Origin of the sequence: Streptomyces sp. URMC 124, from assembly GCF_051386455.1 — a bacterium.
Lineage (GTDB): Bacteria > Actinomycetota > Actinomycetes > Streptomycetales > Streptomycetaceae > Streptomyces.
Genome location: NZ_JBPQTS010000051.1, coordinates 1 through 41,426 on the forward strand (window position 1 = coordinate 1; position 41,426 = coordinate 41,426).

General features: G+C 73.3%; 36 protein-coding genes and 4 tRNA genes. 26 read left to right on the forward strand and 14 right to left on the reverse strand.

The window, feature by feature from the left end:
- Positions 1-29: 29 nt before the first annotated feature.
- Positions 30-1,244 (reverse strand): hypothetical protein, encoded by a 1,215-nt coding sequence (locus ACSNOG_RS13485; RefSeq protein ID WP_436752866.1) that lies wholly within the window; start codon positions 1,242-1,244, stop codon positions 30-32.
- 328 nt (positions 1,245-1,572) lie between these two features.
- Between ACSNOG_RS13485 and ACSNOG_RS13490 the strand changes: the two genes are divergently transcribed.
- The 3 genes from ACSNOG_RS13490 (at position 1,573) to ACSNOG_RS13500 (ending at position 5,294) form a co-directional block, all read left to right on the forward strand.
- Positions 1,573-2,742: an aminotransferase class I/II-fold pyridoxal phosphate-dependent enzyme gene (locus ACSNOG_RS13490; RefSeq protein ID WP_436752867.1), complete on the forward strand. Its 1,170-nt coding sequence runs from the start codon at positions 1,573-1,575 to the stop codon at positions 2,740-2,742.
- A 393-nt stretch (positions 2,743-3,135) separates the two neighbouring features.
- Positions 3,136-3,657, forward strand: coding sequence for a DUF2617 family protein (locus ACSNOG_RS13495; RefSeq protein WP_436752868.1), 522 nt, complete (start codon positions 3,136-3,138; stop codon positions 3,655-3,657).
- A gap of 53 nt (positions 3,658-3,710) precedes the next feature.
- Positions 3,711-5,294 (forward strand): polyamine aminopropyltransferase, encoded by a 1,584-nt coding sequence (locus ACSNOG_RS13500; protein ID WP_436752869.1) that lies wholly within the window; start codon positions 3,711-3,713, stop codon positions 5,292-5,294.
- 40 nt (positions 5,295-5,334) lie between these two features.
- On the opposite strand, the gene ACSNOG_RS13505 is transcribed toward ACSNOG_RS13500, so the two are convergent.
- The gene (locus tag ACSNOG_RS13505; protein WP_436752870.1) at positions 5,335-6,246 is read right to left on the reverse strand and encodes a helix-turn-helix domain-containing protein; all 912 of its coding nucleotides are present in this window, start codon (positions 6,244-6,246) and stop codon (positions 5,335-5,337) included.
- A gap of 116 nt (positions 6,247-6,362) precedes the next feature.
- Here ACSNOG_RS13505 and ACSNOG_RS13510 point away from each other — a divergent pair, with 116 nt between their 5' ends.
- The 13 genes from ACSNOG_RS13510 to ACSNOG_RS13570 all read left to right on the forward strand — a co-directional run bounded on the left by ACSNOG_RS13510 (position 6,363) and on the right by ACSNOG_RS13570 (position 19,017).
- Positions 6,363-7,004 (forward strand): DsbA family protein, encoded by a 642-nt coding sequence (locus tag ACSNOG_RS13510; protein ID WP_436752871.1) that lies wholly within the window; start codon positions 6,363-6,365, stop codon positions 7,002-7,004.
- A gap of 120 nt (positions 7,005-7,124) precedes the next feature.
- Positions 7,125-7,775, forward strand: coding sequence for an NAD(P)-dependent oxidoreductase (locus ACSNOG_RS13515; RefSeq protein WP_436752872.1), 651 nt, complete (start codon positions 7,125-7,127; stop codon positions 7,773-7,775).
- 113 nt (positions 7,776-7,888) lie between these two features.
- Positions 7,889-8,698 carry an SRPBCC domain-containing protein gene (locus tag ACSNOG_RS13520; RefSeq protein ID WP_436752873.1) on the forward strand — a complete coding sequence of 270 codons (810 nt, stop codon included), beginning with the start codon at positions 7,889-7,891 and terminating at the stop codon, positions 8,696-8,698.
- A gap of 195 nt (positions 8,699-8,893) precedes the next feature.
- The gene (locus ACSNOG_RS13525) at positions 8,894-9,742 is read left to right on the forward strand and encodes an aldose 1-epimerase (RefSeq protein ID WP_436752874.1); all 849 of its coding nucleotides are present in this window, start codon (positions 8,894-8,896) and stop codon (positions 9,740-9,742) included.
- Positions 9,743-9,746: 4 nt separating this feature from the next.
- Positions 9,747-10,289, forward strand: a complete 543-nt coding sequence (gene pyrE, locus ACSNOG_RS13530) for an orotate phosphoribosyltransferase (RefSeq protein WP_436752875.1) — start codon at positions 9,747-9,749, stop codon at positions 10,287-10,289.
- A gap of 229 nt (positions 10,290-10,518) precedes the next feature.
- Positions 10,519-11,541 carry a class II fructose-bisphosphate aldolase gene (gene fbaA / locus ACSNOG_RS13535; protein ID WP_106682282.1) on the forward strand — a complete coding sequence of 341 codons (1,023 nt, stop codon included), beginning with the start codon at positions 10,519-10,521 and terminating at the stop codon, positions 11,539-11,541.
- A gap of 112 nt (positions 11,542-11,653) precedes the next feature.
- Positions 11,654-13,273 carry an MFS transporter gene (locus ACSNOG_RS13540; RefSeq protein ID WP_436752876.1) on the forward strand — a complete coding sequence of 540 codons (1,620 nt, stop codon included), beginning with the start codon at positions 11,654-11,656 and terminating at the stop codon, positions 13,271-13,273.
- 142 nt (positions 13,274-13,415) lie between these two features.
- Positions 13,416-13,829 (forward strand): DUF3151 domain-containing protein, encoded by a 414-nt coding sequence (locus ACSNOG_RS13545; protein WP_436752877.1) that lies wholly within the window; start codon positions 13,416-13,418, stop codon positions 13,827-13,829.
- Positions 13,830-13,973: 144 nt separating this feature from the next.
- Positions 13,974-14,840 carry a tryptophan 2,3-dioxygenase gene (locus ACSNOG_RS13550; protein WP_436752878.1) on the forward strand — a complete coding sequence of 289 codons (867 nt, stop codon included), beginning with the start codon at positions 13,974-13,976 and terminating at the stop codon, positions 14,838-14,840.
- The gene (kynU, locus tag ACSNOG_RS13555; RefSeq protein WP_436752879.1) at positions 14,833-16,074 is read left to right on the forward strand and encodes a kynureninase; all 1,242 of its coding nucleotides are present in this window, start codon (positions 14,833-14,835) and stop codon (positions 16,072-16,074) included. The genes ACSNOG_RS13550 and kynU overlap by 8 nt, the downstream gene beginning before the upstream one ends.
- A complete protein-coding gene (locus ACSNOG_RS13560) occupies positions 16,071-16,886 on the forward strand; it encodes an alpha/beta hydrolase (RefSeq protein WP_436752880.1) in 816 nt (271 codons plus the stop codon). The genes kynU and ACSNOG_RS13560 overlap by 4 nt, the downstream gene beginning before the upstream one ends.
- A gap of 158 nt (positions 16,887-17,044) precedes the next feature.
- Entirely contained in the window at positions 17,045-18,361 is a 1,317-nt protein-coding gene (locus tag ACSNOG_RS13565; protein WP_436752896.1) for a sensor histidine kinase, read from the forward strand.
- Positions 18,358-19,017: a response regulator gene (locus ACSNOG_RS13570; RefSeq protein WP_436752881.1), complete on the forward strand. Its 660-nt coding sequence runs from the start codon at positions 18,358-18,360 to the stop codon at positions 19,015-19,017. Before ACSNOG_RS13565 ends, ACSNOG_RS13570 begins: the two co-directional genes overlap by 4 nt.
- Before the next feature lie 42 nt (positions 19,018-19,059).
- Here ACSNOG_RS13570 and ACSNOG_RS13575 read toward each other — a convergent pair whose 3' ends face one another.
- Positions 19,060-20,070 (reverse strand): hypothetical protein, encoded by a 1,011-nt coding sequence (locus tag ACSNOG_RS13575; RefSeq protein ID WP_436752882.1) that lies wholly within the window; start codon positions 20,068-20,070, stop codon positions 19,060-19,062.
- A gap of 265 nt (positions 20,071-20,335) precedes the next feature.
- On the opposite strand from ACSNOG_RS13575, the gene ACSNOG_RS13580 reads away from it, so the two are divergent.
- On the forward strand, positions 20,336-21,622 hold the full coding sequence (locus ACSNOG_RS13580) for an adenylosuccinate synthase (protein WP_336008934.1): 1,287 nt from the start codon (positions 20,336-20,338) through the stop codon (positions 21,620-21,622).
- Positions 21,623-21,732: 110 nt separating this feature from the next.
- Here ACSNOG_RS13580 and ACSNOG_RS13585 read toward each other — a convergent pair whose 3' ends face one another.
- Positions 21,733-23,559 carry a protein kinase domain-containing protein gene (locus ACSNOG_RS13585; protein ID WP_436752883.1) on the reverse strand — a complete coding sequence of 609 codons (1,827 nt, stop codon included), beginning with the start codon at positions 23,557-23,559 and terminating at the stop codon, positions 21,733-21,735.
- Positions 23,560-23,691: 132 nt separating this feature from the next.
- Positions 23,692-23,895, reverse strand: coding sequence for a cold-shock protein (locus ACSNOG_RS13590; protein WP_030367030.1), 204 nt, complete (start codon positions 23,893-23,895; stop codon positions 23,692-23,694).
- Between the two features lie 360 nt (positions 23,896-24,255).
- On the opposite strand from ACSNOG_RS13590, the gene ACSNOG_RS13595 reads away from it, so the two are divergent.
- The 3 genes from ACSNOG_RS13595 to ACSNOG_RS13605 all read left to right on the forward strand — a co-directional run bounded on the left by ACSNOG_RS13595 (position 24,256) and on the right by ACSNOG_RS13605 (position 27,308).
- Positions 24,256-25,620: an aspartate aminotransferase family protein gene (locus ACSNOG_RS13595; protein WP_436752884.1), complete on the forward strand. Its 1,365-nt coding sequence runs from the start codon at positions 24,256-24,258 to the stop codon at positions 25,618-25,620.
- 226 nt (positions 25,621-25,846) lie between these two features.
- Positions 25,847-26,521 (forward strand): GntR family transcriptional regulator, encoded by a 675-nt coding sequence (locus tag ACSNOG_RS13600; RefSeq protein ID WP_436752885.1) that lies wholly within the window; start codon positions 25,847-25,849, stop codon positions 26,519-26,521.
- 136 nt (positions 26,522-26,657) lie between these two features.
- Positions 26,658-27,308, forward strand: coding sequence for a hypothetical protein (locus tag ACSNOG_RS13605; RefSeq protein WP_168093063.1), 651 nt, complete (start codon positions 26,658-26,660; stop codon positions 27,306-27,308).
- Positions 27,309-27,343: 35 nt separating this feature from the next.
- On the opposite strand, the gene ACSNOG_RS13610 is transcribed toward ACSNOG_RS13605, so the two are convergent.
- Positions 27,344-28,075 carry an SLATT domain-containing protein gene (locus ACSNOG_RS13610; protein ID WP_030367034.1) on the reverse strand — a complete coding sequence of 244 codons (732 nt, stop codon included), beginning with the start codon at positions 28,073-28,075 and terminating at the stop codon, positions 27,344-27,346.
- 274 nt (positions 28,076-28,349) lie between these two features.
- Here ACSNOG_RS13610 and purD point away from each other — a divergent pair, with 274 nt between their 5' ends.
- The 6 genes from purD (at position 28,350) to ACSNOG_RS13640 (ending at position 36,953) form a co-directional block, all read left to right on the forward strand.
- Positions 28,350-29,600, forward strand: a complete 1,251-nt coding sequence (purD, locus tag ACSNOG_RS13615) for a phosphoribosylamine--glycine ligase (protein ID WP_436752886.1) — start codon at positions 28,350-28,352, stop codon at positions 29,598-29,600.
- Positions 29,601-29,930: 330 nt separating this feature from the next.
- Entirely contained in the window at positions 29,931-31,598 is a 1,668-nt protein-coding gene (locus tag ACSNOG_RS13620) for a hypothetical protein (RefSeq protein ID WP_436752887.1), read from the forward strand.
- Positions 31,599-31,779: 181 nt separating this feature from the next.
- Complete coding sequence (locus tag ACSNOG_RS13625; RefSeq protein ID WP_436752888.1) at positions 31,780-33,294, forward strand: N,N-dimethylformamidase beta subunit family domain-containing protein; 1,515 nt, start codon at positions 31,780-31,782, stop codon at positions 33,292-33,294.
- Between the two features lie 69 nt (positions 33,295-33,363).
- Positions 33,364-34,263: a phosphoribosylaminoimidazolesuccinocarboxamide synthase gene (locus ACSNOG_RS13630; protein ID WP_436752889.1), complete on the forward strand. Its 900-nt coding sequence runs from the start codon at positions 33,364-33,366 to the stop codon at positions 34,261-34,263.
- 579 nt (positions 34,264-34,842) lie between these two features.
- Complete coding sequence (locus ACSNOG_RS13635; protein ID WP_436752890.1) at positions 34,843-35,541, forward strand: response regulator transcription factor; 699 nt, start codon at positions 34,843-34,845, stop codon at positions 35,539-35,541.
- A complete protein-coding gene (locus tag ACSNOG_RS13640; protein ID WP_436752891.1) occupies positions 35,538-36,953 on the forward strand; it encodes an ATP-binding protein in 1,416 nt (471 codons plus the stop codon). Before ACSNOG_RS13635 ends, ACSNOG_RS13640 begins: the two co-directional genes overlap by 4 nt.
- Before the next feature lie 56 nt (positions 36,954-37,009).
- On the opposite strand, the gene ACSNOG_RS13645 is transcribed toward ACSNOG_RS13640, so the two are convergent.
- The 8 genes from ACSNOG_RS13645 to ACSNOG_RS13680 form a co-directional block, all read right to left on the reverse strand.
- A tRNA-Gly gene (locus tag ACSNOG_RS13645) sits at positions 37,010-37,085 on the reverse strand.
- 35 nt (positions 37,086-37,120) lie between these two features.
- Positions 37,121-37,744 (reverse strand): response regulator transcription factor, encoded by a 624-nt coding sequence (locus ACSNOG_RS13650; RefSeq protein WP_436752892.1) that lies wholly within the window; start codon positions 37,742-37,744, stop codon positions 37,121-37,123.
- A complete protein-coding gene (locus ACSNOG_RS13655; protein WP_436752893.1) occupies positions 37,741-39,030 on the reverse strand; it encodes a sensor histidine kinase in 1,290 nt (429 codons plus the stop codon). Before ACSNOG_RS13655 ends, ACSNOG_RS13650 begins: the two co-directional genes overlap by 4 nt.
- Before the next feature lie 34 nt (positions 39,031-39,064).
- Entirely contained in the window at positions 39,065-39,835 is a 771-nt protein-coding gene (locus ACSNOG_RS13660) for an ABC transporter permease (protein ID WP_436752894.1), read from the reverse strand.
- On the reverse strand, positions 39,835-40,845 hold the full coding sequence (locus ACSNOG_RS13665) for an ABC transporter ATP-binding protein (RefSeq protein ID WP_436752895.1): 1,011 nt from the start codon (positions 40,843-40,845) through the stop codon (positions 39,835-39,837). Before ACSNOG_RS13665 ends, ACSNOG_RS13660 begins: the two co-directional genes overlap by 1 nt.
- Positions 40,846-41,003: 158 nt before the next feature.
- Positions 41,004-41,076: transfer RNA gene (locus ACSNOG_RS13670), tRNA-Gly, on the reverse strand.
- 79 nt (positions 41,077-41,155) lie between these two features.
- A tRNA-Gly gene (locus ACSNOG_RS13675) sits at positions 41,156-41,227 on the reverse strand.
- A 47-nt stretch (positions 41,228-41,274) separates the two neighbouring features.
- Positions 41,275-41,346: transfer RNA gene (locus ACSNOG_RS13680), tRNA-Gly, on the reverse strand.
- Positions 41,347-41,426: the final 80 nt, after the last annotated feature.

A 41,426-nucleotide genomic window follows, 5' to 3' on the forward strand; every position in this document is an offset into this window, starting at 1 on the left:
TTGTGTATAAGAGACCGCCCCCGCCGCCCCTACATCGGCATCCGCGCCACCGTCAGCAGATACGTCCCGTAGAAGAACGACAGCCCGGCCATCGCCGTGAGCGTCGTCAGCAGGGTGCGCCGCCGCGCGCGCGTGAGGGCCAGGGCCGCCGGGAGCAGCAGGGGGAACGCCGGCAGCAGGAACCGCGGTTTGGACGCGAAGTAGCTCGATCCGCCGACCGCGATGACGACGAGCACGAGCGCGTAGACCAGCAGCGCCGTGTGCGGCCGCGGCCGTTCCAGAAGCAGCAGGGCCAGCGCGACGAGCGCGACGGCGATGACCGCCACGGTCATGTAGTACGCCATGGAGTCCCGCCCGGTGATCAGGTGCCGGACGAACCGCAGCGCGTCCAGGCCGAAGTCGAACCGCGAGCCCCACAGCCGCTGCACCTCGAAGTAGCCCAACAGGCCGCCGCCGGAGCGGTATCCGGCCCAGACGACGTAGCCGGTCCAGCCCAGCGGGGCGAGGGCTGCGCCCGCCCACACCCGCCGGTTCCGCCGGGCCTCCGGGTGCCGCCACAGCGTGAGCGCGGTGACGCACACGACGGCCGCGGCGACCGCGATCCCGTTCGGCCGGGAGAGCCCGGTGAGCAGGGCGAGCGCCCCGGCCCACAGCGGCCGGCCGGTGACCAGGGCGTAGAGCGCCCATGCCGCGAGCGCCGTCATCAGCGGCTCGGTGTACGCCATCGACTGCACGATCGCGTGCGGCAAAAGCCCCCACAGCACGACGAGCAGCGTCGCCGTCGTGCGCCCGTACAGCCGCTCGCCCAGCGCGTAGATGCCCCAGGCGGCGGCCGCGGCCGACAGCCAGGCGACCACCAGGCCGGCGCCGACGACGCTGAGCGGGGTGACGGTGGAGACGGCCCGCACCAGACCGGGGTAGAGCGGGAAGAACGCGAGGTCGTTGAAGACGACGCCACGGCTGGTGGGCGAGGGCAGGATCAGGCCGTAGCCGTGCCGGGCGATGCCCGCGTACCAGATGCCGTCCCAGGAGTGGCCGAGCAGCGTGCGCGGGTGGCGGCCGATCCACCAGGCCCAGGCGGCCATCGTCGCCATGCCGGTCAGCCGGGCCGCCGCGTAGAACGCGAGGGCGGGCGCCGCCCGGCGCAGGGCGTCCCGTGCCCGCTCGGCGCGGCGGACGCGGGCGTTGCCGGACGCGGGGCGGGGCTCCGGCGCCCGGACGGGGACGGCGGTGTCGGCTGACACGGGGGGACCTCCGGCATCCTCGGCCTCCCGGCCTCGGCCTCAGGGCCTTCTCGGCACCTGTGACCGGGGCCTCGGCGGCACCTGTGACTGGGCCTAGTCGGCACCTCGACCTTGCGGCGCCCGTCTCGCGCGCGCGAGCGGGAGCGCCCGTAAGCGGTGCGCCTTCCACCCGCTCGGCGGGCATCGCGGAGTGTCTGCGCGGTCCGCGGCGCAGCGTGTGCTGCGCCGCTCGTGAGCGGGCGGGACCCCTGGGGCACGCCCTGTGCCCGCGCGCACCCGCCTGCATATCGTGAGGCCGGCTCAGGAACCGACAGGGAAGCGGGATCGCATGAACAAGGACTGGAGCCCGGCCGCACGGGTGCAGGGCCTCGGCACCTCGGTCTTCACGGAGATGACGGAGCTCGCGCGGCGCACGGGGGCGGTCAACCTCGGCCAGGGCGTGCCGGAGCTGGCGTCGCCGCCGGGCCTGCTGAAGGACGTCTCGGCGGCGGTCCTGGCGGGCAGCAACCAGTACCCGCCGGCCGTCGGCTTCCCCGTGCTGCGCGCGGCGGTCGCGGCGCACCAGTCGCGGCGCTACGGCCTGGAGTACGACCCGCAGGAGGAGGTGCTGGTGACGACGGGGGCGACGGAGGCCCTCGCCGCGGCGCTGCTCGCGCTCTGCGACCCGGGCGACGAGGTGCTGGCCTTCGACCCCTGCTACGACGCCTACCCGGCGGTCGCCCGCTTCGCCGGCGCGAAGGTCGTCGGCGTCCCGCTCGCCGGACAGGGCGACGTCTTCGTGCTGGACGCGGACGCGCTGCGGGCCGCCGTCACCCCGCGCACCCGGGTGCTGGTGCTCAACACCCCCCACAACCCGACGGGCAAGGTCTTCACCGCCGGGGAGCTCGGCGTCATCGCGGACCTGTGCCGCGAACACGGGCTGACGGTGGTGACGGACGAGGTGTACGAGCACCTCGTCTACGACGGCGCGCACCACGGGACGATCGCCGCGCTGGAGGGGATGCGCGAGCGTACGCTGACCATCTCGTCGGCCGGCAAGACGTTCAACGTGACCGGCTGGAAGGTCGGCTGGGTGTGCGGGCCGGCGGAGCTCGTCCGGGCGGTCGGCGCCGCCAAGCAGTTCCTCACCTACGCCTCCGGCACGCCCTACCAGGAGGCGCTCGCGCGGATGCTGGACGGCGTGGAGGAGTGGGCGGCGGAGCTACGGCGCACCCTGCAGCGCAATCGCGACCTGCTGAGCCGGGGCCTGTCGAGTGCCGGGTTGCGCCCCTATCGCGCGGAGGCGGGGTATTTCCTCCAGGCCGACATCCGCGCGTGGGGGTACTCGGACGGCGTGCGATTCTGCCGTGAACTCCCCACGCGCGCCGGGGTGGTGGCCATTCCCACGGCCGCCTTCAATCTGCGCCCCGATGCGCCGTCCTATCTCGTGCGTTTCTCGTTCTGCAAGCGTGAGGATTCGGTGATTTCGGCCGTGGAGAAGCTGGTGAACGCCGCCTGAACCCGGCCGGTCCGCGGATTTTGCGGCCGGACCATGCTTGATCGCATATGCATCCGGCGGGTTCTGCGGAGCCCGCCGGTCCGCAAAGATTCTGAACAGTTGAACTGCTCGGCCCTCGCGTGGATGGAAAGCACGATGAGATGGGTAAAAACGCTGTGGGCGCTGCTCATTTCATGATTCCCTCTCATTCAGGGACACGTGCCGAGACGACGACTCCCCGGCGGGCTTCGTCGAGGCTGCGGGGAATCCCGTATTCACCGTCCCCGGACCCACGGAAACAGCTCATATGTGGGCATGAGCCGGCGCACTCGAAGACTTTGGTCCTCGTCCGAAGACTCTGGTCCTCCCCGGCGGGCCGGCCCACCCTCCACTGCGTGCTTGCGGAGCCGACCCATGCTCACCACCCTCAAGACCACCTACACCGACACCCGCGCCGCCGACCTCGCCTGGTGCCTGGGCAAGGACCCCCTGCCCGCGCTGGCCGTGCTCGACCTGCAACTCGCCGACTCCCAGGTCCAGCTGCGCCTGCTGGGCGCCTCCCACCAGGTCCTGCTGGAGGAGGACGACGGCGTCTGCTCGGAGACGGTCGCCTGTCTGCCGGGCAGCGCCACCCCGCTGCCGCTCGGGGTCGCCAAGCGCATCGGGGCCTGGGAGTACGAGTTCGCGGCCCGGATAGAAACGCTCTCCCACGGCTCCTTCGCGGGCCGCGCCCAGGAGCTCCTCGCCCTGGTCGCGGAGCACCCCTACGGCCTGGCGGGCACCTTCCCGGGCAGCCCGCACGCCTTCACCGCGCTGCTCGCGCAGCGCTGCGACGGCCAGGTCAGCTGGCGCACCTGGCACGCCTACCCCCAGGAGGGGCGGCTGGTCGCGACGCGCACGAGAGTGGGGGCACGGACGGCGGCGGCACTCTCGTAATAGACCCTTGTGGGTGACAAAGGGTTGCCGTTTCGTAACGTAGCGTTCGCAACATGATCTACCGCCCGGTACCGGCGCGGCTGCCCGTACCGGCCGGGCTCGGCCGCTTCGTGGTGCTGACCACCGTCTTCATCTGCGCCGCCTGCGGGCTGGTGTACGAGCTGGAGCTGGTCGCCCTGGCCTCGTATCTCATCGGCGACTCCGTCACCCAGGCGTCCGTCGTGCTGTCGGTCATGGTCTTCGCGATGGGCATCGGCTCGCTGCTCGCCAAGCGCCTGCGCAGGCGCGCCGCCCTGGGCTTCGCCGCGGTCGAGGCCGTGCTGGCGCTCATAGGCGGGCTGTCGGCCATGGCGCTCTACGCCTGCTTCGCCTGGCTCGGCCAGGCGCGACCGGCCCTGGTCGGCTTCTCCCTCGCCATCGGCGTGCTCATCGGCGCCGAAGTGCCCCTGCTGATGACCCTCATCCAGCGCATCCGCCGCCAGGACGCGGGCGGCGCCGTCGCCGACCTCTTCGCCGCCGACTACGTGGGCGCCCTCGTCGGCGGCCTGGCCTTCCCCTTCCTCCTGCTGCCCGTGCTCGGGCAGTTGACGGGCGCCCTGCTGACCGGCGGCGTCAACGCCGTCGCCGGCGGCGCCCTCGTCCTCTGGCTCTTCCGCGGCGACCTGAGCGTGCGCACCCGCTGGACGCTCGTCGCCGCCAACGGCCTCGTCCTCGCCCTCCTCGCCACCTGCTCGGCCCTCAGCGGCCCCTTCGAGCGGGCCGCCCGCCACGCCGTCTACGGCGGCGACGTCCGCGTGGCCGTCCAGTCCGGGGTCCAGGAGGTCGTCCTGACCGGCGGCGGCGCGAGCGGCAAGCCGCTCTCGCTCTTCCTCGACGGCCGCCTGAGGGTCAATAGCAACGACGAATTCCGCTACCACGAGGCCCTCGTCCACCCCGCGATGTACGGCCCGCACCGCAGGGTCCTCGTCCTCGGCGGCGGCGACGGCCTCGCCGTCCGCGAGGTGCTGCGCTACGAGGACGTCGCCTCGGTGACCGTCGTGGAAGTCGACGCGGCCGTGCTGCGCCTGGCCCGCACCCACCCCGACCTCGTGGCCCTCAACCACGCGGCCTACCGCGATCCGAGGGTCCGGCTCGTCACGGACGACGCCTTCGAATGGCTGCGCTCCCGCCCGCCCGGCGAGGCCTCCTTCGACGTGGTCGTCTCCGACCTCCCCGACCCCGGCATCACCCCCAGCACCAAGCTCTACTCCCAGGAGTTCTACGGCCTGGTGGAGCGCCGGCTGGCCCCCGGCGGGCGGCTCGCCGTCCACGCCGGCACGCTCGCCGCCCGCCCCCACGTCTTCTGGACGGTCGATGCCACGGTCCGCGCGTCCGGGCTGTACAGCAGGCCCTACCGCGTCGACGGCAGCGGCTTCTCCGGCGGCCCGGGCCGCGGCCCCGCGCGCGGCGGCGAGGGCGAGGACTGGAGCTTCCTCCTCGCCGCCCGCGAGCCGCTGCCGCTGCAGCTCCCACCGGTGCGGCCCCCTCTGCTCTCCCTCGACCACGAGGGCCTGATGGCGGCCGGGCGGGCGGCCGAGCGCAGCAGGGAGCCGGGGCTGCGGCCGTCCACACTGATGCACCCGCGGTACGGGGAGTGAGGGGAAGTGCGGGGGAGTGAGGGGAAGTGAGAGGACCGGCTCAAGAGGGAGCGGCGGGGCCGCGCATGCGGCTGCGGAAGGCGCCCGGTGAGCACCCTTCCCGGTGCTGGAAGAACTTGGAGAAGTTCGCCGCGTCGTCGAAGCCGATCCGGCCCGCGATCCGCGCGGCGGGCAGCCCGCTGTGCGCGAGCAGCCGCTTGGCCTCCAGCATCACCCGCCGGTCGATGAACTCCTTGGCGCCCACCCCGGCCGCGGCCGCCGTCGCCCGCGAGAGCGTCCGGGAGGAGTAGCCGAGCGCCCGGGCGTAGTCGGCGACCCGGTGGCTGGTGGCGAAGTCCCGCTCGACGGCGGCCCGGAAGCGCAGGAAGGCGTCGGCCGGGGCGGGCACCCTGCTGCCGACGGGGGCCGTCAGGTGCGCGAGCCGCAGCACCAGCACGGACAGCAGGTGCCGCAGGACGTCGGTGTGCACATCGGAGGGCAGGCCGGTGCCCGTGCGGAAGTCCGCTTCGAGGTGGCCCACGGCGCAGAAGACGGCCTCGCGGTCCTGGCCCACCGGCTGCCACACCACCGGGCGGAAGGGATCGTCGGCCACCGCCGCCACGGGGCTGCCGGACGGCAGGAAACCGGGCTGGACGAGGACGACCGTGCCCTCGATCAGCTCGGGGTCGCCGAACTGCTGCACCTGTCCCGGGCGCACCCACAGCACCGATCCCTCTTCGAGCCAGTGACCGGTGAAGTCGACGGTGTGCGCGGTCGCGCCGGAGCGGACGGCGATGATCTGGTGGAAATCGAGCCGCTGCGGGGTGCCCAGGAGGCCCTCGGGGGCACGCGTGCGCAGCTCGGCCACCGGCATCACCTCGACGCCGGCGGGCGTGCCGGGCGGGGCCTGGTAGACGAGCTCGATGATCTCCCCGGCGGAATGCTTCCCGTCGTCGTGTCGCTTTTTCACCATGACGAGACGCGAGCTTACCTGTTTATGGGCGAAAAACGCCTTTAGCGTGGTCGTAACGCACAAGCCGGTGCGGGAACGCACAAGCCAGTGCGGGCAAGAGAAATGCAGGGACGGACATGGCACGGCAGAAAGACACCGCGCGGCACCAGCTGACGTACGCCTTCGACGCCTACTGCGGCTGGTGCTACGGCTACGGCCCCACCATCCGGGAATTCGCGGAGGCGAATGCCGACCGCATCGAGCTGACGGTGCTCAGCGGCGGGCTGTTCACCGGCCCGCGGGCGCAGCCGGTGTCCGCCTATCCCTACATTCCCCAGGCGGACGCCCGGATCGGCGAGCTGACCGGTGCGGTCTTCGGCCCGGGCTACGCGAAGGCGTTCGCCGACGGCTCGGCGGTCCTGGACTCGGCCGCCGCCGCAACGGCCCTCGCCGCGCTGCGCGAGCAGGCCCCCGAGCGGACACTGGAGTTCGCGGGTGCACTGCAGCGCGCCTGGTACGTGGACGGGCGGAGCCTGTCCGACCCGGAGACGGTGCGGGCGGTCGCCTCCGGGCTCGGCGGCGTGGACGCCGACGCGGCCGTCGCCGCCTTCGCCGACCCGGCCACGCGGCGCGCCGCGGAGGCCGAGTTCCGGGAGGTCCGGCGGCTGGGCGTCGACAGCTTCCCGACGCTGCTGCTGCACACGCCCGGCGGGCTGCGGCGGCTCGGCGGCCCGACGACCAGCGCCCGCGGGCTCACCCGCGCTCTCGACCAGCACTGATCACCGACGCCTGCTGGTTCCCCACGTCGGACCGGCACCTCCCTTCGGACCAGCACTCCCCCTTCGGACCACCCCCACTTCAGCAGCTTTTGCACTGCACTTCCTGAGGAGAAGAACCCCATGGCGAAGATCGCCCTCTTCGGCGCCAACGGCACCATCGGCAGCCGCGTCCTGCGCGAGGCCCTGGACCGCGGCCACCAGGTCACGGCCGTCGTCCGCGACCCCGCGAAGCTCACCGAGAAGCACGAGAACCTGACGGTCGTCACCGGTGACGTCCTCGACCCCCGTTCCGTCGAGGCCGTGGCCCAGGGCCAGGACGTCGTCGTCAGCGCGGTCGGCGGTGGTGACGGTCCCGGGCACGTCGCGACCATCGAGCCCGCGGCGAAGTCGCTGGTGGCCGGGGTCCGCGCGCTCGGCGACAAGGCGCCGCGGCTGATCACGGTCGGCGGTGCGGGCTCGCTGCGCACGCCGGACGGCAAGCAGGTGTGGGACGCCGAGGGGCTGCCCGAGTTCCTGCTGCAGATCATGCACGCCCACGGTGACGCCCTGGACTACTACCGCACCGTGACCGACGTGCGCTGGACCAACCTCAGCCCCGCGGGCCTCATCGAGCCGGGCGAGCGCACGGGCACCTACCGCACGGCCCTGGACGACCTCGTCGTGGACGGGAACGGTAAGTCGCGGATCTCCGCCGAGGACTACGCGGTGGCCCTCGTCGACGAGATCGAGGAGGCGAACCACATCGGCGAGCGCTTCACGGTCGGCGACTGAGGCCCGTACCGGCGACCGGGGGCCGCCGTGACGGAAGCCGGGCGGCGGCGGGCTCCACGAAAATCCGTCCCGAGAGGCCCTGGTGAGGGGCCCGGTGGGTAGGCTCGCTTGATATGGAGCATGAGGTGTTCGTTCCGTTCCCCGTCGAGGCGGTGCGCCGGGTCCTCGCCGATCCGGCGCGGGTGGCCCGGTGCGTTCCCGGCCTGCACCAGGACAGTGCCGACGCCTCCGGTGAGACCGTCGCCGGGCGGCTGCGGCTGCGCATAGGCGGCTCGACCATCACCTACCGGGGCCACCTGCGGCTGACCGAGCGGGAGGGTGCGTACGAGCTCTCCGGCACGGGCGCCGAGGTGCGGGGCTCCGGGACGGTGGCGCTGACGCTGCAGGGCGTGCTGGCGGAGGCGCCGGGCGGCTCGCGGCTGACGTGCGCCGGGACGGTGACCACCGGCGGCCGTCTGGCCGAGTTCGACGAGAAGACCACCGAGGCGACCGCGCGCAGACTGCTGGACCGTTTCGCCGCGGCGCTGGTGGAGGAGCTGCGCGAGGATGCGGAGGAGGAGGCCGGCGGCGGCCCCCGGCTGGAGGGCGGCAGCGTCTTCGACACGGCCGTTCCGTCGCCGTCCCTCGACCCCTCGGCCGACGACGACCTCGCGGACGACCTGGCCGACGACCTCGACGAGGACGAGGTGGACGACGTGGACGACGACGAGCCGCCGGCCGAGGCCGCGCACGCCCGCCGCACGATGATCGGCCGCAGCGCCGAGGAGGTCGACCACGCGCCGCCCCGCGGCCGCTACGCCCCCGTCCCGGCGCCGGAGGCGGCCTCGGCGACGGCGACCGCCCTGCGGTGGGCGGCCCCGGCCGCTGCGGTGGCGCTGGCGTCGGCGGTCGTGGTCGGACGCGTGCTGCGCCGCCGCCGCTGACGGCCCGGCCGACCGGCGGCCTGCCGGGCCGGTGGATCGGCGGACGGCTGGTCCGCGGACCGGCGGCCTGACGGCCTGCCAGCGGGCCGAAACGTGGCTGCCGAGGGGTCGCTGACGCCCGGTCGGGTCCCGCGAACGGTTGCTCCTGTCCCGGGCCGGATGCCCGCGGCGGCGGATGCCCATAGGGTCGTAACCGTGACGAATGACGTACGCACAGACGACGCCGGCGACCGCTCCGGACGCATCGACGGGTCCGCGCAGCCGGTCCAGCTCAAGGCCGGGGACGCCGAGCTCACGGTGGATCCCGCACACGGCTGCCGGCTGACCAGCCTCCGCATCGGCGGGACCGAACTCCTGCGCCAAGGCGACAAGTACGGCTGCTTCCCCATGGTCCCGTGGTGCGGCCGGATCGAGCTGGGACAGTTCCGCAACGGCGGCGAGCGGCACCAGATGCCCGTCAACCACCCTCCTCACGCCATCCACGGCACCGGCCGCGACACGGCCTGGCGCACGGCCCGGGCGGACGCCTCCTCCGCCGCCTTCACCTACGACCTCGCCGCGCCCTGGCCGTACCCCGGCCGGGTCACGCAGCTGGTCGAGCTGGCCCCCGATGCCGTCACCCTCACCATGGGCGTGGAGGCGGCGAGCGACTCCTTCCCGGCGCAGGCCGGCTGGCACCCCTGGTTCCTGCGCAACCTCGGCGCCGGTGAGGACGTCCGGCTCGACTTCACCCCCGGCTGGCAGGAGGAGCGCGGCGACGACCACATCCCCACCGGCCGCCGTATCGACCCCCTCCCGGGCCCCTGGGACGACTGCTTCGGGATGCCCGACGGCGTCGACGTGACCCTGACCTGGCCCGGCGCGCTGGAGCTGAAGGTGGCGAGCCGCGCCGAGTGGGTCGTCGTCTACGACGAGCAGGAGGCGGCCGTCTGCGTCGAGCCGCAGTCGGGCCCGCCCAACGGCCTGAACACCCTGCCGCGCCTCGTCACGCCCATCGACCCGCTGGAGATCTCGACGACGTGGACCTGGCGGACGCTGGCCTAAGCTCATGGGCATGAGCACCCGCGACGCCCTGCTGCAGCAGATCAAGGACAAGGCCGTGGTCCACGGCAAGGTGACCCTCTCCTCCGGCAAGGAGGCCGACTACTACATCGACCTGCGCCGGATCACCCTGGACGCCGAGGCCGCGCCGCTGGTCGGCCAGGTCATGCTGGACGCCACGGCCGACCTGGACTTCGACGCCGTGGGCGGGCTCACCCTGGGCGCGGACCCGGTGGCCACGTCGATGCTGCACGCCGCCGCCGCGCGCGGCCGCAAGCTGGACGCGTTCGTCGTCCGCAAGGCGCAGAAGACCCACGGCATGCAGCGCCGCATCGAGGGCCCGGACATCAAGGGCCGCCGCGTCCTGGTGGTCGAGGACACCTCGACCACCGGTGGCTCCCCGCTGACCGCCGTCGAGGCGGCGCGCGAGGCGGGCGCGGAGGTCGTCGCGGTCGCGACGATCGTCGACCGCGGGGCCGCTTCCGCGATCGAGGGTGCCGGCCTGCGTTACGTCACCGGCTATGCGCTGGGGGACCTGGGTCTGTCCTGACCTGCTGTTTTCTTCTGCCTGGCCGGCCGTTTCCCTGCGGCGTCCAGGCCCGGGGGTGTGGTTTCACGTGAAACCACACCCCCTGTGCATGCCCGGGCTCAAATGAGCGTGGTGAGCCTCATGTGGAGTAATTCGGGGAGTCTGGGAGTATGGGGGCGACGATGACCGTCGCCCCCTAGGTCAGGGCCCCGAACCACGCCCGTACCCGCACATCACAAGGAGCGGACAGATGCCCATCGCAACCCCCGAGGTCTACAACGAGATGCTCGACCGGGCGAAGGCAGGCAAGTTCGCCTACCCGGCCATCAACGTCACCTCGACGCAGACCCTCCACGCCGCGCTGCGCGGTTTCGCCGAGGCGGAGAGCGACGGCATCATCCAGATCTCCACCGGCGGTGCGGAGTTCCTGGGCGGTCAGTACAGCAAGGACATGGTCTCGGGCGCCGTCGCGCTCGCCGAGTTCGCGCACGTCGTCGCCAAGAAGTACCCGGTCAACATCGCGCTGCACACCGACCACTGCCCGAAGGACAAGCTGGACGGCTACGTCCGCCCGCTGCTCGCGATCTCCCAGGAGCGCGTCGCCGCCGGTCAGAACCCGCTCTTCCAGTCCCACATGTGGGACGGCTCCGCCGAGAAGCTCGACGAGAACCTCGCCATCGCGAAGGAGCTCCTCGCCGAGGCCGTGAAGGCGAAGATCATCCTCGAGGTCGAGATCACCCCGACCGGTGGCGAGGAGGACGGCGTCTCCCACGAGATCAACGACGACCTTTACACCACCGTCGCCGACGTCGAGCGCACCGCCGAGGCCCTGGGCCTGGGCGAGAAGGGCCGCTACCTGCTGGCCGCCTCCTTCGGCAACGTCCACGGCGTCTACAAGCCGGGCAACGTCGTGCTCCGCCCCGAGCTGCTCCGCGAGCTGCAGGACGGCATCGCCGCCAAGCACGGCAAGGCCGACCCGTTCGACTTCGTCTTCCACGGCGGCTCCGGCTCCACGGAGGAGGAGATCCGCACCGCGCTGGAGAACGGCGTCGTGAAGATGAACCTCGACACCGACACCCAGTACGCCTTCACCCGTCCGGTGGCGGCCCACATGTTCAAGAACTACGACGGCGTCCTGAAGGTCGACGGCGAGGTCGGCGACAAGAAGACCTACGACCCGCGCACCTGGGGCAAGCTGGCCGAGGCGAGCATGGCCGAGCGCGTCACCAAGGCGTGCGCGGACCTGCGCTCCACCGGCACCAAGCTGAAGTAGCCACCGGCGCAGCCACGGCTGCCCGTACGGCTTCGAGGGCCCGGTCCCGCTCACCGAGCGGGGCCGGGCCCTTCGCGTGGCCGCGCCCGCCCGGCCGGGGGATGATCGCGGCATGAGCGACTCCGCACCGGACCCCGGACGCGGGCCCGGCTCCGAGCGTCCTCCGCTCCCGTCCACGTCCCCGCCTCTGTCCCCGTCCCCGGCAGCGGGGCGGGCCGGGGCCGCGGGAGAGCCCCTCGCGGCCGACGGCGGCCCCGGAGTGCGCCTGGGTACCGCCACGGGGCGCGCGGTGCTCCTGACGGCCGTCCTCGGCTCGGGCATGGCCATGCTCGACAGCACCGTCGTCAACGTCGCCCTGCCGCACATCGGCCGGGACCTCGGCGCGGACCTGGCCGGCCTGCAGTGGACCGTCAACGCCTACATGCTCACCCTCGCCGGCCTGATCCTGCTGGGCGGTGCGCTGGGGGACCGCTTCGGCCGCCGCCGGATCTTCGTCGTCGGCGTGGTGTGGTTCGCCCTCGCCTCGCTCCTGTGCGGGATGGCCCCGAACGCCGGGGTGCTGATCGCGGCGCGCGCCCTCCAGGGCATCGGCGGCGCGCTGCTCACCCCCGGCTCGCTCGCCCTCATCCAGGCCGTCTTCCGCCCCGGGGACCGGGCCGCGGCCGTCGGCGCGTGGTCGGGGCTGGGCGGGGTGGCCTCCGCGATCGGCCCGTTCGTCGGCGGCTGGCTGGTGGACGGCCCGGGCTGGCGCTGGGTGTTCCTGATCAACCTGCCGCTGGCGGCGGTGTGCGTCCCCGTGGCCGTGAAGTACGTACCGGAGACGCGCGACCCGAACGCCGGCGGGCGCTTCGACGTGCTCGGTGCGGCGCTGGGCGCGCTCGCCCTCGGCGCGGTGACGTACGCGCTGATCGCGGCCCCCGACAAGGGCGCTTCGGCCTGGGTGATCGGCCCCGCGGTCGCCGGCGTCCTCTTGGGCGTCGCGTTCTGCCGGGTGGAGGCCCGCAGACCCGGCCCCATGCTCCCGATGGAGATCTTCTCCATCCGCCTGTTCTCGTCGATCAACGCCGTCACGGTGTTCGTCTACGCGGCCTTCAGCGGCTTCTTCTTCCTCTCCGTGCTGCAGCTGCAGGTCGTGCTGGGCTGGTCGGCGCTCGCGGCGGGCACGGCCCTGCTGCCGACCACGGTGCTGATGCTGCTGCTGTCGGCCCGCTCCGGGGAGATCGCCCAGCGCATCGGCCCGCGGCTGCCGCTCACGGCGGGGTCCCTGCTGTGCGCGGCCGGCATGCTGCTGATGGCCCGCGTCGACGGCGGCTCCTCGTACTGGTCGGACGTGCTGCCCGCGCTCGTCGTCCTCGGCCTGGGCATGACCGCGCTGGTCGCCCCGCTCACGGCGACGGTCCTGGCCTCCGTGGACGTGGCCCGCGCCGGACTGGCCAGCGGCATCAACAACGCGGCCGCCCGCGCGGCGGGCCTGGTCGCCGTGGCCGCGCTGCCCCTGCTGGTGGGCATGGGCCCGGACGCCTACCGCGACCCCGAGGCGTTCGGCGACACCTTCCGCAAGGCGATGTACTGGTGCGCGGGCTCCCTGGTGCTGGGCGCGGCACTGGCCTGGTTCACGGTCCGCTCGACGTGCCTGCGCGCCCCCAAGCCCACCGGCGAGGAGCCCTGCCACCCGGAGGCCGCCTACCACTGCGGCACGGCCTCGCCGCCGCTGGACCCCGGGGACGCGTGACCGGGCGCGGCGGCGCCGTGCAAGTCGTGCAAGCGGTCACCGGGCGAGGGGCCACCGGGCGGTGCGCGGGCGGGGAGCCTGCCTGGGGAAAGCCCCCGGTGCCCGGTAACGCAAAGCGCAGCGGAAGGGCAGACTGGAGCCCATGTCCATTCACGAGAACCTGCTCGGGGGCCCGCCCCCGACCCACCTGCCCGACGACCCGGAGCCGCGCGAGCTGCTCGCCTCCGGGGCGGCCCCCGCCGAGGTCGCCGCGAAGTACCCGGCATCCTCGCTCGCGTGGGCGCAGCTCGCCGACGAGGCGTTCGAGGCCGGCCGGGTCGTCGAGTCCTACGCCTACGCCCGCACCGGCTACCACCGCGGCCTCGACGCCCTGCGCCGCAGCGGGTGGAAGGGCCACGGCCCCGTCCCCTTCGAGCACGAGCCGAACCGCGGCTTCCTGCGCGCGCTGCACGCCCTCGCGCGCGCCGCGCAGGCGATCGGCGAGCAGGAGGAGTACGAGCGCTGCTCCACCTTCCTGCGCGACAGCTCCCCCACGGCCGCCAGCACCCTGGGCTGAGCCGCCCCACGGGCACCGGACACCACTCTCGGCTCTTGCCGTAGGTGGTGTCCGGGACGCATGATGCGCGCAGGGGACCGGGGCTCCGAAGGCGACGGAAAGGGGCGGACCGCTACCCGGGAGCAACGCGCCTAGGAGTACGCGATGTCGCATCCGCAGCCGCCCTTCCCCATGGCCCCCGAGGCCACCGGGCCGGAGACCGCCGAGTCCCCGAACCTCGAATTCCGGGGCACCACGCCGTACGAGGACTACGTACGGGCCGAAGTCCTCACCCGCCTCCAGAAGCCCCTCTCCGACGACCCCGGGGAAATGGTCTTCCTCGTCACCACCCAGGTGATGGAGCTGTGGTTCACCGTCATCGTCCACGAGTGGACCACCGCCGCACGCGCCCTCCGCGAGGACGACCTGCCCACCGCCATGGCGGCGCTCCGGCGCTCGACGTACGAGCTGGCCTCCCTCAACGCCTCCTGGGAGCCGCTGGCGCACCTGACGCCCACCCAGTTCAACGCCTTCCGCGGCGCGCTCGGCGAGGCGTCCGGTTTCCAGTCGGCGACCTACCGGCGCCTGGAGTTCCTCCTGGGCGAGAAGGCCCCGGCCATGCTCGTGCCCTACCGCGGAGCGCCCCGCACGCACGCCGAGCTGACCGAGGCGCTGCACGCCCCGAGCCTGTACGACGAGGTGCTGCGCTGGCTTGCGCGGCGCGGGCACGCGATACCCGCCGACGTCCTCGACCGCGATCCCGCCGAGCGGTACGTCCCGGTCCCGGCCGTGGAGGACGTGTGGCAGCGCGTCTACGCGGGCGACGAGGGCAGCGAGGAGTGCCGCCTGGGCGAGGCCCTGACCGAGGTCGCGGAGCTCGTCTGGCGCTGGCGCAACGACCACCTGGTGGCCACGCGCAGGGCCATGGGCGCGAAGGTGGGCACCGGTGGCTCGCCGGGCGTCGCCTGGCTGGAGAAGCGCGCGGCGAAGAGCGTCTTCCCCGAGCTGTGGACGGCGCGCAGCCGTGTCTGACGCGGTGCCGGCCAAGGAGGCCGCGGCGCTCGACGCCGCCGACGGACTGGCGCTCAAGCGCGCCGAGTTCGACCTGGACGACCGCGTCGTCTACCTCGACGGGAACTCGCTGGGCGCTCCGCCGCGCGCCGTCGCCGGGCGCCTGGCCGACGTGGTCGGGCGCGAGTGGGGGCGGCTGGGCATCCGCTCCTGGGAGGAATCCGGCTGGTGGGCGGCGCCCGAGCGGGTCGGCGACCGCGTCGCCGCTCTCGTCGGGGCCGGACCGGGCCAGGTCGTGGTGGGCGACTCGACGAGCGTGAACGTCTTCAAGGCGGTCGTCGCCGCCGTCCGTCTCGCCGAGCGGGACGGCGACGGCCGGGACGAGATCCTCGTCGACGCCGCCACCTTCCCCACCGACGGCTACATCGCCCGTTCCGCCGCCCGCATGACCGGTTGCCGGATCCGCCCCGTCGACGCCGCGGACATGGCCCGCGAGGCCGGCCCGCGCACCGCCGTCGCCCTCGTCAACCACGTCGACTACCGCACCGGCCGCCTCCACGACCTCCCCGCCGTCACCGCGGCCGTCCGCGCGGCCGGCGCCCGCACCGTGTGGGACCTGTGCCACAGCGCGGGCGCGCTCCCCGTCCACCTCGACGCCGGCGGGGCGGACTTCGCGGTCGGCTGCACGTACAAGTACCTCAACGGCGGCCCCGGCGCGCCCGCTTTCCTCTACGTGCGCCGCGCCCTGCAAGACCGTTTCGACTCCCCGCTCCCCGGCTGGAACTCCCACGCCGACCCCTTCGCCATGGACCCCGCCTACGCACCCGCCGACGGCGCCGCCCGCGGCCGCGTCGGCACGCCGGAGATCCTCTCGCTCCTCGCCCTCGACGCCGCCCTCGACGTCTGGGACGGCGTGGACCTCGCGGCGGTCCGCGCCAAGAGCCTCGCCCTCACCGACTTCTTCCTGCGCTGCGTCGAGGCATACGTGCCGCAGGGCCGCGTCGAGTCCGTGACGCCGCAGGCACACGCGGAGCGCGGCAGCCAGGTGTCGCTGCGCTGCGCGGCGGGCCCCGCGGGAGGCGCCGGGGAGGTCATGGCGGAGCTCGTCCGCCGCGGCGTCGTCGGCGACTTCCGCCGCCCCGACGTCCTCCGGTTCGGTTTCACGCCGCTGTACACGCGTTTCGCGGACGCGGAACGGGCCGCGCGGGTGCTGGCGGACGTTCTGGCAGATGTGGGGGAGGGGGCCGGGCGATGACGGCGGACGAAGAGGAAGCCGCCCTGTTCGGCCTGCCGTACGTCCCGCCCGACGCGACCGTCCCCTACGGCCCGCACCCGAGCCAGGTCGTCGACTTCCACCTGCCCGCCGCCCCTTCCGGCGTGCGCGTGACGCTGCTGCACGGCGGGTTCTGGCGCGAGGCGTACGACCGCCGTCACCTCGCACCCCTCGCGGCGGCCCTGGCCGCGCGCGGCGTGGAGGTCGCCCTGGCCGAGTACCGCCGCGTCGGCGCGGACGGGGGCGGCGGCTGGCCGCAGACCCTGGACGACGCCCTGCGCGCCCTGAACGTCCGCGTGCGCCCCGGCGGGCCGCCCTCCCGGCATGTGCTCGCCGGGCACTCGGCGGGCGGGCACCTGGCCCTGTGCGCGGCGAGCGGGGTCGTGCGCCCGCCCGGCGTGGACGCCGTCGTCGCCGTGGCACCGGTCGCCGACCTCGCCCGGGCGCGGGAGCTGCGGCTGAGCGGGGGCGCGGTGGACGACTTCCTGGGCGCCGGGGAGCACCGTTTTCCGGGCGCCGGGGGGCACCGGTTTTCGGGCGTCGGGGGGCACCGCCCGCAGGCCGATCCGGTCCTCCGGGGCCCCGCCCGCGTCCCGGTCACGGTCCTCCACGGCGACGCCGATGCCGACGTCCCCGTCGCCCTGTCCCGGTCCTACGCCGCGGCGGCGATGCGGCACCCCGGGGCGGACGTCATCCTGCAGATCCTCCCGGGCGTGGGCCACTACGCCCCTGTGACACCGGGCACTGCGGCGTGCGGCACGCTGCTGACGGCGCTGGGGGCCGGGGCGCTGTAATCCCCCTCCGTAATGCCCCTTCGTAGTCCCGCTCCGTAGTCCCCCTCCGGGGCGGCGTCCGTCTTAAGGAGGACCCCGAGAGATCCCCATTCATGGGGACGCCCTACGAATGCCCGTTGCCTACGGTTGATGGCGTGACCGACACCTATGAGCCCCGCATGCGCAGTGAGATGCGGATAGCGAGAGGCGCCCTCGACCGGCTGCGCGAGGACCTCTTCCACGACGCCTTCGCCTTCCGGCCGCTGCCGCCGCTCGCCGCGGACCACGGGCTGGTCCGGCTGCTGCCCCGCCGGGCCGCCCGGTACGCCCGGTGGCTCCCGCACGCGGCGTTCACCGCCTTCACCGGCATGGTCATGCTCGTGACCTTCGCCGAAGCGGGCGGACTGCTCGGCATGCTCACGGCGCTGTTCGTCGGCGTGCCGATGCTGATGACGCTCTTCCGGCCGGTCGGCGCCTGGTGGCTGTCCGCGGGGGTGCTGCTCTTCACCAGCCTGTTCTTCGGCGGCTACGCCATGGGCCCGTGGAACCCGGTCACCTTCCTCTCGCACCTCGTGGTCATGCTGGTCGTCACCTTGCGCACCCGCCCGCGGGTGGCGGCCGAGATGTGGCTGCTGACCGGCGCGCTGGGGGTGTTCATCAGTGTGTTCGCCCGGGCCGGCAGCCCGTACGACACCATCGGCGGCGACATGGCCGAGATGATGCTCCTGGCCGGAGTGCTGCTCTTCGCCGCCGCCGCCGGCCGCGGCCTGCGCGAGAGCAAGCAGCAGGTCGCCGCGCAGGCGGCCGTCACCGAGGTCGAGCGTTCGCGCCGCACCGTGCTGGAGGAGCGCACGACCATCGCCCGGGAGCTGCACGACGTCGTGGCGCACCACATGTCGGTCGTCGCCATCCAGGCCGAGGCCGCCCCGTACCGGGTCGAGGACACCCCGCCCGAGCTCGCGGCGGCGTTCCAGACGATCCGGGAGAACGCCGTCGCGGCGCTGACCGAGCTGCGCCGGGTCCTCGGCGTCGTCCGCTCGGAGAACCCCGACGCGTTCGCCGATCCGGAGGCCCCGCAGCCCACGCTCGAAGCGCTCCCCGGCCTGATCGAGAACGTCCGCTCCGCGGGGCTGCCCGTCGAGCACGTGACGACGGGCGCCGTGCGGCCGCTGCCGCAGGGCGTGGAACTCTCGGCGTACCGGATCGTGCAGGAAGCGCTCAGCAACGTCCTGCGGCACGCGCCGGGCGCCGGTGCGCGCGTGGAGGTCAGCTACGTCCTCGGCGGGCTGGGCCTGCGCGTGGTCAACGGCGCGCCGAACCGGCTGGCGAAGCCGTCGCCCGGCGCCGGCCACGGCGTCCTCGGGATGCGCGAGCGCGTCGCGATGCTCGGCGGCGAGATGACCGCGGAGGCGACGGCCGAGGGCGGCTACGAGGTCGCGGTCTTCCTGCCGGTCGCCCCGGGCGAGCAGACCGCTCACGGCGAGGCCGCCGCATGACCATCCGCGTGCTGATCGTGGACGATCAGATGATGGTCCGCGAGGGCTTCTCCGTCCTCCTGAACGCCATGCCGGACATCGAGGTCATCGGTGAGGCCGTCGACGGCAGGCAGGCTGTGGAAAAGGTCGCCGCTCTGCGCCCTGACGTCGTCCTGATGGACATCCGGATGCCCGTGCTCAACGGACTGGAGGCCACCCGGGAGATCGTCGCCGCCGATGCGGACGCGAAGGTGCTGGTCCTGACCACCTTCGACCTGGACGAGTACGTCTACCAGGCGCTGCGGGCGGGAGCGAGCGGCTTCCTGCTCAAGGACGCCTCGGCGCGGCAGCTCGCGGACGGCGTGCGGGTGGTGGCCGCGGGGGAGGCCCTGCTGGCGCCGACGGTCACCAAGCGCCTGATCCAGGAGTTCTCCCGGCTCGGCGCGCCCAGGCCGCCCACGCAGGAGCGGGTCGGGGAGCTGACCGAACGGGAGACGGAGGTGCTCGTGCTGGTCGCGCAGGGGCGCTCCAACTCGGAGATCGCCGCGCACCTCGTCGTCGCCGAGTCGACCGTCAAGACGCACGTCAGCCGCATCCTGGTGAAGCTCGGCCTGCGCGACCGGACGCAGGCGGCGGTCTTCGCCTACGAGGCGGGCCTGGTCACGCCGGGCGGCTGACCGCCGCCCGGCACGGCGGACCTGCCCCCCGGCAGCCCCGGCCTACCCCCGCGGCAGCACCAGCCGCCACCCTTCCGCGTGCGTCGTCCACGTCCGTCTGCGGACCGGGCCCGCGAGGGCGTTGTCCGCCCGGTAGCGGAAGGCCGGGCCGGAGACCGTGATGCGGCGGGCGCGCGAGCGCTGAGGGGGGCGGTCGGCTTCGTGCGTGTGGACCGTGAGCTCCGCGAGGCCGCCGTCCGCGGCCGCCACGGAGAGGCGGGTGAGCGGCCGGTCGAGGTCGGTGACGAGCACCCCGTCGGCCTCGACCCGCAGCCGGGTGCAGCCGGGCAGCGGGACACGGCCCGCGGCCGCCGGACCGGTCAGCAGGGTGAGCGCGGAGCGGGCCGTGCGCGCGGCGGGGGACCACCACGGCTGGTGACCTTCACCACCTCTGCCGCCCACGCCTTCTCCCGCGGCGCAACCCGGGCCGGCGCCGGCGTCCACCGGCTCCATGGCCTCCACGCCGCCCTCGGCCGCCTCCGCAGACCCGTTCGGCCCAGCCGCGCCCGCCGGTGTCGCCACGGCCGGCACCGGCCCGGCCGGCACGTCCGTCTCACCGCCGGGGCCGTAGCCGCCGGGGATCCACAGCCCGCCGAGAACCACACCCCCGCCGTCGTCCACCAGCACGTCCAGAGGCCGCTCAGCGCCCTCCAGGACGGCCCGGGCGGCGGCGACGGTCCCCAGGGGCACCCCGAGCGTACGAGCCAGCGAGACGGCCGGCAGGGGCCCCACGGGGACGAAGGACACCGGTATGTCGCCCAGCTCGCGGCGGCGGTGCAGGACGTTCACCACGTGCAGCAGGGCGCTGTCGTCGCCGATGACGACCGGCCGCCGCCGGCCGCGCCGGGCCAGGGCGCGCTCGACCTCCTCGGGCCCGTCCGGCAGACAGATCTTGGTCGCTGCGCCGCCGCGGAGCACGTCCCTCGCGATCCGTACGGACTCGCCGTCCACGCGGCGTGCGACCGGGTCGATGACCACGAGCAGAGCCTGCTCGCTGGGGTCTGGAGCCGACACCTCGGTCCTTCCTCAGGTGCTGTTTTTCCGGGGGCACGACCCCAGGGCCCCCGGTCGCGACCCGGGGCCCTGGGTCTTTCTGTTCGTCCCCCGAGCGAAATATTCGGTAATCTCTCGGTGCAAGAGCCCCTGTCGCTGTTGCGCCAGGGGCTTCGTCTATCCGGGGCACCGGTTCGACGGCTCTAGCGGTGGTGTACGCCTTGAGCAAGCGGGGTGACACCACCACGCACGTTGGACATGCCCCGCCCGGAAGGGGTGTACGCCTGTGCCCGCACTTGTGCTGCTCGGTGCTCAGTGGGGTGACGAGGGCAAGGGAAAGGCCACCGACCTCCTCGGTGGATCCGTGGACTATGTGGTGCGCTACCAAGGTGGCAACAACGCCGGCCACACGGTGGTCGTCGGCGACCAGAAATACGCACTGCACCTCCTCCCTTCCGGGATCCTCTCGCCGGGGTGCACCCCGGTCATCGGCAACGGTGTGGTCGTCGACCCGGCGGTCCTGCTCTCCGAGCTGAGCGGGCTGAACGAGCGCGGCGTCGACACGTCCAAGCTGCTGCTCAGCGGTAACGCTCACCTGATCACGCCGTACCACACGACGGTCGACAAGGTGACGGAACGCTTCCTCGGCAAGCGGAAGATCGGCACCACCGGCCGCGGTATCGGCCCGACCTACGCGGACAAGATCAACCGCGTGGGCATCCGCGTCCAGGACCTCTACGACGAGTCGATCCTGGAGCAGAAGGTCGAGGCTGCCCTCGACTTCAAGAACCAGATCCTGGCGAAGCTCTACAACCGCCGCGCGATCGACGCCGCCAAGATCGTCGACGAGCTGCTGGCCTACGCCGAGCAGATCAAGCCCTACGTCGCCGACACGACGCTGATCCTGAACAACGCCATCGACGAGGGCAAGGTCGTCCTCTTCGAGGGCGGCCAGGGCACGCTGCTCGACGTCGACCACGGCACGTACCCCTTCGTCACCTCCTCCAACCCGACCGCGGGCGGCGCCTGCACGGGTGCGGGCGTGGGCCCGACGAAGATCAACCGCGTGATCGGCATCCTGAAGGCCTACACCACGCGCGTCGGCGCCGGTCCGTTCCCGACCGAGCTGTTCGACAAGGACGGCGAGGCGCTGCGCACCATCGGCGGCGAGCGCGGTGTGACCACCGGCCGCGACCGCCGCTGCGGCTGGTTCGACGCCGTCATCGCCCGCTACGCCACCCGCGTCAACGGCCTGACGGACTTCTTCCTCACCAAGCTCGACGTGCTCACCGGCTGGGAGCAGATCCCGGTCTGCGTCGCCTACGAGATCGACGGCAAGCGCGTCGAGGAGCTGCCCTACAGCCAGAGCGACTTCCACCACGCGAAGCCGATCTACGAGATGCTGCCGGGCTGGACCGAGGACATCTCCAAGGCCAAGACCTTCTCGGAGCTGCCGAAGAACGCCCAGGCGTACGTGAAGGCGCTCGAGGAGATGTCGGGCGCCCCGATCTCCGCGATCGGCGTCGGCCCGGGCCGTGACGAGACGATCGAGATCAACTCGTTCCTTTCGTAGCTCGTCCGCTTCCCCGGGGCGCCTCCCGGGGGAGCAGCACGCGCGCGTGCACGTCGCCCCGGTGGTTCACAACCACCGGGGCGTCGTCGTGTTCAGGTGATCTTCGGGTATCAGCCGGTCTTCCGGTAGACCAATGACGCGTCTTTCGTGCCCGAGTCCACGAAGTCGCGCCGCATCCCGCCGTCCGGCAGCAGCACCAGGTCGGAGGCCGAGCCGGGCTGGCAGGCCGAGGCGGGGTTGGCCCGGGTGACGCTCGACGGGCCGACGCGCAGGGGGGACCCGCCGGTGCCGCCGCCGGTCGCGGTCGCGCTCCACTGGCAGGTGTAGGAGGTGCCGTCGTCGAGGGTGCCGCTGCCCTGGATGGTGACGGTGACGACGGTGCCCCGCGAGATGGTGATGGTCCGGCTGTTGGTGCGCGCACCGCTGCCGAAGGTGGACTGCCAGGTGCCCGCGAACGCCTGGGGGCCCGTTCCGGCGCCGGCGCTGTCGTCGCCCGTGGCCGGGCTGGTGGCGGGCGCGGGCGTGGCGCCGCCCGTGGAGGGGGCGGTGGGCGGCGCGCTCGTTCCGGGAGCGGAGGACTGCACGGGACCGCTGCTGTGGGCGTTGTTCTTCGCGGACTCCTGCTGCTTGAGGAGGAAGACCACGCCCCCTCCGGCGATCAGGCCGGCGGCCACCACGGCGGCCAGGATGACGGGAGTGCGCGAGCGGCGCGGAGCGGGCGGACCGTAGGGGACGGGCCCGGCGACGTAGGTGCCCGAGTCGTAGTGGCCCGCAGCGTGCCCGGGAGCGTGACCGTGGCCGTACGGGTGCGGCTGCGGCTGCGGATAGCCGTACGGGGCGGGCGCGGGCAGCGGCGCGACCGGCGGCAGGGGCTGAGCGGGCTGTCCGGGCGGGGGCGGCGGGCTGCCGGCGGTGACGGTCGGCGGGTCCTGCCGCGCGGGCGGCAGGGCCGGTGCGCCCGCCGGGGATATCGCCGTGGGCGCGTGCCCGGGCTCCTCGCCCTGCGGGGACCGCGCGGGCTCCTCCACGTTTAGCAGCTGCACGGCGTGCCGCCCGAGCTGGGCGACGAGCCCGGCGGGCAGCCAGGGGTCGGCGGACCGCAGGTCGCCGAGGAGTTCCTCGACGCCGGTGACCTCCAGGACCTGCGCGGGCGTGGGCCGCTCCTGCGGGTCCTTCGCGAGGAACGACGTGATCAGCGGGCGCAGCCCGTCCGGCACGCCGGTCAGGTCCGGCTCCTCCTCCGCGATGCGGAACATGAGGGCGTGGACGCCGCTGTCGGCCGTGCCGAACGGCATCCGGCCGGTGGCCGCGTAGGCCAGCACGGAGCCGAGGCAGAAGACGTCGCTGGCGGGCGTGATCCGGCCGCCGCGCACCTGCTCGGGCGACATGAAGCCGGGGGAGCCGACGGTCGCGCCGGTGCGGGTGAGCCCGTCGCCGTCGGTGACGGTCTCCAGGGCGCGGGCGATGCCGAAGTCGATGACGCGCGGGCCGTCGAGGGTGATCAGCACGTTGGACGGCTTGAGGTCGCGGTGGACGATGCCCGCGGCGTGGACGGCCTGCAGGGCGCGCGCGAGGCCGGCGCCGAGGATGCGCACGGAGCGCTCGGGCAGGGGCCCGAAGTCCCGGTCGACGACCTGGCGCAGGGAGGGGCCCGCGATGTAGCCGGTGGCGACCCAGGGGGTCCCGGCCTCGGTGTCCGCGTCGAGGACGGAGGCCGTCCACTCCCCGCCGACCTGGCGGGCGCTGTGCACCTCCTGCCGGAAGCGCCGCCGGAACTCCTCCTGGCCGGCCAGCTCGGGGTGGACGAGCTTGACCGCGACGGTGCGGCCCCGGTCGGAGCGGGCCAGGTAGACCCGGCCCATGCCGCCGGCGCCGAGGCGTCCGAGCAGCCGGTACGCGCCGAGCGTGCGTGGATCCTCTGGCCTCAGGCTGTCCATGTGCAGGTCCTCCGTGTCCCCCGTGTTTCCTTGCGGAGAATAGCGGGAGCGCAAAGAACCGGGACCCCGCACTCGGAAAGTACGTGGCCCCGGTCCGCACTGCCCGGCGCCCGGGCGGTGGCTGGGGGAGGGTCAGGCCGGAATGATGTTCTCCGCCTGGGGGCCCTTCTGGCCCTGGGTCACGTCGAAGGTGACCTTCTGACCCTCCTGCAGTTCCCGGAAGCCCTGAGTTGCGATGTTCGAGTAGTGCGCGAAGACGTCGGCGCCGCCCCCGTCCTGGGCGATGAACCCGAATCCCTTCTCCGAGTTGAACCACTTCACGATGCCCGTAGCCAAGATGATCTCCTCGATGGCGGCGGTGCCGGAATTCCCGGGCACCGCGGAATTACACGTCGCGGTAAGGCCCTTCGGACCGCCGGCCCGTAAAACACGACGGCGCCTGAAGGTCGCAGACCTTCAGGCGCGCATATGAATGGGTCCATAACTGCAACGGAAAATGACCGTAGCATGCGGCTCGTACCATTCGCGGTATTCGCGCACTTCCCTGGTCGCCGCGGCGTGGCGGGCCGCCCGGCAGTGTGTCGGCGGGCGTGGCAAGAGCCATACACAGTGCCGGTGTCGGGCCGGACCGGGCCTGCTTACGCTGGCGGTTGTCCACCGCAGGGGCACCTCCCGGACCGATCCGAGGTAACGACCGTGAGCACGCAGCACCCCACCGCCGATCCCGCAGCCGGCGCCGCAGTCAAGGCCGCCGACCGGGCGCACGTCTTCCACTCCTGGTCCGCGCAGGGCCTCATCGACCCGCTGGCCGTGGCGGGCGCCGAAGGCTCCTACTTCTGGGACTACGACGGCAACCGCTACCTGGACTTCTCCTGCCAGCTGGTCAACACCAACATCGGGCACCAGCACCCCAAGGTCGTCGCCGCGATCCAGGAGCAGGCGGCGCGGATGTGCACGATCGCCCCGGGCTTCGCGGTGGACGTGCGCTCCGAGGCCGCCCGCCTGGTCGCCGAACGCACCCCCGGCGACCTCGACAAGATCTTCTTCACCAACGGCGGCGCCGAGGCCGTCGAGAACGCCGTCCGGATGGCCCGCCTGCACACCGGCCGGCCCAAGGTGCTCAGCGCCTACCGCTCGTACCACGGCGCCACCGCCGCCGCGATCAACCTCACCGGCGACCCGCGCCGCTGGCCCTCCGACACCGCCTCCGCCGGCGTGGTGCACTTCTGGGCGCCGTTCCTCTACCGCTCGCCGTTCCACTCCGGCAGCGAGCAGCAGGAGTGCGAGCGCGCGCTGGCCCACCTGGAGGACACGATCGTCTTCGAGGGTCCGGCCACCATCGCCGCGATCATCCTGGAGACCGTGCCCGGCACGGCCGGGATCATGGTCCCGCCGCCCGGCTACCTCGCGGGCGTCCGCGAGCTCTGCGACCGCTACGGGATCGTGTTCGTCCTCGACGAGGTCATGGCGGGCTTCGGGCGCACGGGCCGCTGGTTCGCCGCCGACCACTTCGGCGTCACCCCCGATCTGCTGACCTTCGCCAAGGGCGTCAACTCCGGCTACGTGCCGCTGGGCGGTGTCGCGATCTCCGCGGAGATCGCCGCGACGTTCGACGAGCGGCCCTACCCCGGCGGGCTCACCTACTCCGGGCACCCGCTCGCCTGCGCCTCCGCCGTGGCGACGATCAACGCGATGGCCGAGGAGGGCATCGTGGAGAACGCGGCCCGGATCGGCGAGCAGGTCCTCGGGCCCGGCCTGCGGGAGCTGGCCGAGCGCCACCCGAGCGTCGGCGAGGTGCGCGGCATGGGCGTCTTCTGGGCCGTGGAGCTGGTCAAGGACCGGGCCACGCGCGAGCCGCTGGTGCCGTACAACGCGGCCGGCGAGGCCAACGCCCCCATGGGCGCCTTCGCGGCGGCCTGCAAGAAGTCGGGCCTGTGGCCGTTCGTGAACATGAACCGCACCCACGTCGTGCCGCCGTGCACCGTCACCGAGGAGGAGGCCAAGGAGGGCCTCGCGATCCTGGACGAGGCGCTGACGGTGGCCGACGGCTTCACGGTCTGAGGCGGCCGGAGCCCCGGACTTTCCGGGGTTCCGGGGCCGCCGAGGCGGCCGAAAGCCACGGAATCCCCCTCCGCCCCACCCAGGCCCACTGGTACCGGCACAAACCCCATGGGGTACCGTGCCCCGTTCCTGTGCGCACGGCCATATTGCCCGGGACGGCCCTCGCATATCCTCTGCGAGGCCGTCCGCACATGGCGCGCGGTCAGGGAAGGGGAGACGGAGAACGATGCCGGGCAGCGAGGCTGTCAGACGCACGACGCTGCGCGAGCAGATCGCCGATGCCTTGCGCGACGAGGTCATAGCGGGGCGGCTCCCCTCCGGTCGTCAGTTCACGGTCAAGGAGATCGCCGAGCAGTACGGCGTCTCGGCCACCCCCGTGCGCGAGGCGCTGCTCGACCTGTGCGCCCAGGGCCTGCTCCACGTGGAGATGCACAAGGGCTACCGCGTGCGCGAATTCACCTACGCCGACTTCCGCGACATGGTCGAGGCGCGCTCCCTGATCGTCGAGGGCATCTTCCGCCGCTCGCCCGACCACGCGCTGCGCGGCGTCACCCCCGCCGCGCTGGCCTCCGTGCGGCGCCGAGCCGAGGAGGCCTCGCGGGCCGCCGCCGCGGGCGACCTGGACATCCTCATCGGCTACGACCTCCGGTTCTGGCGGGAGCTCTCCGGAATCGTGGGGAACCCGTACATATCCGACTTCCTCAATACGGTCCGGGTGCAGGGCTGGGTCTTCACCGTCCCGCTGCTGCGCCGGATGCCCTCGCTCCGCGGGCGCCTGTGGCACGGCCACGGCGAACTGGTCGAGGCCGTGGCCCAGCAGAACGCCGCGGAGGCCGAGCGCATCATCACCGCGTACAACCAGCACTCCCTGGCGCTGATCGAGGCCTCCCGCCCGGTATGACAACCGGCCCGGCGGCACTACGCTGGCTCGACCATCGCATCGACGGCCGGTGTGCGTGAGCGGGCAGGTCTCAGGTAGCCGGGGCGCCCGTGCGCACGGGAGGCCGTTGCGCCGTCGCGAACGAGAGTGAGTTCACGTGGCCTGTGACCTCTGGCTGGTCCCCCTCGTCGACGTGCTGTGCCACAGCCCCGACAACCCCTTCGCCGAGGAGATCGCCGCGTACGACAAGGCGCTCGGCGAGGCCGGACTGCCGCCCGTCCCCGTCTTCGGCTACATGCCGGGACTTTCGGGGGACGTGGCGCCCGTAGCGGGCTTCGACTACGACGCGCTGCACTTCCTGCGCCGCGCCCACCTGCTGAACCTGTGCGGCCTCGCCGTCACGCCCGTGGACGAACTGGGGGGTGACTACGAGCAGTTGCTGGAGATGTTCGAGACGACGGCGCAGCAGTCGCACCTGGTGTGGCACTACGACCACGCCGGAGCGTACGTCCCGGTGGACTTCGCGCACCCGCTGACCAACGACGAACTGCTGGAGGGTGGCGGCCCCTTGGGCTCCAGTCAGGGGCTGCTGCGCGAACTGCACGCCGTGGCACCGGCACTGGGCATCGACCCGGCCAACCCGCCCGCCGCACCGGCCGCCCCGGAGCGGCCCACGGGGCTGGAGGAGCGGGCGGCACCCGGTCCGCAGGACGACAGCCCGTTCGCCCGGGAGCGGCACGTGTGGCTGGGACTGCACGCCGCGGCGACGCGCAGCCTGGGGCAGGGGTCGATGATCGTCTTCAGCTGAGGCGGCTCCGGAGCCCCGCGCCGGACGGAGCGGATTCAGCGCGGGGACTCCGGCGGCCGCTGCCGCGGCATGTTCGGCCGGGTCCCCGGCGGGAGCGGGAAGCGCGGCAGCGGGCCGCCGCCCTCGCCCCGCGGGCCCCAGGACACCAGCGACTGCGTGAGCAGCGGAGTCGGCCCCGCCCGGAACTCCACCATCCAGTCGGCCGTCTCCGCCCGTACGAGCTCGGAGACGTCCTCCGAGAAGCGGCGCAGCACGCTCAGGCAGCGCTCGGCCGCCTCGCTGGCCGTGCCCTCGGTCGGACCGAGCACCTCGCGGACGCACTCCGAGGCCCAGTCGAACTGCAGCGCCTCCAGCCGGCGCTGCACGGCCTGCGCCGTGGCCACGGCCCGCATCCAGCCCGACGTCAGGCCGAAGTAGCGGTCACAGGCGACACAGGCCACCGAACCGAGCAGCACCAGGAAGCCCCAGGCGCAGCCGGTGCGGACGACGTTCGTCAGCTGGAGCAGCGGCAGGGCCGAGCCCACCACCGCGCAGGCCGCGGCGCCGATGCGCAGCGCGCGCGCCCACCGGCGTTTCCAGGCCCGGTCGGCCAGATACCAGTCGACCAGGTACAGGGCACCGTTCTCCACCCAGCGGTACAGCTCATCGAGACGCTCCGCCGGTTCCCCCCAGTCGCCGAGCGGGAAGGTGCGGCCGCGCAGGTCGCCACGGTGCCTCCCACTCTGCTCGCGGGGGAGCCCTTCGGGCTGCATCTCCGGCTGGCTCACCCGTGCACTCCCTCTGCCGCATGCGGATCGCGAGCCCCCTTCCTACCGCCGAACGGTCGGTCTTGGAGACAAGATCGCTGCTTTTCCGCCCGTAAGCGCAGACGAATCCGGTATAAGCCGCGGTTCGGCATCACCCGAAAGAGTGGGCGACGGGGGTGGACCCGTCGCCCTCCGCCCGTCCCGCGGCCGTACGGGGCCGCTGCAGTGACGTTTCCGTGAGTCGTCATACCGACCCTGGAAAGCGATCAGTCGACGAGGCAATAGGGTGACCGGTGTGAAGGTCCTCGTCATCGGCGGCGGCGCCCGCGAACACGCCCTGTGCCGCTCTCTGTCCCTCGATCCCGACGTCACCGCGCTGCACTGCGCCCCCGGCAATGCCGGGATCGCCGAGGTCGCCGAGGTGCACCAGGTGGACGCCCTCGACGGCCGGGCCGTCTCCGACCTCGCCGCGTCCCTGGGCGCGGACCTGGTGGTCGTCGGCCCCGAGGCCCCGCTGGTCGCAGGTGTCGCCGACGCCCTGCGCGAGCGGGGCTTCGCCGTCTTCGGGCCCTCGGCGCGGGCCGCGGAGCTGGAGGGCTCCAAGGCGTTCGCCAAGGACGTCATGGCCGCGGCCGGCGTCCCCACGGCCCGCGCCTACGTGTGCACCACGCCCGAGGAGATCGACGCCGCGCTCGACGCCTTCGGCGCGCCGTACGTCGTCAAGGACGACGGCCTGGCCGCCGGCAAGGGCGTCGTGGTCACCGGCGACCTCGCCGCCGCCCGCGAGCACGCGCTGGCCTGCGGCCGCGTCGTGATCGAGGAGTTCCTGGACGGCCCCGAGGTCTCCCTCTTCGCCGTCACCGACGGCGAGACGGTCGTCCCCCTCCAGCCCGCCCAGGACTTCAAGCGTGCCCTCGACGGCGACGAGGGGCCGAACACCGGCGGCATGGGCGCGTACTCCCCGCTGCCCTGGGCCGACCCCAAGCTGGTGGACGAGGTCCTGCGCACGGTCCTGCAGCCCACCGTCGACGAGCTGCGCCGCCGCGGCACGCCGTTCTCCGGCCTGCTCTACGCCGGGCTCGCGATCACCTCGCGCGGCGTCCGCGTGATCGAGTTCAACGCCCGCTTCGGGGACCCCGAGACGCAGGTCGTCCTCGCCCGTCTGAAGACCCCCCTGGCGGGCCTGCTGCACGCCGCCGCCACGGGCACGCTCGCGTCCCTGCCGCCGCTGCGCTGGAGCGACGGCGCGGCCGTCACGGTCGTCGTCGCCTCGCACAACTACCCCGGCACCCCGCGCACGGGTGACGTCATCGAGGGCCTGGCGGACGCCGCGGAGCTCGACGACGCCTACGTCCTGCACGCGGGCACGGCGCACGACGCGGAGGGCCGCGTCGTCAGCGCGGGCGGCCGCGTCCTGTCGGTGACGGCCACGGGCCCGGACCTCGCAACGGCCCGCACGCGCGCGTACGAGGCGGTTTCCCGCGTCCGGCTGTCCGGCTCGCACCACCGCACCGACATCGCCGCCCGGGCGGCGGAGGCTTCGTAGGGAGTTCCTATACGTCGAGCCCGCCCCGCAAAGGCCCCGGCTTTGACCAAAGCCATTCCATCGAGTGACCGGTTGGCCAACTAGCTGACGCGCGCACCACCCCCAACTAGGGTGCGGCGCAAGCGAGGTGCCGGGCGGACGTGCCCGGCACCGGGCGGGCATCAGGCGAGTGGCCCACCGGCATTGCGATGTCAGAGGCCGGTGCCACAGTGGGGGGAGAGCAACGCCCCCGGCGTTGCGTCCGCTGTCGCACTGCTCGGTCCGAGGTTCCGACGGAGCACAAACTGGCAACAGGGGGTGATCGGTCTCGTGGCAGGTCCGGAAGCAGGCGTGCTGGTCGCACGCGCCCAAGCCCTCGCGGTGCTGCGCATCCGCAGCGCGGCGCTGGCCGTCGCCCTGCTGCCCGCGGCAGCCGCCACCGTCCTGGCGGCCGGCATCGCCATGGGCCGCATCCCGGACGGCGGCGCCTGGTCCACCGCCCGCTGGGCGGTCCTCGGCGCCGCGGTCCTCACCCTGGCCCTGACGGCGGCCGTCGCCGCCGTGGTCGCCCGGGCCAGGCCCGCCCTGAGCCCCACGGTCCCCATCCCCGAGGAGAAGGCGCCCGACCTCTACCGGCTGGTCCGTGACCTCGCCGAGCGCCTGGAGGTCCCGGCCCCCTCGGCCATGGCCCTCACCCCCGACTGCGACAGCTGGCTGGAGGACCGCACCCACCCCGCGCACTGCGCGGCGAACGGCCCGCCGCGCGCCCGCCGCGCCCTCTTCCGCCGGCCGCGGCGCGCCGCGGCCGCGCCGGTGCTGGTGATCGGCTCGCCGTTCCTGTGGTGGATGCGCGTCCCCGAGCTGCGGGCCCTGCTGGCGCCCGTCGTCGCGGGCACGGGCCCCGCCGCCCACCCCGACATAGCCGCCGCCCGTCGCTTCGTCCGCGGGCTGGACGCCGCCGTGGCGGTCGCGGCGGGCCGGCCCGCCCTGGCGTTCGTCGGCGGTGCCGCCCGGCTGCTGCTGCGCTCCTGCCGGGCGCACGCCGCCGAGATGGAGCGGGGGGTCGCGGCGGCCTCCTCGGAGCGCGCCCAGAGCGTGGACTACGGCCTGAGGATCGTTGCCCAGGAGCAGGTGGGCCTCGCCTACGCCGGCTGGGACCGGCTGCTGAACAGGGTCGCGCTGCCGGCCTGGCGGATGGGCCGCTGGCCCTCCCGGCTCGATGCCGGCGTCGTCTCCGCGCTCACCGAGCTCTCCCGCCGCGACCGCCTCGCGGAAGGCTTCGCCTCCCGCCTGGGCGAGCGCCCGGCCTGCGATCTGCTGGAGGAGCCCGGCGCGATCGACGAGGCCGCCTCCCTGCTGGCGGCGCGCCTCTTCCACGGCGGCCCGGCCGAGGCCGGCCCCGACTGGTCGCCGGTGGCCTGGAGCCGGTATCCGGAGGAGGTCGTGGACCGCAAGTGGCGGCTGGAGGCCGCCCGCCTCCACCGCGTCCTCGACGTCCTGGACGCCCTGCCCGCCCTCACCCCCGTCCCCTCGCCCCCGGCCGGCATGGCCGCCGCGCCCACCGTGGCCCGCGTCCTGGACCGCCTCGCCGGCCCCACGGCCGAGGGCATCGCGGAGGAGCTGGGGGCCCGGCTCGGCGCCGAGGTGGCCCGCGAGGCTGCCCAGGAGGAGCGCAGGCTCGCCGCGAAGCAGAGTGCCTACGGCACGCCGCCCGGCACGGCGGCCGACCCCTGGGTGGACGGCCTGGCGCCCCTCTTCCCGCTGCAGCCGCCCCGCAGCGCCCGGGAGCTGCTCGCCGACCACATCACCGCCATGGTCTGCTGCGCCGCCGTGGACACCGCCGGAGCCGCCCCCGGGCTGGACTGGCTCGACGGCCCCGCCCTGCTGGTCGGTGGCGCCCGCCGCCCCGGCCTGGCCCCCACCGTCCTCAGCCTGATCGAGGACGGGGACGACACGCCGCTGCGCGCCTGGCTCGGCGAGGTCGGGATCCGCCCCGAAAAGCCCGTCCGCCTGGTGTGAGCCCCGTGACGTTCGGTGATCCTTCGCCCTGTCACTTACCGGGGAATTTCGCGACGAGCAGTGACGAGACGGGCGCTTTATGTGATGTGCTGGGTGCTGCCGTGCGCCAGTGACTGCAGTGAGCCACACCCGGACAGACGGAATCGGCAGGCGTCGGGGGACGTAGGGGAGGGAGCACGCCATGGGGATGGACCAGATCCGCCGCTGGGAGTCGGGGGCACTCGCGCACGCCGTGTCCGATCCCTTCGGCCAGGGCCCGCTGCCCTGGCTGCGCGGCAGCGAGCACTATTTCGACGACACGGGCCAGATCATCCCCTGGTACGTGCACCCCGTCCCGGAGCGTGGCGGCGGAGGGGGCTCGGGCCGGAGCAGATCCGGCGGGGGCGCCCGCATCCCCGCCCCCCGCAGCGGCAGCCCGCGCACCGCCGACGACGTCCACCTGCAGATCAAGGGCTTCGCCTCCAACAGCGCGGTCGCCCCCGGCGAAGCCATAGACTTCCGCATCACCGTGGACCCGCCGCAGCAGTTCGGTGTGGACGTCTACCGCATCGGCCACTACGCGGGCGACGGCGCCTCGAAGATCACCACCAGCCCGCGGCTGTCCGGCATCGTCCAGCCGGCGCCCCTCACCGTCGACCGCACGGTCTCCTGCCACCACTGGTGGCTCTCCTGGCGCCTGCAGATCCCCAGCTACTGGAGCCTGGGCGCCTACGTGGCCGTCCTGACCACCGCCGACGGCTACCGCAGCCACATCCCCTTCCTGGTCCGCGACACCCACCCGGCGGACCTCCTCCTCGTCCTGCCCGACATCACCTGGCAGGCCTACAACCTCTACCCCGAGGACGGCCGCACCGGCGCGAGCCTCTACCACGCCTGGGACGAGGAGGGCCGCCTGCTGGGCGAGGAGGGCGCGGCGACCACCGTCTCCTTCGACCGCCCCTTCGCGGGCGCCGGGCTGCCGCTGCACGTCGGCCACGCCTACGACTTCATCCGCTGGGCCGAGCGCTACGGCTACGACCTCGCCTACGCCGACACGCGCGACCTCCACGCGGGCCGCGTCGACCCCTCCCGCTACCGCGGCCTGGTCTTCCCCGGCCACGACGAGTACTGGTCCCCGGCCATGCGCCGCTCCGCCGAGCTGGCCCGCGACTCCGGCACGTCCCTGGTCTTCCTCTCGGCCAACACCATGTACTGGCAGGTGGACCTCGCCCCCTCGCCCGCCGGCCCCGACCACCTCATGACCTGCCGGAAACACCGCGGCCCCGGCCGCTCCGCGCTCTGGCGCGACGTCACGCCCGCCGAGCAGCAGCTGCTGGGCATCCAGTACGCGGGCCGGGTGCCCGAGCCCGCCCCCATGGTCGTGCGCAACGCCGACCACTGGCTGTGGGACGCCACCGGCGCCGGCGAGGGCGACGAGCTGCCCGGCCTCGTCGCCGGCGAGGCCGATCGCTACTACCCCCGAACGGCCCTGCCCGAGCACACCCGCCGCATCCTGCTGGCCCACTCGCCGTACCTGGACGGCGAGGGCAACAAGCGCCACCAGGAGACGTCCCTCTACCGCGCCCCGAGCGGCGCCCTGGTCTTCGCGGCGGGCACCTTCGCCTGGTCGCCCGCCCTCGACCGGCCGGGCCACACCGACGCCCGGATCCAGCGGGCCACGGCCAACCTCCTCGACCGGATCTGCAAGCGCTGCTGACCCTCGCCGGGGCGCGCGCACGGGCGTACGGCAGAATCGTGGTGCTTGGACAAACCACCAGGAGGACGCGTGTCCGGATTCGTAGAGAAGCCCGAGCCGATCGAGGTGCCCGGGCTGGTGCATCTGCACACCGGCAAGGTCCGCGACCTCTACCGCGACCCGGACGGCAATCTGGTCATGGTCGCCACCGACCGCATGTCGGCCTACGACTGGGTGCTGCCCTCCCCGATCCCCGACAAGGGGCGGGTCCTCACCCAGCTGTCCCTGTGGTGGTTCGACCGCCTCACCGACCTGGTCCCCAACCACGTCATCTCCACGGACCTGCCCGCCGGCGCCCCCGCCGACTGGGAGGGCCGCACCATGATCTGCCGCGCGCTGGACATGGTGCCCGTGGAGTGCGTGGCCCGCGGCTACCTGACCGGCTCCGGCCTCGCCGAGTACCAGCAGACGCGCACCGTGTGCGGGCTCGCCCTCCCCGAGGGCCTCGCCGACGGCTCCGAGCTGCCCTCCCCGATCTTCACCCCCGCCACGAAGGCGGCCGTCGGCGAGCACGACGAGAACGTGTCGTACGAGGAAGTGGCCCGGCAGGTGGGCGCGGAGACCGCCGCCATGCTCCGGCAGACGACCCTCGCCGTCTACAGCCGGGCCCGTGACATCGCCCGCGACCGGGGCATCCTCCTCGCCGACACCAAGTTCGAGTTCGGCTACGCGGGCGACGAGCTCGTCCTCGCCGACGAGGTGCTCACCCCGGACTCGTCCCGCTTCTGGCCCGCGGAGAGCTGGGAGCCGGGGCGTGCGCAGCCGTCCTTCGACAAGCAGTACGTCCGCGACTGGCTCACGTCCCCGGCCTCCGGCTGGGACCGCCACGGCGAGCAGCCCCCGCCGGAGCTCCCGCAGGACGTGGTGGAGCGCACGCGCGAGAAGTACGTGGAAGCCTACGAGCGCCTCACCGGCACCAAGTGGTCCTGACCCGCCCCCGAAACTGACGCCCGGGGCCGCCGTCGCAAACCCCCGCTCCACGGGGCGAGGCGGCGCCGGTGCCCTTCGGGCCGCACAACGGTCCGGGCAAGCTCGGCACCGCCGGGCAGCCCGTCAGGGGCTGACCGCCACGGCGGCGGATCAAGGACCCGGCGCCCGCCCCTTTCGCCACCCCATCAGGGTGCCTGGGCGCAGCCCGGTGCTTCTGTCCGCCGCGAGGGCGATCAGCCGCGGTCTACGCGTTCGGCGGTGTCGTACCGGCTGTGTCCGGCCGGGGTGTCCGGGTGCAGCTCGGTGTCTGTTTCCGCCGCGATGGCGATCAGCCGCGGTCTACGCGCTCGGCGGTGCCGTACCGGCTGTGTCCGGCCGGGGTGTCCGGGTGCAGCTCGGTGTCTGTTTCCGCCGCGACGGTGATCAGCCGCGCCCTACGTGCCCGGCGGGGCCGAGCCCGCGGGGCCCGCGCGCAGCGGCCGACCACGCATTCGGCGGTGGCGCCGATCTAAGAGCCCTCTAAGAGAGCCCTGCCAAGCTGGGGGCACCCCAATCGTGCCGAACCCAGCCGGAGGCGCCATGGCCGAGACGGCCGTTCTCGTCGTCGACGACGACCCCGACGTACGGGCAGCCGTAGTCGACGCCCTGAGCATGGAGGGCTACGAAGTCCGCTCCGCGGCCGACGGCCTGGAAGCACTCTCCTCCGTGGCCGCCACCCCGCCAGGGGCCATCGTGCTGGACCTGGCCATGCCGGTCCTGGACGGGCTCGCAGTCTGCCGCCGCCTGCGCGCTCTGGGCGACCGCACGCCCGTCCTCGTGCTCACGGCCCGGGACGCCGTCTCCGACCGCGTCGCCGGCCTGGACGCGGGGGCGGACGACTACCTCGTCAAACCGTTCGCCCTGGACGAGCTCCTGGCCCGCCTGCGGGCCCTGCTGCGGCGCGCGGCTCCGGCGGAGCCGGCCGAGCAGAGCGACGGCGGCACGCTGTCCTTCGCCGACCTCACGGTCGACCCGGACACCCGTACGGGCGACCGCGGCGGCATCCCCCTCGAATTCACCCGCACCGAATTCGCCCTGCTGGACGTGCTGCTGCGGCACCCGGGCCAGGTCCTGCCGCGCGAGGTGATCCAGGAGCGCGTGTGGGGCACGGACTTCGGTCCGGACTCGAACTCCCTCGCCGTCTACATCGGTTACCTGCGGCGCAAGCTGGAGGCGGGCGGCGCCTCCCGGCTCGTCCACACCGTGCACGGCGTCGGCTACCGCCTGGCGGCACAGTGAGGGCCCTGCGCAGCCGCCTCCTGGGCCGCAGGCCCCTGCGGGCCCGGCTCGCCCTCGTGACGTCCGTGGCCGTGGCCGTCGTCGCCCTGGGCGTCCTGGCCGCCGCCTACGTCGTGATCCGCTACGAACTGGTCCGCCAGCTCGACCTGCAGATCAAGCAGCAGGCCACCCTCATCGCCCAGCAGAGCCGCGACCAGCCCGCGGGCGTCCTGTACGGCGAGTGCGCCTGGCTCGCCGCGCCCGCCTGCGCGCAGACCGTCCGCGCCGACCCCGCCGCCCCCGGCCAGAAGGGCCTCGTGCTGCCGGTGACGGGGGCCACCCGCCGCGTCGCGGCCGGCACCCTCGGGGAGCACTACAGCAACATCACGCTCGACGGCCACGCCATGCGGATGCTCACCACCCCCCTCAAGGGCGACCGCGCCCTGCAGGTCGCCGTCCGCTCCGACACCGTCGACAAGGGCGTGCGGCAGGCCGGCCTGCTCCTGGCCGCCACCGGCGCCGGCGGTGTCCTCCTCGCCGCGGGCCTCGGCTACTTCGCCTCCCGGACGTCCCTGCGCCCCGTGACCCGGCTCACGGCGACGGCCGAACACATCGCCGCCACCCGCGACCCGGCCCACCGCATCGAGCTCGCCCCCGACGAGGCCCGCCGCGACGACGAGATCACCAGCCTCGCCACAAGCTTCAACACCATGCTCGGCGAACTGGAGGACGCCGTCGCCGCCCAGCGCCGCCTCGTCGCCGACGCCTCCCACGAACTGCGCACCCCGCTGACCGCGCTGCGCACCAACGCCGAACTCCTCGCCCGCGCCGAACGGCTCACCCCCGCCCAGCGCGAGCGGGCCGCCGGCGCACTGGGCCGTCAGCTCCGCGAGGTCACCGGCCTGGTCAACGACCTCATCGAGCTGGCCCGCGACGAGGAGCCGCAGCAGTTCGTCGAGGAAGTCCGCCTGGACCGGCTGGCGGAGCGCTGCGTGGCCGACGCCCGCGGGCACTGGCCGGGCACGGTCTTCACTGCGGACCTGGCCGGCCCGGAGGGCGTCACCGTCCCCGGCGTCCCGGCCCGCCTCGCCCGGCTGCTGTCCAACCTGCTCGACAACGCGGCCAAGTTCAGCCCGCCGGGCGGCCGGGTCGAGGTGCACCTGTCCCGCACGGGCGGCGGGCTCGACCTGACCGTGCGCGACCACGGCCCGGGGATCTCCGCCGAGGACCTGCCGCACGTCTTCGACCGCTTCTACCGCTCGCGCCAGGCCCGCGCCCTCCCCGGCTCCGGGCTGGGCCTGGCCATGGCCCGCCAGATCGCGCGCGCCCACGGCGCCGAGCTGACCGCCGAGCGGGCCCCGTCGGGCGGCGCCCTCTTCCGGCTGCGCTTCCCGCACTCCGGCTCCCGGCCCGGCGAGCCGCACACCCCGTGAAACGCCTGCCGGTGAAACGCCGAAGGCCCCGGTCGTGATGACCGGGGCCTTCGTACTGGAGCGGACGACGAGACTCGAACTCGCGACATCCACCTTGGCAAGGTGGTGCTCTACCAACTGAGCTACGTCCGCCTGCCCCGCGCGTTTCCCGTGCGGTGCGAGAACCACTATAGCCAACCCTGAGCGCGTGCGATGCGCGCGGCCGCGTGACGGTTCTCCGCGCCCAGCTTCGCGACGGCCGCCGAGAGGTAATTGCGGACCGTCCCCGGAGTCAGCGAGGACCGCTTCGCGATCTCCGCAATGGGCGCGCCGCCCTCGGCCAGTTCGAGCAGCTCGGCCTCCCTGCCGGTCAGCGGGGAGTCGCCCACGCTGATCGCATCGGCCGCCAACTCGGGGTCCACGTAACGGCTTCCGGAGTGCACCGTGCGGATGATCTCGGCGAGCTTCTGGGCCGAGACGGTCTTCGGTACGAACGCCCGCACGCCCACCTCCAGCGCCCGCTTCAGATGCCCGGGACGGCCGTGACCAGTGACGATCATGGTCCGGCAGGAGGGCAGTTCGGCCCGCAGGGATGTGGCGACCGCCACACCATCGGCCCCCGGCATCTGCAGGTCGAGCACCGCGACGTCCGGGCGGTGCGCCCGGGCCATCACCAGTGCCTCCGGACCCGACGCCGCCTCCGCGACGACCTGGAGGTCCTCCTCCAGGCCCAGGAGCGCCGCCACGGCGCCACGGATCAAATGCTCGTCATCCGCGAGCATGACCCTGATCGGCGTGATGTTGACGCTCATGGCGTCCCCCCGTTCACTGCAGCCGCGGCCCGGACACCGTCCGAGGCCTCGGCCGCGTCCCCCGCCCCGGTCAGCGGCACCTCCGCCGTCAGCCGGAACGTCGCCTTGTCCCCGCGCTCGTAGGTGAGCGTGCCGCCCAGGACCGTGAGCCGCTCCCGCAGGCCCGCCAGCCCGGAGCCGTTCCCGTCCCCGGGATCGCCGTCCGGCTCCCGCACCCCGTCGTTCTCCATGATCAGAACGGCCTTCGTGTCCGCGGTGACCCGCAGCCGCACGGCACACCGCCGGGCGTCCGCGTGGCGCAGCACATTGGTGGTGCCCTCCCGGACCACCCAGGCCAGGACCGACTGCACCGGCGGCGGCAGCGTCTTGCCCGCCGTGTCGTCGATGCGGCAGGAGATGTCGGCCGCGGAGAGGACGCCCCGCGCACCCACCAGCTCGGTGTGCAGATCGGCCTCGCGGTAGCCCCGCACGACCTCGCGGACCTCGCGCTGCGACTCCTGGGCGATGCGCTGGACCTCGGTCATCTCCGTCAGGGCCTTCTCCGATCCCCGCCGGGCCAACTGGCAGGCGAGCTCGCTCTTGAGCGCGATCACCGCGAGGTTCCGGCCGAGGACGTCGTGCAGATCCCGGCCGAAGCGCAGCCGCTCCTCCGCCACCGCCAGCCGCGCCTGTGCTTCCCGCGCGGTCTCCAGCTCCCACATCACGTGCAGCATCCAGCCCGACAGCCGCACCACGTACACGCACCAGAGGGTGAGGCCGAGCACCGAGCCCGTCAGGGCGAGGGCGGCCTGCCAGCCGGCGCCCAGTATCAGAACGCCGATGCCCAGCAGCAGGGCTACACCGACGCACGAGTACACGAACCTGCGGATCTTGCGGACCAGCAGGGTCCACGGGCCGAAGACCGACAGGCTGCCGTTCCACAGGAACAGGCCGATTGTGGAGGCGAACTCGTTGCCATAGGTGCCGAACGAGATCACCATGCAGACCATCGCCGCGACGAACAGCAGCGCCTGCATGCCCAGCGGCCACCAGGGTGCGGGTTTCTTCCACAAATAGTGGTCGAGGGCACGGCGGAATATGGAGATTCCCAGGATGCCCTGCACGGTGAAGATCCCGCCCAGCGTCAGGATCCACGGCCGGGTGAGAGCGGAGTCCGCGAGCACGCCGACCGTGCCGAACCCGGGGAGGACGACGGGCAGGACGTAGAGCGTCCAGCGCGTATAGCTGTCGAACTTGGCGACCCTGCTGCGGCCCCGCCATTCCCGTACTCGCGTCAACAGGCCCATGAACCCCGCGCCCCCCTTGCCTTGCTTTCCGCGGTCAGCGCCGCGGTTCCCAGCGGAACCACCGCCGGGTGCTGTACCCGGCGATTATCGTCCAGGCGATGCCCGTGATGATCGCCCCGATGGCGTCGTGGGCGTCCATCCCGCCCAGCCAGCCGCCGCGCACCAGCTGGACCACCGGGGTCAGCGGCAGCAGCTCGCAGATGCTCGCCACGGTGTCCGGCATGACTTCCAGCGGGATCATGAGACCCGAGCCCATCACGGAGATCAGCATCAGCGGAGAGGTCACCAGCTGGGCGCTCTCCACCGTCTTGGCCCAGGACGCGGTCACCGCGGCCAGGGCTATGGACATCGCCAGGCCGAGCAGCAGCCCGACCGCCATCAGATCGGGCCGCTCGACCGCCCGCAGGTCCAGCCAGGACACACCCGCGACGACCAGCAGCACGCACTGCGCCAGCGCCACGGCCACCGCCGGCAGCGCGGTCCCGGTGAGGATCTCCGCATCGCTGGTCTCGCCGGTCCGCAGCCGCTTGAGCACGAGCTCTTCGCGGCGGGTCACATAGGCACTGACCAGGTGCTGGTAGACGGCGAACAACAGGATGTAGCCGAAGGCCCCCGTCAGGGCGACCTCGTTGACCGACATCCCGGCCTTGCCGAGATCGAACTGGCCGATCGCCCGCCGCATCGCCCACACCATGAAGACCGGCATCAGCAGGGCCACATAGAGCGCCATCTTGTTCCGCCCGAGCAGGGTGAGCTCGGCTCGGCCCAGCGACAGCATCCGCGGCACCGACATCGACATCGCCATTACGACTTCCTCCCCGCAACAGAACCCACACCGAGACCCGCACCGGCGCCCGCGCCGGCGGACGCTATGGGCTCCCCCGAGCCCGCGCCGGCTATCGCCAGGAACGCCTCCTCCAGCGAGGCGGCCCGCGCGTCCAGCCCTTCGAGCTCTATGTCCTTGTCCCGGGCCCAGAGCAGCAGGCCCGTCAGCGTCCGCTGCAACTCCCGGGTCTGCAGCTCTATGCGGCCCCGCTCCTCCTCGTGCCGGAGGACGCCGAGCTCGGCCAGCGGCGGCAGATCGCCCACGAACCAGCCCACGGGCATCGCGAAGCGGATCCGCGCGGGATAGGAACCGATCACGGCCTCCGGGGTGCCGGAGGTGACGATCCGGCCCTCACGCATGATCGCCAGGCGGTCGGAGAGGGCCTCGGCCTCCTCCAGATAGTGCGTGGTGAGCAGCACGGTCGTGCCTTCGCCGCGCAGCCGGCGCACCAGCTCCCAGGTGTTGTGCCGGGCCTCGGGGTCGAGGCCGGTCGTCGGCTCGTCGAGGAAGAGGACTTCGGGGCGGCCGAGGAGGGCGAGCGCGAGGTCGAGGCGCCGCCGCTCACCGCCGGAGAGCTGCTTGATGCGGACGTCCCGGCGCCCGGTGAGGCTGACGAGCTCCAGAGCCTCCGCGATGGGACGGGCGCCGGTGGTGCAGCCGGCCCACATCCTGACCGTCTCCGTGACGGTCAGGTCGGAGGGGAAGCCGCCTTCCTGGAGCATCACCCCGATCCGCGGACGCACGGCGCGGCGCTCCGTGAAGGGATCGTGGCCGAGCACGCGCACTTTGCCCGCCGTGGGCTTCGCAAGGCCCTCCAGCAGCTCGACCGTGGAGGTCTTGCCCGCACCGTTCGTGCCCAGCAGGGCGAACAACTCGCCGCGCCCCACGGTGAAGGAGACGTCCCGCACCGCTTCGAAGCCCTTGTCCCCGGCCGGGCCGTAGCGGCGGCGCAGCCCCGAGACGTCGATCACACTGTCCCCGATATCCATGCCCCAAGCCTCCCGCCGGATCCGGCCCGGGGTGAGTGCGGCCTGTCATGACTTCGGATGACGGATGTCATGAGCGCCGCGGCGAGGGGAACGCGGCGGCCGCGCAACGGGAACACGACGAAGGCCCCGGTCGAGATGACCGGGGCCTTCGTTCACTGAGCGGACGACGAGACTCGAACTCGCGACATCCACCTTGGCAAGGTGGTGCTCTACCAACTGAGCTACGTCCGCATGCCTCCGACCGGCTCTCACCGGGCGGCGCGAGACATCACTCTACCTGATCCACCGGAGTGGTCGGTAACGTGATGAGAGCGGGTGACAGGAATCGCACACTGCGCCTCCCCCTTGGAAAGGGGGCGCTCTACTACTGAGCTACACCCGCATGATCCGTCCCGCCGGGCCACACAGGTGTGGCCGGAGGACGTTCAGAGCGGGTGACAGGAATCGCACACTGCGCCTCCCTCTTGGAAAGAGGGCGCTCTACTACTGAGCTACACCCGCATGATCCGTCCCGCCGGGCCACACAGGTGTGGCCGGAGGACGTTCAGAGCGGGTGACAGGAATCGCACACTGCGCCTCCC

Excerpts from the sequence above, each read along its gene's own strand:
- ACSNOG_RS13490 (WP_436752867.1), top strand. The coding sequence starts at position 1,573 with ATGAACAAGGACTGGAGCCCGGCCGCACGGGTGCAGGGCCTCGGCACC.
- ACSNOG_RS13495 (WP_436752868.1), top strand. The coding sequence starts at position 3,136 with ATGCTCACCACCCTCAAGACCACCTACACCGACACCCGCGCCGCCGAC.
- ACSNOG_RS13500 (WP_436752869.1), top strand. The coding sequence starts at position 3,711 with ATGATCTACCGCCCGGTACCGGCGCGGCTGCCCGTACCGGCCGGGCTC.
- ACSNOG_RS13505 (WP_436752870.1), bottom strand. The coding sequence starts at position 6,246 with ATGGTGAAAAAGCGACACGACGACGGGAAGCATTCCGCCGGGGAGATC.
- ACSNOG_RS13510 (WP_436752871.1), top strand. The coding sequence starts at position 6,363 with ATGGCACGGCAGAAAGACACCGCGCGGCACCAGCTGACGTACGCCTTC.
- ACSNOG_RS13515 (WP_436752872.1), top strand. The coding sequence starts at position 7,125 with ATGGCGAAGATCGCCCTCTTCGGCGCCAACGGCACCATCGGCAGCCGC.
- ACSNOG_RS13520 (WP_436752873.1), top strand. The coding sequence starts at position 7,889 with ATGGAGCATGAGGTGTTCGTTCCGTTCCCCGTCGAGGCGGTGCGCCGG.
- pyrE (WP_436752875.1), top strand. The coding sequence starts at position 9,747 with ATGGGCATGAGCACCCGCGACGCCCTGCTGCAGCAGATCAAGGACAAG.
- fbaA (WP_106682282.1), top strand. The coding sequence starts at position 10,519 with ATGCCCATCGCAACCCCCGAGGTCTACAACGAGATGCTCGACCGGGCG.
- ACSNOG_RS13540 (WP_436752876.1), top strand. The coding sequence starts at position 11,654 with ATGAGCGACTCCGCACCGGACCCCGGACGCGGGCCCGGCTCCGAGCGT.
- ACSNOG_RS13545 (WP_436752877.1), top strand. The coding sequence starts at position 13,416 with ATGTCCATTCACGAGAACCTGCTCGGGGGCCCGCCCCCGACCCACCTG.
- ACSNOG_RS13550 (WP_436752878.1), top strand. The coding sequence starts at position 13,974 with ATGTCGCATCCGCAGCCGCCCTTCCCCATGGCCCCCGAGGCCACCGGG.
- ACSNOG_RS13560 (WP_436752880.1), top strand. The coding sequence starts at position 16,071 with ATGACGGCGGACGAAGAGGAAGCCGCCCTGTTCGGCCTGCCGTACGTC.
- ACSNOG_RS13565 (WP_436752896.1), top strand. The coding sequence starts at position 17,045 with ATGCGCAGTGAGATGCGGATAGCGAGAGGCGCCCTCGACCGGCTGCGC.
- ACSNOG_RS13570 (WP_436752881.1), top strand. The coding sequence starts at position 18,358 with ATGACCATCCGCGTGCTGATCGTGGACGATCAGATGATGGTCCGCGAG.
- ACSNOG_RS13585 (WP_436752883.1), bottom strand. The coding sequence starts at position 23,559 with ATGGACAGCCTGAGGCCAGAGGATCCACGCACGCTCGGCGCGTACCGG.
- ACSNOG_RS13600 (WP_436752885.1), top strand. The coding sequence starts at position 25,847 with ATGCCGGGCAGCGAGGCTGTCAGACGCACGACGCTGCGCGAGCAGATC.
- ACSNOG_RS13625 (WP_436752888.1), top strand. The coding sequence starts at position 31,780 with ATGGGGATGGACCAGATCCGCCGCTGGGAGTCGGGGGCACTCGCGCAC.
- ACSNOG_RS13635 (WP_436752890.1), top strand. The coding sequence starts at position 34,843 with ATGGCCGAGACGGCCGTTCTCGTCGTCGACGACGACCCCGACGTACGG.
- ACSNOG_RS13650 (WP_436752892.1), bottom strand. The coding sequence starts at position 37,744 with ATGAGCGTCAACATCACGCCGATCAGGGTCATGCTCGCGGATGACGAG.
- ACSNOG_RS13655 (WP_436752893.1), bottom strand. The coding sequence starts at position 39,030 with ATGGGCCTGTTGACGCGAGTACGGGAATGGCGGGGCCGCAGCAGGGTC.
- ACSNOG_RS13660 (WP_436752894.1), bottom strand. The coding sequence starts at position 39,835 with ATGGCGATGTCGATGTCGGTGCCGCGGATGCTGTCGCTGGGCCGAGCC.
- ACSNOG_RS13665 (WP_436752895.1), bottom strand. The coding sequence starts at position 40,845 with ATGGATATCGGGGACAGTGTGATCGACGTCTCGGGGCTGCGCCGCCGC.